The organism is Streptomyces chiangmaiensis, assembly GCF_036281785.1.
GTDB classification, from domain to species: Bacteria; Actinomycetota; Actinomycetes; order Streptomycetales; family Streptomycetaceae; genus Streptomyces; species Streptomyces chiangmaiensis.
This window is the reverse complement of sequence record NZ_JAYWVC010000037.1, coordinates 1-49,387: the sequence shown is the minus strand read 5'-3', so window position 1 is coordinate 49,387 and position 49,387 is coordinate 1. Positions and strand designations below refer to the sequence as shown.

Annotated in this window: 47 protein-coding genes and 1 pseudogene; 25 read left to right on the top strand and 23 right to left on the bottom strand. The window is 71.2% G+C overall.

Annotation, left to right across the window (positions count from 1 at the left end; genetic code table 11):
- Positions 1-241: 241 nt before the first annotated feature.
- A complete protein-coding gene (locus VXC91_RS14525) occupies positions 242-607 on the top strand; it encodes a hypothetical protein (protein WP_329507599.1) in 366 nt (121 codons plus the stop codon).
- A 140-nt stretch (positions 608-747) separates the two neighbouring features.
- Here VXC91_RS14525 and acnA read toward each other — a convergent pair whose 3' ends face one another.
- Positions 748-3,465, bottom strand: a complete 2,718-nt coding sequence (gene acnA / locus VXC91_RS14520; RefSeq protein WP_329507598.1) for an aconitate hydratase AcnA — start codon at positions 3,463-3,465, stop codon at positions 748-750.
- A 424-nt stretch (positions 3,466-3,889) separates the two neighbouring features.
- On the opposite strand from acnA, the gene VXC91_RS14515 reads away from it, so the two are divergent.
- Together VXC91_RS14515 and VXC91_RS14510 are read left to right on the top strand one after the other, a co-directional pair.
- Entirely contained in the window at positions 3,890-4,087 is a 198-nt protein-coding gene (locus VXC91_RS14515) for a DUF4236 domain-containing protein (protein WP_329507597.1), read from the top strand.
- A 64-nt stretch (positions 4,088-4,151) separates the two neighbouring features.
- Positions 4,152-5,681 (top strand): helix-turn-helix domain-containing protein, encoded by a 1,530-nt coding sequence (locus VXC91_RS14510; RefSeq protein ID WP_329507596.1) that lies wholly within the window; start codon positions 4,152-4,154, stop codon positions 5,679-5,681.
- Between the two features lie 66 nt (positions 5,682-5,747).
- Here VXC91_RS14510 and VXC91_RS14505 read toward each other — a convergent pair whose 3' ends face one another.
- Positions 5,748-6,170 (bottom strand): DUF6299 family protein, encoded by a 423-nt coding sequence (locus tag VXC91_RS14505; RefSeq protein WP_329507595.1) that lies wholly within the window; start codon positions 6,168-6,170, stop codon positions 5,748-5,750.
- A 228-nt stretch (positions 6,171-6,398) separates the two neighbouring features.
- Between VXC91_RS14505 and VXC91_RS14500 the strand changes: the two genes are divergently transcribed.
- Positions 6,399-6,593, top strand: coding sequence for a DUF5999 family protein (locus VXC91_RS14500; protein WP_329507594.1), 195 nt, complete (start codon positions 6,399-6,401; stop codon positions 6,591-6,593).
- A gap of 45 nt (positions 6,594-6,638) precedes the next feature.
- On the opposite strand, the gene VXC91_RS14495 is transcribed toward VXC91_RS14500, so the two are convergent.
- Positions 6,639-7,061 (bottom strand): RidA family protein, encoded by a 423-nt coding sequence (locus tag VXC91_RS14495; RefSeq protein ID WP_329507593.1) that lies wholly within the window; start codon positions 7,059-7,061, stop codon positions 6,639-6,641.
- The gene (locus VXC91_RS14490) at positions 7,058-8,185 is read right to left on the bottom strand and encodes an acyl-CoA dehydrogenase family protein (protein ID WP_329507591.1); all 1,128 of its coding nucleotides are present in this window, start codon (positions 8,183-8,185) and stop codon (positions 7,058-7,060) included. Before VXC91_RS14490 ends, VXC91_RS14495 begins: the two co-directional genes overlap by 4 nt.
- A 131-nt stretch (positions 8,186-8,316) precedes the next feature.
- Here VXC91_RS14490 and VXC91_RS14485 point away from each other — a divergent pair, with 131 nt between their 5' ends.
- Both VXC91_RS14485 and VXC91_RS14480 read left to right on the top strand, forming a co-directional pair.
- Positions 8,317-10,044, top strand: coding sequence for an AMP-binding protein (locus tag VXC91_RS14485; RefSeq protein WP_408057385.1), 1,728 nt, complete (start codon positions 8,317-8,319; stop codon positions 10,042-10,044).
- A gap of 15 nt (positions 10,045-10,059) precedes the next feature.
- Positions 10,060-10,872, top strand: a complete 813-nt coding sequence (locus VXC91_RS14480) for a PaaX family transcriptional regulator (protein ID WP_329507589.1) — start codon at positions 10,060-10,062, stop codon at positions 10,870-10,872.
- Positions 10,873-10,957: 85 nt separating this feature from the next.
- Here VXC91_RS14480 and VXC91_RS14475 read toward each other — a convergent pair whose 3' ends face one another.
- On the bottom strand, positions 10,958-13,276 hold the full coding sequence (locus tag VXC91_RS14475; protein ID WP_329507601.1) for a bifunctional salicylyl-CoA 5-hydroxylase/oxidoreductase: 2,319 nt from the start codon (positions 13,274-13,276) through the stop codon (positions 10,958-10,960).
- A gap of 128 nt (positions 13,277-13,404) precedes the next feature.
- Positions 13,405-14,232: an enoyl-CoA hydratase family protein gene (locus VXC91_RS14470; protein WP_329507588.1), complete on the bottom strand. Its 828-nt coding sequence runs from the start codon at positions 14,230-14,232 to the stop codon at positions 13,405-13,407.
- A gap of 358 nt (positions 14,233-14,590) precedes the next feature.
- Here VXC91_RS14470 and VXC91_RS14465 point away from each other — a divergent pair, with 358 nt between their 5' ends.
- Complete coding sequence (locus tag VXC91_RS14465) at positions 14,591-15,040, top strand: ATP-binding protein (protein WP_329507586.1); 450 nt, start codon at positions 14,591-14,593, stop codon at positions 15,038-15,040.
- Positions 15,041-15,177: 137 nt separating this feature from the next.
- Here VXC91_RS14465 and argF read toward each other — a convergent pair whose 3' ends face one another.
- A complete protein-coding gene (gene argF, locus VXC91_RS14460; protein WP_329507585.1) occupies positions 15,178-16,185 on the bottom strand; it encodes an ornithine carbamoyltransferase in 1,008 nt (335 codons plus the stop codon).
- 105 nt (positions 16,186-16,290) lie between these two features.
- Positions 16,291-17,517, bottom strand: coding sequence for an arginine deiminase (locus VXC91_RS14455; protein ID WP_329507584.1), 1,227 nt, complete (start codon positions 17,515-17,517; stop codon positions 16,291-16,293).
- Positions 17,518-17,677: 160 nt separating this feature from the next.
- On the opposite strand from VXC91_RS14455, the gene VXC91_RS14450 reads away from it, so the two are divergent.
- Both VXC91_RS14450 and VXC91_RS14445 read left to right on the top strand, forming a co-directional pair.
- Positions 17,678-18,781 (top strand): SPFH domain-containing protein, encoded by a 1,104-nt coding sequence (locus VXC91_RS14450; RefSeq protein WP_329507583.1) that lies wholly within the window; start codon positions 17,678-17,680, stop codon positions 18,779-18,781.
- Positions 18,778-19,677: a hypothetical protein gene (locus tag VXC91_RS14445; protein WP_329507581.1), complete on the top strand. Its 900-nt coding sequence runs from the start codon at positions 18,778-18,780 to the stop codon at positions 19,675-19,677. Before VXC91_RS14450 ends, VXC91_RS14445 begins: the two co-directional genes overlap by 4 nt.
- 12 nt (positions 19,678-19,689) lie before the next feature.
- On the opposite strand, the gene VXC91_RS14440 is transcribed toward VXC91_RS14445, so the two are convergent.
- From VXC91_RS14440 to VXC91_RS14410, 7 genes are all read right to left on the bottom strand, one after another.
- Positions 19,690-22,227 (bottom strand): polynucleotide kinase-phosphatase, encoded by a 2,538-nt coding sequence (locus VXC91_RS14440; RefSeq protein WP_329507580.1) that lies wholly within the window; start codon positions 22,225-22,227, stop codon positions 19,690-19,692.
- A complete protein-coding gene (locus VXC91_RS14435) occupies positions 22,224-23,741 on the bottom strand; it encodes a 3' terminal RNA ribose 2'-O-methyltransferase Hen1 (protein WP_329507579.1) in 1,518 nt (505 codons plus the stop codon). The genes VXC91_RS14440 and VXC91_RS14435 overlap by 4 nt, the downstream gene beginning before the upstream one ends.
- 130 nt (positions 23,742-23,871) lie before the next feature.
- The gene (locus VXC91_RS14430; protein ID WP_329507578.1) at positions 23,872-24,795 is read right to left on the bottom strand and encodes an LLM class F420-dependent oxidoreductase; all 924 of its coding nucleotides are present in this window, start codon (positions 24,793-24,795) and stop codon (positions 23,872-23,874) included.
- A 281-nt stretch (positions 24,796-25,076) separates the two neighbouring features.
- Entirely contained in the window at positions 25,077-25,553 is a 477-nt protein-coding gene (locus tag VXC91_RS14425; RefSeq protein WP_329507576.1) for a DUF6099 family protein, read from the bottom strand.
- 169 nt (positions 25,554-25,722) lie between these two features.
- On the bottom strand, positions 25,723-26,070 hold the full coding sequence (locus VXC91_RS14420; protein ID WP_329507574.1) for a nucleotide pyrophosphohydrolase: 348 nt from the start codon (positions 26,068-26,070) through the stop codon (positions 25,723-25,725).
- Positions 26,067-27,236 (bottom strand): AAA family ATPase, encoded by a 1,170-nt coding sequence (locus tag VXC91_RS14415; RefSeq protein ID WP_329507572.1) that lies wholly within the window; start codon positions 27,234-27,236, stop codon positions 26,067-26,069. The genes VXC91_RS14420 and VXC91_RS14415 overlap by 4 nt, the downstream gene beginning before the upstream one ends.
- Before the next feature lie 122 nt (positions 27,237-27,358).
- Positions 27,359-27,778: a cell division protein SepF gene (locus tag VXC91_RS14410; RefSeq protein ID WP_329507571.1), complete on the bottom strand. Its 420-nt coding sequence runs from the start codon at positions 27,776-27,778 to the stop codon at positions 27,359-27,361.
- A gap of 338 nt (positions 27,779-28,116) precedes the next feature.
- Between VXC91_RS14410 and VXC91_RS14405 the strand changes: the two genes are divergently transcribed.
- Complete coding sequence (locus VXC91_RS14405; protein WP_329507570.1) at positions 28,117-29,784, top strand: hypothetical protein; 1,668 nt, start codon at positions 28,117-28,119, stop codon at positions 29,782-29,784.
- Positions 29,785-30,257: 473 nt separating this feature from the next.
- Entirely contained in the window at positions 30,258-31,232 is a 975-nt protein-coding gene (locus tag VXC91_RS14400) for a LysR family transcriptional regulator (RefSeq protein WP_329507569.1), read from the top strand.
- 145 nt (positions 31,233-31,377) lie between these two features.
- On the opposite strand, the gene VXC91_RS14395 is transcribed toward VXC91_RS14400, so the two are convergent.
- The 3 genes from VXC91_RS14395 to VXC91_RS14385 all read right to left on the bottom strand — a co-directional run bounded on the left by VXC91_RS14395 (position 31,378) and on the right by VXC91_RS14385 (position 33,613).
- Positions 31,378-32,031 carry a class I SAM-dependent methyltransferase gene (locus VXC91_RS14395; RefSeq protein WP_329507568.1) on the bottom strand — a complete coding sequence of 218 codons (654 nt, stop codon included), beginning with the start codon at positions 32,029-32,031 and terminating at the stop codon, positions 31,378-31,380.
- A gap of 184 nt (positions 32,032-32,215) precedes the next feature.
- Positions 32,216-32,971: a YcnI family copper-binding membrane protein gene (locus VXC91_RS14390; RefSeq protein ID WP_329507567.1), complete on the bottom strand. Its 756-nt coding sequence runs from the start codon at positions 32,969-32,971 to the stop codon at positions 32,216-32,218.
- A 39-nt stretch (positions 32,972-33,010) separates the two neighbouring features.
- Positions 33,011-33,613, bottom strand: coding sequence for a hypothetical protein (locus tag VXC91_RS14385; RefSeq protein ID WP_329507566.1), 603 nt, complete (start codon positions 33,611-33,613; stop codon positions 33,011-33,013).
- A 99-nt stretch (positions 33,614-33,712) separates the two neighbouring features.
- Here VXC91_RS14385 and VXC91_RS14380 point away from each other — a divergent pair, with 99 nt between their 5' ends.
- The gene (locus VXC91_RS14380; RefSeq protein ID WP_329507565.1) at positions 33,713-34,111 is read left to right on the top strand and encodes a TOBE domain-containing protein; all 399 of its coding nucleotides are present in this window, start codon (positions 33,713-33,715) and stop codon (positions 34,109-34,111) included.
- A gap of 22 nt (positions 34,112-34,133) precedes the next feature.
- Here VXC91_RS14380 and VXC91_RS14375 read toward each other — a convergent pair whose 3' ends face one another.
- Entirely contained in the window at positions 34,134-34,610 is a 477-nt protein-coding gene (locus VXC91_RS14375) for a molybdopterin-binding protein (RefSeq protein WP_329507564.1), read from the bottom strand.
- A gap of 189 nt (positions 34,611-34,799) precedes the next feature.
- On the opposite strand from VXC91_RS14375, the gene modA reads away from it, so the two are divergent.
- The 5 genes from modA (at position 34,800) to VXC91_RS14350 (ending at position 38,912) form a co-directional block, all read left to right on the top strand.
- Positions 34,800-35,624 carry a molybdate ABC transporter substrate-binding protein gene (gene modA, locus VXC91_RS14370; protein ID WP_329507563.1) on the top strand — a complete coding sequence of 275 codons (825 nt, stop codon included), beginning with the start codon at positions 34,800-34,802 and terminating at the stop codon, positions 35,622-35,624.
- Positions 35,621-36,472, top strand: coding sequence for a molybdate ABC transporter permease subunit (modB, locus tag VXC91_RS14365; RefSeq protein WP_329507562.1), 852 nt, complete (start codon positions 35,621-35,623; stop codon positions 36,470-36,472). The genes modA and modB overlap by 4 nt, the downstream gene beginning before the upstream one ends.
- Positions 36,469-37,560 carry an ABC transporter ATP-binding protein gene (locus VXC91_RS14360; protein ID WP_329507561.1) on the top strand — a complete coding sequence of 364 codons (1,092 nt, stop codon included), beginning with the start codon at positions 36,469-36,471 and terminating at the stop codon, positions 37,558-37,560. The genes modB and VXC91_RS14360 overlap by 4 nt, the downstream gene beginning before the upstream one ends.
- 95 nt (positions 37,561-37,655) lie before the next feature.
- Positions 37,656-38,075 (top strand): TOBE domain-containing protein, encoded by a 420-nt coding sequence (locus tag VXC91_RS14355; RefSeq protein WP_329507560.1) that lies wholly within the window; start codon positions 37,656-37,658, stop codon positions 38,073-38,075.
- Positions 38,076-38,246: 171 nt separating this feature from the next.
- Entirely contained in the window at positions 38,247-38,912 is a 666-nt protein-coding gene (locus VXC91_RS14350; protein WP_329507559.1) for a DedA family protein, read from the top strand.
- A 4-nt stretch (positions 38,913-38,916) separates the two neighbouring features.
- On the opposite strand, the gene VXC91_RS14345 is transcribed toward VXC91_RS14350, so the two are convergent.
- Positions 38,917-39,906: a lysylphosphatidylglycerol synthase transmembrane domain-containing protein gene (locus tag VXC91_RS14345; RefSeq protein WP_329507558.1), complete on the bottom strand. Its 990-nt coding sequence runs from the start codon at positions 39,904-39,906 to the stop codon at positions 38,917-38,919.
- Positions 39,903-41,414, bottom strand: a complete 1,512-nt coding sequence (locus tag VXC91_RS14340; RefSeq protein ID WP_329507557.1) for a hypothetical protein — start codon at positions 41,412-41,414, stop codon at positions 39,903-39,905. The genes VXC91_RS14345 and VXC91_RS14340 overlap by 4 nt, the downstream gene beginning before the upstream one ends.
- A 121-nt stretch (positions 41,415-41,535) precedes the next feature.
- Here VXC91_RS14340 and VXC91_RS14335 point away from each other — a divergent pair, with 121 nt between their 5' ends.
- The 6 genes and pseudogenes from VXC91_RS14335 (at position 41,536) to VXC91_RS14315 (ending at position 44,271) form a co-directional block, all read left to right on the top strand.
- A complete protein-coding gene (locus tag VXC91_RS14335) occupies positions 41,536-41,664 on the top strand; it encodes a hypothetical protein (RefSeq protein WP_329507556.1) in 129 nt (42 codons plus the stop codon).
- 10 nt (positions 41,665-41,674) lie between these two features.
- Positions 41,675-42,076 (top strand): BlaI/MecI/CopY family transcriptional regulator, encoded by a 402-nt coding sequence (locus VXC91_RS14330; protein WP_329507555.1) that lies wholly within the window; start codon positions 41,675-41,677, stop codon positions 42,074-42,076.
- Complete coding sequence (locus tag VXC91_RS14325; protein WP_329507554.1) at positions 42,073-42,975, top strand: M48 family metalloprotease; 903 nt, start codon at positions 42,073-42,075, stop codon at positions 42,973-42,975. Before VXC91_RS14330 ends, VXC91_RS14325 begins: the two co-directional genes overlap by 4 nt.
- Positions 42,870-43,559 (top strand): phosphotransferase, encoded by a 690-nt coding sequence (locus VXC91_RS14320; protein WP_329507553.1) that lies wholly within the window; start codon positions 42,870-42,872, stop codon positions 43,557-43,559. The genes VXC91_RS14325 and VXC91_RS14320 overlap by 106 nt, the downstream gene beginning before the upstream one ends.
- Before the next feature lie 49 nt (positions 43,560-43,608).
- Positions 43,609-43,674: pseudogene (locus VXC91_RS47440) on the top strand (nucleotidyl transferase AbiEii/AbiGii toxin family protein); the annotation flags it as partial.
- A 75-nt stretch (positions 43,675-43,749) separates the two neighbouring features.
- On the top strand, positions 43,750-44,271 hold the full coding sequence (locus tag VXC91_RS14315) for an ATP-binding protein (RefSeq protein ID WP_329507552.1): 522 nt from the start codon (positions 43,750-43,752) through the stop codon (positions 44,269-44,271).
- Positions 44,272-44,304: 33 nt separating this feature from the next.
- Here the strand turns inward: VXC91_RS14315 and VXC91_RS14310 are convergent, their stop codons facing one another.
- Both VXC91_RS14310 and VXC91_RS14305 read right to left on the bottom strand, forming a co-directional pair.
- Positions 44,305-45,633 carry a class I SAM-dependent RNA methyltransferase gene (locus VXC91_RS14310; RefSeq protein WP_329507551.1) on the bottom strand — a complete coding sequence of 443 codons (1,329 nt, stop codon included), beginning with the start codon at positions 45,631-45,633 and terminating at the stop codon, positions 44,305-44,307.
- A gap of 115 nt (positions 45,634-45,748) precedes the next feature.
- Entirely contained in the window at positions 45,749-47,800 is a 2,052-nt protein-coding gene (locus VXC91_RS14305; RefSeq protein WP_329507550.1) for an APC family permease, read from the bottom strand.
- A gap of 245 nt (positions 47,801-48,045) precedes the next feature.
- Between VXC91_RS14305 and VXC91_RS14300 the strand changes: the two genes are divergently transcribed.
- Positions 48,046-48,717, top strand: a complete 672-nt coding sequence (locus tag VXC91_RS14300) for a potassium channel family protein (protein ID WP_329507600.1) — start codon at positions 48,046-48,048, stop codon at positions 48,715-48,717.
- Positions 48,717-49,387, top strand: a 671-nt coding sequence (locus tag VXC91_RS14295; protein WP_329507549.1) for a potassium channel family protein, incomplete at its 3' end; no start/stop codon positions are given. The genes VXC91_RS14300 and VXC91_RS14295, both read left to right, overlap by 1 nt.

Here is a 49,387-nt window from a genome sequence, read left to right as displayed (position 1 = left end):
TGACCGCCGAGCGGGCCGACCGTAAGGCCATGCACACTTATGCACGCTCAACCAGCGGCCGTTCGCAACCCCCTTCACCGTGCGGACCGGCGACGATGCCGGGGCAACCCGCGTCCCGCCGAGGACACGGGACGTCACTCGTGGGGGCGGTGTTGGCCGCTCTGGGCGGCGCGTGGGGCAACCCGAGTGCTCCCCTGGTCATCTACCTGTACGAGCGCGGTGAACTGGGAGAGGGCAGGCTGTGCACGGTTCCGCTACGGACGGTGACCGCAGAAGGGCCACCGCCGACTCCTGGTGGGCGCCCGCGGTGGCGAACCTCCTCATCGGACTGGCCGCGATCCTCCCGGGCGTGTGCCTGCGCTGGCTGCTGACCAGATACGCGGTGATCTCCTGCACCGGCGGGTTCGGCTGCACCAGGGGTTCAACGGACCAGGCGGTCGGGATGACGCTGGGTGCCGTGCTGGGCGGCGCCTTCGTCCTCGGCATGATCCTGGTGGTGGACGTCCTCATGCCGTGGCAGGAGGGCAGACCGCTCAACCTCTGGCTCGGCATGACGACCCTGGTCCCCGCGCCGTTCGCGATCGCCCAGGCAGCGGGGTGGATCTAGGGGCGGACCCGTCGAGCGGGCACGAGGCCCGTGCCCGGGCGGGCGACAGTCGTCGCGGCCTCCTCGCTCTCCCGTCCCGAAACGACGCCGGGCCGCAACCCCGTTGCCGGGATTGCGGCCCAACGACCGTACTGGAGCGCTTACTTGCGGATCAGGCTGCGCAGCACGTACTGCATGATGCCGCCGTTGCGGTAGTAGTCCGCCTCACCGGGCGTGTCGATGCGGACGACCGCGTCGAACTCGACACCGGTGTCGGTGGTGACCTTGACCGTGCGCGGCGTGGTGCCGTCGTTCAGCTCGGTGACGCCGGAGATGGAGAAGCTCTCCTCGCCGCTCAGGCCGAGGGACTCCGCGTTCCGGCCCTCGGGGAACTGGAGCGGCAGGACGCCCATGCCGATGAGGTTCGAACGGTGGATGCGCTCGTAGGACTCGGCGATGACGGCCTTCACGCCGAGCAGCGCGGTGCCCTTGGCCGCCCAGTCGCGGGACGAGCCGGAGCCGTACTCCTTGCCGGCCAGGACGACCAGCGGGACACCCTGCTCGATGTAGTTGCGGGAGGCGTCGTAGATGAAGGAGACCGGGCCGCCCTCCTGCGTGAAGTCGCGGGTGTAGCCGCCCTCGGTGCCCGGCGCGATCTGGTTGCGCAGGCGGATGTTGGCGAACGTGCCGCGGATCATGACCTCGTGGTTGCCGCGACGCGAGCCGTAGCTGTTGAAGTCACGACGCTCCACACCGTGCTCGGTGAGGTACTTGCCGGCCGGGGTGTCGGCCTTGATGGCACCGGCCGGGGAGATGTGGTCAGTGGTGACCGAGTCGCCGAGCTTCGCGAGGACGCGCGCACCGGCGATGTCGGTGACCGGGGCCGGCTCCATCTCCATGCCCTCGAAGTACGGGGGCTTGCGCACGTAGGTCGACTCCGGGTCCCACTCGAAGGTGTTCCCGGTCGGGATCGGCAGGGACTGCCACTGGGCGTCGCCCGCGAAGACGTCCTGGTAGGACTTGTTGAACATGTCCTCGCCGATGGCGTTGGCGACGACGTCGTTCACCTCGGCCTCGGTCGGCCAGATGTCCTTCAGGTGGACCGGGTTGCCGTCCTGGTCGGTACCCAGGGCGTCCTTGGTGATGTCCACCTTCATGGAGCCCGCGATGGCGTACGCGACGACCAGCGGCGGGGAGGCCAGGTAGTTCATCTTGACGTCGGGGTTGATCCGGCCCTCGAAGTTGCGGTTCCCGGACAGGACCGAGGTGACCGCGAGGTCGTGGTCGTTGACGGCCTTGGAGACCTCCTCCGGCAGCGGGCCGGAGTTGCCGATGCAGGTGGTGCAGCCGTAACCGACCAGGTTGAAGCCGACCTTGTCCAGGTACGGGGTCAGACCTGCCTTGTCGAAGTAGTCGGTGACGACCTTCGAGCCCGGGGCGAGGGTGGTCTTGACCCACGGCTTGCGGGTCAGGCCCTTCTCGACCGCCTTCTTCGCCACGAGCGCCGCGGCGACCATGACGTACGGGTTGGAGGTGTTGGTGCAGGAGGTGATGGCGGCGACCGTCACGGCACCGTGGTCGAGCGTGTAGGTCGTGCCGTCGGGGGCGGTGACCTGGACCGGGTTGGACGGCGCGCCGTTCGGGTGGATGGCCGGGGCGTCGGAGGCCGGGAAGGACTCCACGCCCGCCTCGTCGGCGGTGGAGACGTAGTTCAGGACGTCGGTCTTGAACTGCTCGGCGGCGCCTGCGAGGACGATGCGGTCCTGCGGGCGCTTCGGGCCGGCGATGGACGGGACGACCGTGGACAGGTCCAGCTCGAGCTTCTCGGAGAAGTCCGGCTCGGCCTTCGCGTCCAGCCAGAGACCCTGCTCCTTGGCGTAGGCCTCGACGAGCGCGACCTGCTGATCGGAGCGGCCGGTCAGGCGCAGGTAGTTCAGGGTCTCGTCGTCGATCGGGAAGATCGCGGCGGTGGAGCCGAACTCCGGCGACATGTTGCCGATGGTGGCGCGGTTGGCCAGCGAGGTGGCGGCGACGCCCTCGCCGTAGAACTCGACGAACTTGCCGACGACACCGTGCTTGCGCAGCATCTCGGTGATCGTGAGCACGAGGTCGGTGGCGGTGGTGCCGGGCCGCAGCTCACCGGTGAGCTTGAAGCCGACGACGCGCGGGATGAGCATGGAGACCGGCTGACCGAGCATCGCGGCCTCGGCCTCGATGCCGCCGACGCCCCAGCCGAGAACACCGAGGCCGTTGACCATGGTGGTGTGGGAGTCGGTGCCGACCAGGGTGTCGGGGTACGCCTGGCCGCCCCGGACCATGACGGTGCGGGCCAGGTGCTCGATGTTCACCTGGTGCACGATGCCGGTGCCCGGCGGGACGACCTTGAACTCGTCGAAGGCGGTCTGGCCCCAGCGCAGGAACTGGTAGCGCTCCCTGTTGCGGCCGTACTCCAGCTCGACGTTCACCTTGAAGGCGTCGTTCGTGCCGAACTTGTCGGCGATGACGGAGTGGTCGATGACCAGCTCGGCCGGGGCCAGCGGGTTGATCTTCACCGGGTCGCCGCCGAGCTCCTTGACGGCCTCGCGCATGGTGGCGAGGTCGACGACACACGGAACGCCGGTGAAGTCCTGCATGATCACGCGGGCCGGCGTGAACTGGATCTCCTGCGACGGCTGGGCCTGGGAGTCCCAGTTGCCGAGGGCACGGATGTGGTCGGCGGTGATGTTCGCGCCGTCCTCGGTGCGGAGCAGGTTCTCCAGCAGGATCTTGAGGCTGTACGGCAGGCGGGCCGAGCCCTCCACCTTGTCCAGCCGGAAGATCTCGTACGACTCGTCGCCCACCTGCAGCGTGCTGCGGGCGTCGAAGCTGTTCGCCGACACGACAGTCTCCTTCATTGATGTGCGCGTACCACCGCAATCCTGCCGCCACGACGGCTTGGCCGATCCACTAAGGTAAGGCTAACTTAGGTAGCCCTTACCAGCCGGGTGCTGCGGTGCGCCTCGGCAGATATCTCGATGTCGAGATAACTCTAGTACATGGGGGCGGGATGGTCATGCCCAGCCCGGCCCGGCCCCGCCACCGCACCCTGCCGCGCCCCCACAGGGCCGCACGCCGCACCCCCGGACGGGCCGCGGCTCACGTCGGACGACACGCCGGCGGTCCCAGTCCGGCGCGACCCCCTCCCGAGCCTCGAGCCGCCGGCCGGACCCCCTCATCCCCCACACGTGACCGCGCGGCCTCGGTGCCATCACTTCCCGGCCCCGGGGTATCCGAGGTGAACGGGCAACCGAAAGGAGACCTCGTATGCCCCTCACGTTCCGCAAGAGTTTTCGGATCCCGCTCGGGGTACGCCTGAACATCAACAGGCGCTCGCGGTCCATCGCCACCGGCGGCAAGCATGGACCGCGCCACACGCGCAGCAGTTCGGGACGACGTACGACATCCATGGATTTGCCGGGACCTTTCGAATGGCGTCGCACCCGTTCCACCAGGGGTCACTGACGGTCACTCACCCGAACAGACCCCCCAAGGGGTGCCATCTCATATCTGAGATAGCCTCAACCTCATGTCAGACGACTACCTCGTACGCATCGGCAAGCTCATCCGTGACGCCCGGCAGCACCGTGGCTGGACCCAGACACAGCTCGCCGAGGCGCTGGGCACCAGCCAGAGTGCCGTCAACCGCATCGAGCGCGGCAATCAGAACCTCAGCCTTGAGATGATCGCCCGAATCGGTGAGGCCCTGGACAGCGAGATCGTGTCCCTCGGCTATGCGGGTCCCATGCATCTGCGGGTGGTCGGCGGCCGCCGGCTCTCCGGTGCCATCGACGTGAAGACGAGCAAGAACGCCTGCGTGGCCCTGCTGTGCGCCTCACTGCTCAACAAGGGGCGCACGGTACTGCGCCGGGTCGCCCGGATCGAGGAGGTGTACCGCCTCCTCGAGGTCCTCGGCTCGATCGGGGTGCGGACCCGCTGGATCAACGACGGCGTGGACCTGGAGATCGTGCCGCCCGCCGACCTCGAGATGGACGCCATCGACGCCGCGGCCGCCCGCCGTACGCGCTCCATCATCATGTTCCTCGGTCCGCTGCTGCACCGCATGGACCGCTTCAAGCTGCCGTACGCGGGCGGCTGCGACCTCGGCACGCGCACCGTCGAGCCGCACATGATCGCGCTGCGCCGGTTCGGTCTCGACGTCACCGCCACCGAGGGGCACTACCACGCGGTGGTGGACCGGTCCGTCGCGCCCGGCCGCGCGATCGTGCTGACCGAGCGCGGGGACACCGTGACCGAGAACGCGCTGCTGGCCGCCGCCCGCCACGACGGGGTCACGGTCATTCGCAACGCGTCCTCGAACTACATGGTCCAGGACCTCTGCTTCTTCCTCGAGGCCCTCGGCGTCGAGGTCGAGGGCATCGGCAGCACCACGCTCACCGTGCACGGCGTGCCGAACATCGATGTCGACGTCGACTACTGCCCCTCCGAGGACCCGGTCGAGGCGATGAGCCTGCTGGCGGCCGCGGTCGTCACGGAGTCGGAGCTGACGGTGCGCCGGGTGCCGATCGAGTTCCTCGAGATCGAGCTCGCGGTGCTGGAGGAGATGGGCCTCGACCACGACCGCACGCCCGAGTACGTCGCCGACAACGGCCGTACCCGGCTGGTGGACCTGACCGTGCGGCCGTCCAAGCTGGAGGCGCCGATCGACAAGATCCACCCGATGCCGTTCCCCGGCCTGAACATCGACAACGTCCCGTTCTTCGCGGCCATCGCGGCCGCCGCGCAGGGCAAGACACTGATCCACGACTGGGTGTACGACAACCGGGCCATCTATCTGACGGACCTCAACCGCCTCGGCGGCCGCCTTCAGCTCCTCGACCCCCACCGGGTGCTGGTCGAGGGCCCGACCCGCTGGCGCGCCGCCGAGATGATGTGCCCGCCCGCGCTGCGGCCGGCCGTGGTCGTGCTGCTGGCGATGATGGCGGCCGAGGGCACGTCCGTCCTGCGCAACGTGTACGTCATCAATCGTGGCTACGAGGATCTGGCCGAGCGGCTCAACTCCGTCGGTGCGCAGATCGAGACGTTCCGGAACATCTGACCGTGCCCCGTCGGCGCCAGTGCTGTGGCCGGAAAGGTTTGCCGGTGAGCCTTGCCGGTCGCAGCGCTACTCCTCGAGGAGCGTGACCTTCTGCTGCCTTACCGCGAGGAAGCGGGGCAGCGGAAGGCCCGTCGCGCTCAGCTCCATCAGCGTGGCGGCGATGTGCGCCGGGCCCGGGACGTAGGCACCCTTGCGGGTCCCGGAGTTGGTCCAGCGGTGCTCGGCTCCGTCGCACACCGCAAGGGTGCCGCCGACACCGTGGGCGACGCGGGAGTCGCCCTGGGAGACGGAGGAGGAGACGAAGACGGGGCCGCCGCCACCGAGACAGCGGTAGGTGCCGGAGAGGGTGAGGGTGCCGTCGGCCGTGAGACGGCCGGTGCGGTCGACGGTCACCTCGTCGTACGGGCCGGACAGGGCACCCGCGACGGGGGCGGCGGACAGGAGCAGGACGGCGCCGACGACCACCCCGGCGACCTGGCGCACGGACATGGAAGACCTCCTGGAATGGGGGATTCCACAGGTACCCGGAGGCCGTGCCGCGGTGCGTGATCTTCACCCCTTCGTGGCGAGTCCGCACCCACCGTCTTCGGCGTGTCCGAGAGTTGTCCGCATGGTGTCACGCTTGTCGGCGGATGCTTCCGGTGGCTTCACAGGCGGAGCATGGTCTAGGACGAGGGGGCGACAACCGGCCGCCCGAACCTCACCCGGAGGTGCGCCATGTGTTCCCACCAGCCGACGTGCCCGGCGTCCGACACCACCGCACCGCACGTCGTCGTCGCCCGTCCGGAGCAGGGCTGGAACCTGCTCTGCAACGGTGTGATCGTCTTCGACGACACCGGCGAACTGCTCCCGGACGGCAGCGCGGTCGCTCCGCGCCGCAAGCCGATGGGCCCGCTGGCCATGGCGGCCTGACGCGGGCCCGCTCCTCGCGGCGACGAACTCACGTAGCCGCCGCGGCTACGAAAGCACGGCGAAGCCGTCCAGTTCCACCAGGGCCTCCTCGTCCCACAGGCCGGTGGTCCCCACGACGGCCATCGCGGGATAGTCGCGGCCCGCCAGTCTCCGCCAGATGCGCCCCAGCTCGGGGGCCCGGGCCCGGTAGTCGGCGACGTCGGTGGCATAGACGGTGACACGCGCCAGGTCGGCGGGGGTGCCACCGGCGGCCCGCAGCGCGGTCAGCAGATTGGCGAGCGCCCGCTCGAACTGCTCGGGAAGCGAGTCGCCCACCACCTTCCCGTCCGTGTCGAGGGCGGTCTGGCCCGCCAGGAACACCACCTGGGAGCCGGTGGCGACGACGGCGTGGGAGAAGCCGGAGGGTGGGGAGAGCGCGGGCGGATTGAGCCGCGACAGCTCGGGCGGGGCGGGACGCTCGGTGGTCACGGGGCCTCCAGGGTGGCGTACAACTCCTTGGCGATGATTCCGCGCTGGACCTCGCTCGCGCCTTCGTAGATCCGCGGCGCGCGCACCTCCCGGTAGAGGTGCTCGAGGAGGTGGCCGCGGCGCAGGGCGCGGGCCCCGTGCAACTGGACGGCGGTGTCGACCACGTACTGCGCTGTCTCGGTGGCGAGGAGTTTGGCCATGGCGGCACGGCGCCGGACGTCCGGAGCCCCTTCGTCGTACGCCGTCGCCGCCGCGTAGACCATGAGGCGGGCCGCCTCGGTGCGCAGGGCCATCTCCGCGACCTGGTGCGAGACGGCCTGAAGATCCTTCAGCTTGCCGCCGAAGGCGTCCCGCCCGGCCGTGTGGGCGAGCGTGGCGTCGAGGGCCGCCTGCGCCATGCCGACCGCGAAGGCGCCGACGCTGGGCCGGAACAGGTTGAGGGTGCTCATGGCGACCCTGAACCCGCTGCCGGGCTCACCGATGACGTCGTCCACGGTCACGGGCACGCCGTCGAAGCCGAGGGTGCCGATGGGATGCGGGGAGAGCATGTCGAGCGGGCTGCCGGTCAGTCCGGGGCGGTCGGCGGGTACGAGGAAGGCGGTCACGCCACGGGCACCGGAGCCGGGGGTGGTGCGGGCGAAGACGGTGTAGAAGTCGGCCTCGGGGGCGTTGGAGATCCAGCACTTCTCACCGGTGAGCCGCCAGCCGGCCCCGGTGTCGGGCTCGGCGGTGAGGGCCAGCGCAGCCGCGTCCGAGCCGGCGTCGGGCTCGGTCAGGGCGAAGGCGGCGACCGTGGTGCCCGCCCGGACTCCGGGGAGCCAGCGGGCGCGCTGCGCCTCGGTGCCGTATGCATGCACCGGATGCGCGCCGAGTCCCTGCAGGGCGAGCGCCGTCTCCGCCTCTGTGCAGGCGTACGCCAGGGATTCCCGCATCAGGCACAGGTCGAGCGCGCCGGAGGCGAACATGCGGTCCAGCAGCCCGAGTCGGCCGAGTTCGGTGACGAGCGCGCGATTGACGTGGCCGGGCTCGCCCTTCTCCGCCAGGGGGCGAAGCCGCCGCTCGGCCCAGCCGCGCAGTTCCGCGCGCCAGGCGGTCTGTGTGGGATCGAGCGAGAATGCGGTCATTGCCGGTCCTCTCCCTGACTGCATACCGGGCCGGGCGGCTTCCCACCCGACCGTATCGCGGACCGTTGACTGTCGTCACCAACACGATACGCTCGATGCGCGAGCCCACCACGACGAGGGGGCGAACCGCCATGGACCAGAGCGACGCCACGAGCGCCGCGGCCACCGAGACCGTCACGGACACGGAGGGTGCCGCGGCCCGCACGAGCCCCACCCGCACCGCCCACCGCGACACCTTCGCCCGCGACCACCTGCCGCCGCGCGACGAGTGGCCCGAGCTCCGCTTCGACCTGCCGGAGCTGCACTACCCCGAACGGCTCAACGCCGCCGCGCAACTGCTCGACGGCCCCGCCCCCGAGCGCCCCGCCTTCCACACGGCGGACGGCGATGTGTGGACGTACGGACAGCTCCGCACCCGCGTCGACCGGATCGCGCATGTGCTGACCTCCCGTCTCGGTGTCGTCCCCGGCAACCGTGTCCTGCTGCGCGGACCGACGTCCCCGTGGCTGGCCGCCTGCTGGCTGGCGGTGCTCAAGGCGGGCGCGGTCGCCGTCACCGTGCTCGCCCAGCAGCGTCCGCACGAACTGCACACGATGTGCGAGATCGCCCAGGTCGGTCACGCCCTGTGCGACGCGCGGTCACTCGAGGACCTGGTGAAGGCCGACGTCTCCGGGCTGCGCATCACCACCTACGGTGACGGCTCCCCCGACGATCTGCTGCGGCTTCCCGCGCCGGAGGAACCGTTCACGCCCGTGGACACGGCGGCCGACGACGTGGCCCTGATCGCCTTCACCTCGGGCACCACGGGCCGCCCGAAGGGCTGCATGCACTTCCACCGCGACGTGCTCGCCATCGCGGACACCTTCTCCCGGCACATACTCCGGCCGGGCCCCGACGACGTCTTCGCGGGCAGTCCCCCGCTCGGCTTCACCTTCGGGCTCGGCGGGCTGGTCGTCTTCCCGCTGCGGGCCGGGGCCAGCGCCCTGCTGCTCGAACAGGCGGGTCCCAGGCAGTTGCTGCCCGCGATCGCCGAGCACCGCGTCTCCGTGCTGTTCACCGCGCCGACCGCCTACCGCGCGATGCTCGACGAGCTGGACGGGCACGACACCACGTCGCTGCGGCGGTGCGTGTCGGCGGGCGAGAACCTGCCCGCGGCCACCTGGCGGGCCTGGTACGAGCGCACCGGCCTGCGCGTCATCAACGGCATCGGCGCCACCGAACTGCTGCACATCTTCATCTCCGCCGCGGACGACCGGATCCGCCCGGGAACCACCGGAGTGCCGGTACCGGGGTGGGACGCACGCGTGCAGGACGTGAACGGCGTCCCCGTGCCCGACGGCGAGCCGGGGCTGCTCGCGGTGCGCGGCCCGGTCGGTTGCCGCTACCTCGCCGATCCGCGGCAACGCGAGTACGTACGGGGCGGGTGGAACGTCACCGGCGACACGTACATCCGCGAGCCCGACGGCTACTTCCGCTATGTCGCGCGCGCCGATGACATGATCATTTCCGCGGGGTACAACATCGCCGGGCCCGAGGTCGAGGACGCCCTGCTGCGCCATCCCGACGTGGTCGAGACGGCGGTGGTCGGACGGCCCGACGAGGACCGCGGACAGGTCGTGGTGGCGTACACGGTCCTCAGGGCGGGCGCGCCGCGCGACCCGGAAGCGCTGCGCACCTTCCTGAAGTCCGAGCTGGCGCCGTACAAGTGCCCGCGCGAGTTCGTCTTCCTGGACGCGCTGCCGCGTACGGCTACGGGCAAGCTCCAGCGCTTCCGGTTGCGCACGCACCTCCCCGCGGACGCGGGCGCGGACGTCGGTACCGGCGTCGGCTCCGTGCCGGCGGAAGGTGATCATGACTGACACGGACGCTTTAGAGTGATCGACGTGTCCGATCAGCACGCTCCCCGGTCCCTCATCGTCACGTTCTACGGCGCCTACGGCCGCTTCGCCCCCGGCCCGGTGCCGGTGGCGGAGCTGATCAGACTGCTCGCCGCGGTCGACGTGGACGCGCCCTCCGTACGGTCGTCGGTGTCGCGGCTGAAGCGCCGCGGTCTGCTCGTGCCGGCCCGTACGGCGACGGGCGCGGCCGGGTACGCCCTGTCGCCGGACGCACGGCAGCTGCTCGACGACGGCGACCGGCGCGTGTACGCGACGACGCCGCCCAAGGACGAGGGCTGGGTGCTCGCGGTGTTCTCGGTGCCGGAGTCGGAACGGCAGAAGCGGCATCTGCTGCGCTCGCGGCTCGCCGGTCTCGGCTTCGGCACCGCGGCTCCCGGGGTGTGGATCGCCCCTGCACGCCTGTACGAGGAGACCCGGCACACGCTGGAGCGGCTCCACCTCGACCCGTATGTGGACTTCTTCCGCGGTGAGCACCTCGGCTTCGCCCCGACCGCGGAGGCGGTGGCGCGCTGGTGGGACCTGACCTCGATCGCCAGGCAGCACGAGGCGTTCCTCGACCGCCACGCGCGCGTGCTGCACGACTGGGAGGCCCGCGAGGACACCCCGCCCCAGGAGGCGTACCGCGACTACCTGCTCGCCCTGGACTCCTGGCGCCATCTGCCGTACGTCGACCCGGGACTGCCCGCCGAGCTGCTGCCCGTCGACTGGCCGGGCGTCCGCTCGGCCGCGGTCTTCAGGGCGCTGCACGAGCGGCTTCGGGACGCGGGAGCGGCCTTCGCGGGCGTGTGACCCCGCTCTTCGACAGGACGGACCGCCTCACGCGCGAGGACGCCCGGGTGCGCCGCACGGGCGACGCCCCACGGCACGGCGGTGGTCAACCGCCCAGCGTGAGCCGCGGCTTGGGGGCGTCCGTGCGTCCTGTCTGGGGGCGCCGGCTGCCCGCCCGGTAGGGCGCCGGCCATGTCACGCCCGGCCCGGTGTACTCCTGCTCGGCCGCCGCGTGCAGCGTCCAGTGCGGGTCGTAGAGATGCGGCCGGGCCAGGGCGCACAGGTCCGCGCGTCCGGCCAGGATCAGCGAGTTGACGTCGTCCCACGACGAGATGGCGCCCACCGCGATCACGGGGATACCGATCTCCTGGCGGATCCGGTCGGCGAACGGCGTCTGGTACGAACGCCCGAACGCCGGCCGTTCCTCGTCCACCACCTGACCGGTCGACACGTCGATCGCGTCGGCGCCGTGCGCGGCGAAGGCCCGGGCAATCTCCACGGCCTCCTCGGCCGTGGTGCCGCCCTCGGCCCAGTCCGTCGCGGAGATCCGTACGGTCATGGGCCGCTCCTCGGGCCACACCGACCGGACGGCGTCGAAGACCTCCAGCGGGAAGCGGAGCCGCTTGGCGAGCGTGCCTCCGTAGACGTCGGTCCGGTGGTTGGTGAGCGGCGACAGGAAGCCGGACAGCAGATAGCCGTGGGCGCAGTGGAGTTCGAGCAGGTCGAAGGAGCTGCGGGCGGCCCGCCAGGCGGCGGCCACGAACTGCTCGCGGATGTCGGTCAGCTGGGCGCGGGACAGCTCGCGGGGCGTCTGGCTCCCGGCTTTGTACCGGATCGGGGAGGCCGCCACGAGGGGCCAGTTGCCCTCCTCCAGGGGCTCGTCCATGCCCTCCCACATGAGTTTGGTGGAGCCCTTGCGGCCGCTGTGGCCGAGCTGCACGCCGATCGCGGTTCCCGGTGCCTGGCGGTGCACGAAATCGGTGATCCGCCGCCACGCCTCGCCCTGGCGTCCGGTGTAGAGCCCGGCGCAGCCCGGGGTGATCCGGCCCTCGGCGCTCACGCACACCATCTCGGTCATGACGAGGCCGGCTCCGCCGAGGGCCCGTGCGCCCAGGTGGACCAGATGGAAATCGCCGGGGACGCCGTCCACGGCCGAGTACATGTCCATCGGCGAGACCACGACCCGGTTGCGCAGGGTCAGGCCGCGCAGCCTGAAGGGGGTGAACATCGGGGGTGTGCCCGGCGGGCAGCCGAAGTCCCGCTCCACCGTCTCGGTGAAGTGCGCATCGCGCAACCGCAGATTGTCATGGGTGACCCGGCGGCTGCGGGTGAGCAGGTTGAAGGCGAACTGCCGGCCGGGCTGGCCGAGGTAGAGCCCGAGGTTCTCGAACCACTCCAGGCTGGCCCGCGCCGCGCGCTGGGTGGAGGCGACGACAGGGCGCCGCTCCTGCTCGTAGGCGGCCAGGGCCTCCCGCAGCGAGGTGTGCTCCTCCAGGCATGCGACCAGGGCGAGCGCGTCCTCGACGGCCAGCTTCGTGCCGGAGCCGATCGAGAAGTGGGCGGTGTGCGCGGCGTCGCCGATGAGGACGAGATTGCCGTGCGACCAGCGCTCGTTGACGACCGTACGGAAGGTGGTCCAGGTGGAGCGGTTGGAACGCAGGGGCAGGCCGTGGAGCGCGTCCGCGAAGATCTTGGCGCAGCGCTCGATGGTCTCGGGCGTGTCCAGTTCCGGGAACCCGGCCGCCCGCCACACCTCCTCGCGCATCTCCACGATCACCGTTGAGGCGCCCTGACTCTGCGGCCCGGAAGGCCTCGTCGAGGGGTGGTGGTCGGGCGACGGGCGGGAGAAGGGATAGCCGTGCAACTGCATCACGCCGTGCTCGGTCTCGGCGATCTCGAAGCGGAACGCGTCGAAGGCGAAGTCGGCGGCGAGCCAGATGTAGCGGCAGCGGTGCTCCTCGACGGACGGCCGGAACACCTCGGCATACGCCTCGCGCGTGCCGCTGTGCACCCCGTCGGCGGCGATCACCAGGTCGTACGACTCCGAGAGCCGGTCCGGATGCGGGGCCTCGGTGCGGAAACGCAGGTCGACGCCGAGGGAGCGGCACCGCTCGTGCAGGATCTGCAGAAGCCTTCGCCTGCCGAGGGCGGCGAACCCATGGCCTCCGGAGGTGTGGCAGACGCCCCGGTGCACGATGTCGATGTCGTCCCAGCGCACGAACTCGTCCTTCAGCGCCGCGTAGACGACGGAGTCGGCGTGCTCGATGCCGCCGAGGGTCTCGTCGGACAGGACGACGCCGAAGCCGAAGGTGTCGTCGGGGGCGTTGCGCTCCCAGACGGTGACCTCCCGAGCCGGGTCAAGACGCTTGAGCAGGGCGGCGGCGTACAGCCCGCCGGGGCCCCCGCCGATGACCGCGACGCGCAGTGCCTGCCGGGCCGCCGCGGGCACCCGTCCGCCGGACTTCACGCGCGCCGCCGCCCCGGACCTGCTCCCGGAGCCGGGATCCGCCGTCGAGCCGACCCGCGCCGGTGCCCCGTGTACCGCGGCCATGGCTACCTCCCTCGCCATTTCGGCGGCCGCTTCTCCGTGAAGGCCGCATGGAACTCGGCGTAGTCCTCGCCGTTCATCAGCAGCGCCTGGGTCGAGGCGTCCAGTTCGACGGACGCGGCGAGCGGCATGTCCAGCTCGGCCGTGAGCAGGGCCTTGGTCTGGGCGTACGCGAGCGCCGGGCCGTCGGCGAGCCGGCGGGCCAGCGCCTGGGCCGCCTCGTCGGCGCGGCCCTCGTCGGTCAGCTCACTGATCAGTCCGATCCGCTCGGCCTCGGGGGCCCGCACCGCCTCGCCCAGCATCAGCAGCCGGGTCGCGTGTCCGAGTCCGACCACCCTCGGGAGGAGATAAGCGGCCCCCATGTCACCGCCGGACAGCCCGACGCGGGTGAAGAGGAACGCGAAGCGGGCGGAGGGGTCCGCCACCCGGAAGTCCGCGGCCAGCGCGAGGACCGCGCCCGCACCGGCGGCCACCCCGTGCACGGCGGCGATCACCGGGAACGGGCACTCCCGGACGGCCCGTACGACCTGCCCTGTCATGCGGTTGAAGTCGAGAAGCTGGGCGGTGTCCATGGACAGGGTGGCGCCGATGATCTCGTCGACATCGCCGCCCGAGCAGAAGCCGCGGCCCTCGCCCGCCAGCACCAGGGCCCGCACGGTTCTCTCTCGCGACAGCTCGGCGAGCAGATCGCGCAGGTCGGCGTAGGCGCCGAAGGTGAGCGCATTGAGTTTCTCGGGCCGGGCCAGGGTGACGGTCGCCACCCCGTCGGCGTGCACGCATCTGAGGTGACGCCAGTCGGAGGTGCGGGCGGCGGAACCGGTGAAGGGACTCATGGCGTGCGGCCTCCTCGGACGGGGGCGGCTGTCTGCACTGCTGGCCTGTATCGAAGTTATCACCTATTCGTGACTGTCGTCATGAGAGCGCGATACAACCACGCGCGCCCGACCCCGGTTCGCATGGGCCGCGGTCGCGCGCGGCGCACGCCGGGCGCGATGTGACAGCCGCCCGGCCTCCGGTCACACCTCGTCGACAGACCGGTAACGACGGGCGCCGCCGTGCTGTGCGAGGCGTCGTCCGGGGTACGCAGCACGGAGCCGAGGCCGACGCAGTCCCCGGGGCGAAACCCGCCGACCGTCCCCCGCGGGGCGCGCCGTACCATGCCTCTTGATTGAAAGCAGGACGACCTGCGCCATGAACGGACCCACCGTGTACGAACCTCCCGCTCCCGCCTCCTGGCGTGTCGCGCTGCCGCACACCGCCGCGGCCGTGCCCGTCGCCCGTGCCTTGGTCCGTACGGCCCTGGCGGAGCTTCCGTCCGCGGCGGACAGCGCCACCGCGGAACTGCTCACCGCTGAGCTGGTGGCGAACGCCGTGGAGCACGCCACGGGTGAGGGGCCGATTGAGCTGGTCGTCGAGCTGCTGCCGACCGGCTGCAGGGTCGAGGTGCACGATCCGGACCCGGCCCCGCCCGGCGATCTGACCCGCCCGGTCGTCGAGGCCCCCGATCCCTGGCAGGAGCACGGGCGTGGCCTGCTGCTGATCCGCAGCCTCAGCTCGTCCTGCGGTCACCGCCCCACCGAGTCCGGCAAGGCGGTGTGGTTCAGACTGCCTGTGGTTCCACGGCAGTGGCGTCCGGCGTGACGGCATCCGTCGCCGGCCCGGGGTGCCGGCGCCCATGGAACGCGTACACCAGGCACCCGGCCGCGAGGAACGCCACGGGGATGTTCCGGCGGGGGTTCTTCGCCTCCTCGCCGACCTGGTGATCGCGTCGAACCAGGTCAGGCGAGGGTGGCCACCAGGACGGCCTTGATCGTGTGCATCCGGTTCTCCGCCTCGTCGAAGACCACGGAGTGCTCGGACTCGAAGACCTCGTCGGTGACCTCGAGCTCGGTCAGACCGTGCCGCTCGTGGATCTCGCGGCCCACGTCGGTGCCGAGGTCGTGGAAGGCCGGCAGGCAGTGCAGGAACTTCACGTCGTCGTTGCCCGTGGCGCGCAGCACGTCCATGGTCACGGCGTACGGGCCGAGCAGCGCTATGCGCTCGTCCCAGACCTCCTTGGGCTCCCCCATCGACACCCACACATCGGTGGCGACGAAGTCGGCCCCCCGTACGCCCTCCTTCACGTCGTCGGTGAGCGTGATGCGGGCTCCGGAAGCGGCGGCGAGCCGCTGGGCCACCTCCACGATCGTGTCGTCGGGCCACAGCAGCCCGGGCGCGACGATACGGACGTCCATGCCGAGCAGGGCGCCGGTGACGAGGTAGGAGTTGCCCATGTTGTAGCGGGCGTCTCCCAGATACGCGAAGGCGATCCCGTCCAGCGGCTTGTCGCAGTGCTCGGTCATGGTGAGCACGTCGGCGAGCATCTGGGTCGGGTGCCACTCGTCGGTGAGGCCGTTGTAGACCGGGACCCCGGCGTAGGCGGCAAGTTCCTCCACCACGCCCTGGCGGTGCCCGCGGTACTGAATGGCGTCGAACATCCGCCCGAGCACTCGGGCGGTGTCCTTCACGGACTCCTTGTGCCCGATCTGTGAGCCGGACGGGTCCAGATACGTCGTGTGCGCACCCTGGTCGGCGGCCGCGACCTCGAAGGCGCACCGCGTGCGTGTCGAGGTCTTCTCGAAGACCAGGGCGATGTTCTTGCCCGTCAGTCGGCGCGTCTCGGCCCCGGCCTTCTTGGCCGCCTTGAGCTCGACCGCCAGCTCGACCAGACTGCGGAACTCCTGCGCGGTGAAGTCCAGCTCCTTGAGGAAGTGGCGGCCGGCGAGGGCGGTCGGGACTGTCGCCATGGGGGCGCTCCAGAGGTGGGAAGGGCAGGAAATTCAGGGGGATGGATGGAAGTCTATACGATGATTCACATTTCTATACGAGACGCGGTCCTGGTCACCGCCTGATCAGAGCACCGCGTCCCTCTCGACCGGACAGCTCATACACCGGGGCCCACCCCTCCCCCGCCCCAGCTCGCTCCCCGGAATCTCGATCACTTCGATTCCCTGCTTCCGCAAATGCGTGTTGGTCGTCACATTTCTCTCATATGCCACCACCACGCCGGGCTCGACCGCCAGCACATTGCATCCGTCGTCCCATTGCTCCCGCTCGGCCGAGTGCACGTCCTGCGTGGGGGTGAGCACCCGGATCTCACTCAGGCCCAGCGCCGCGGCGATCGCCCGGTGCATATGCTCCGGCGGATGATCCGTGACCTTCAGCTCCTTGTCCCCGGCGCCGGGTTCGATGGTGTACGAGCGGAGCATGCCGAGGCCCGCGTACTGGGTGAAGGTGTCGCCGTCGACCATCGTCATCACCGTGTCCAGGTGCATGAGGGCGCGCCGCTTGGGCATGTCGAGGGCGACGATGGTCCGGGCGGACCCGGCGGCGAAGAGTTTGTGCGCGAGCATTTCGACGGCCTGGGGCGTGGTCCGCTCGCTCATGCCGATGAGCACGGCACCGCTGCCGATCACCAGCACGTCACCGCCCTCGATGGTGGACGGATAGTCGGCCTGCCCCTCGGACCAGAGATGGAAGGTCTCGTTGCGGAACAGCGGATGGTGCCGGTAGATCGCCTCGAAGTGCACGGTCTCGCGCTGCCGCGCGGGCCATCGCATGGCGTTGATCGACACGCCGTCGTATATCCACGCGGAGGTGTCGCGGGTGAAAAGGTGGTTGGGAAGGGGGCGCAGAAGGAAGTCGTCGAGCTCCATCACATGGAACCGCACGGAAGTCGGCTCCGGGTGGACGTCGAGGAACTCCCGCTTGGTCATGCCGCCGACGAGGGCCTCGGCGAGTTCGACTGAGGGCAGCATCTCGAAGGCGGCCCGGAGATGGTCGGTGGCGAGGGGTCCGTACTCCTTCTCGTCGAAGACCCGGTCCAGTACGAGGGACCTGGCCGCCGGGATCTGAAGGACCTCGGTGAGCAGATCACCGAAGAGATGGACGGCGACCCCGCGGTCACGCAGCACGTCGGCGAACCCGTCGTGCTCGGCACGCGCCCGGCGCACCCACAGCACGTCGTCGAAGAGCAGCGCGTCCTTGTTGCTGGGGGTGAGCCTTTTGAGCTCGAGATCGGGCCGGTGCAGGATGACGCGGCGCAGCCGCCCGGCCTCGGAGTCGACATGGAATCCCATGACTCCATCCTGACCACTCGCATGCGGGTTCATCCTCCCTTCGTGGCGGGCCGAACCGTTTCCTTTCGTCTCCTTGACGATAATGGCGCGCCCCAATATCGTCGTCGTGACGAAAAAGGGGACGGGCTCTCGAGCTCTCGATACAAGGGGGGACGGACTGATGGCTGACATCACACGGCGCTTCGGCTGGCGTCATCTGCGCGGGGCACCGACCACGCACATCCGGCACCACCGGGCGGGGCGGCTGGCCCACGACGGGCCCGGACTCAGCTTCTGGTACCGCTCGCTGACCGCCGCACTCTCCGAAGTCCCGGTGGACGACCGCGAACTGGCGATGACGTTCCACGCCCGTACGTCCGACTTCCAGGACGTGGCGGTGCAGGCGACGGTGACGTACCGGATCAGCGACCCGGGCGTCGCGGCGGCCCGGCTGGACTTCTCCATCGACCCGGACACGGGCGTGTGGCGGGGCACCCCGCTGGAGCACCTCTCGACGCTGCTGACGGAGACGGCCCAGCAGCACGCGCTGGACATCCTCGCCCGTACACCGCTCTCGGGGGCCCTGGTCGACGGGGTCGCCGCGGTCCGCGAGCGGGTGGCGGCCGGCCTCGGGGCCGAGCCGCGGCTGCCCGCGACCGGCATCGAAGTGGTCGCGGTGCGGGTCATGGCACTGCGCCCGGAGCCCGACGTCGAGCGAGCCCTGCGCACCCCGGCGCGCGAGCAGATCCAGCAGGAGGCGGACCGGGCGACGTACGAGCGCCGGGCCGTGGCCGTGGAGCGGGAGCGCGCCATCGCCGAGAACGAACTGGCCAGCAAGATCGAACTCGCCCGCCGCGAGGAGCAGTTGGTCGAGCAGCGCGGCACCAACGCACGGCGCGAGGCGGAGGAGCACGCGGCGGCGGACGCGGTGCGTGCTCAGGCGGAGGCCGCGCGGACGGTGCGACTGGCCGAGGCCGAGGCGGCCCGAGCGGTACGGCTCGCCGACGCCGAGGCCACCCGTTCCGTACGGCTGGCCGAGGCCGAGGCCCGGCGGACCGTGACGCTCGGCGAGGCCGAGGCACGCGCCGCGCGGGAGGTCGGCGAGGCACGGGCCCAGGCGCAGGCGGCGTGGCTGCGGGTGCACGCGGATGTGGACGTCGCGACGCTGCACGCCCTCACCGGGACACGGCTGGCGGAGAACCTGCCGCACATCGACAGCGTGACCGTCTCGCCGGACGTGCTGACGGGACTGCTCGCCAGGCTCGGGCACGGGGAGCGGGCGTGAGCCTCGCCCCACGTGCCGTGATCGTCCGCCGCACCACGGAGTACGACGAACTGGTGGCCCATCACGGCACGCACGGCCAGGCCGCCTTCTTCCTCTCCTCCCGGGGCCGGAATCTCGAGGAGATCGCCGAACGGCACCGTCGCACCCGGAGCGCGCTGGCGGAGGTCACCGCCGCGATTCCGCTGACCTGGCGTCAGACCCCGGTGGAGCGGGCCGACCTGGACCGGTTCCTGTTCGCTCCGGAGGACGTGGTGGTCGTGGTCGGGCAGGACGGCCTGGTCGCGAACGTCGCCAAGTACCTGTCGGGACAGCCGGTGGTGGGCATCGACACCGATCCCGGGCGCAATCCGGGGGTGCTGGTACGCCATCGGTCCCGGCACGCCGCCGCCCTGATCCCGGCGGCGCTGGCAGGCGGCACGGGCGTGGAGGAGCTGACCATGGTGGAGGCCGTCACGGACGACGCCCAGCGGCTGGTGGCCCTCAACGAGATCTACCTTGGCGCGGCCGGTCACCAGACCGTCCGTTACCGCCTGGGCCTCGACGGCGACGGGGGTGCCGTCGAGGCCCAGGCCTCGTCGGGGGTGCTGGTGGGTACGGGGACCGGGGCGACGGGCTGGCTGCGGTCGGTGTGGCAGGAGCGCGGCGGGCGGCTGCCGCTCCCCACGCCCACGGAGGACCGACTGCTGTGGTTCGTACGCGAGGCCTGGCCCTCCCCCGCCACCGGGACATCCCTGGTGGCGGGGGAACTGCCCTCGACACGACGGCTCCGGATCACCGTCGAATCGGAGCGCCTGATCGCCTTCGGGGACGGGATGGAGGCCGACGCCCTGGAGCTGACCTGGGGACAGTCGGTCCGGGTGGGCGTGTGCGAGGAGCGGTTGCGGTTGGTGGGGTGACGCGGTCCCCGGTCACAGCCTGGGGTCCACCGGCTCCGACTCCAGGGCCAGCACCCCGAACACCGCCTCGTGCACCCGCCACAGCGGTTCGCCCTCCGCGAGCCGGTCCAGCGCCTCCAGGCCCAGCGCGTACTCACGGATGGCCAGCGACCGCTTGTGGTTCAGGAACCGCTGCCGCAGACGCGCGAGGTTCTCGGGGCGTGTGTACTCCGGACCGTAGATGATCCTGAGGTACTCGCGGCCGCGGCACTTGACGCCGGGCTGGACCAGCCGGCCGGCGGCGTCGCGCACCACCGCGTCCACCGGCTTGACGACCATGCCCTCGCCGCCACGTGCGGTCATCTCCAGCCACCAGTCGACACCGGCCTGCACCGACGCGGGGTCACCCAGGTCCACGAACAGGCGCCGCGTCGTCTGCAGCAGCCCGCTACCGTCGTGTTCGACGAGCCGGTCGATCACAGCGAGCTGCTCGTCGTGCGCCACGGCGGCCAGGCTCCGGCCCTGCACCGCGAGGAGCTGGAAAGGTGCCAGACGGACACCGTCCAGCCCGTCCGTCGTCCAGCAGTAACGCCGGTACGCCTCCGTGAACGCCGCCGCGTCCGCGGCCCGCTCCCGCTGCCGCGCCAGCAGGCCGGTCACGTCGACGCCACGCGCCGCCGCGCCCTCCAGCGCGGCCAGCGCCCCCGGGAACGCCGCCGCTGCCGCCGCGCCCACCGCCGCGTACTGGCTGCGCAGCAGCCCGGACGCCTTCAGCGACCACGGCATCAGCTCCGCGTCCAGCAGCAGCCAGTCCGTCTCCAGTTCCCGCCACAGGTCCGCACCGTCGATCGCCGACCGCAGCCGCCCGAGAATCTCCTCGGTCACCGACTCGTCGTCGAAGAACGGACGACCGGTGCGGGTGTACAGAGAGCCCGTGGGACCGGTGGTCCCGAAACGCCGTTGCGCCGCCTCCGCGTCCCGGCACACCAGGACCACCGCCCGCGAACCCATGTGCTTCTCCTCGCACACGACCCGCGCGACCCCGTTCTCCCGGTACTGCGCGAAAGCCTCGGCCGGGTGCTCGAGGTAGCCCTCGACGTGCGAGGTCGCGGTCGGCGCCATGGTCGGCGGCAGGTACGGCAGCAGACGCGGGTCCACCGCGAAACGGCTCATGACCTCCAGTGCCGCCGCCGCGTTCTCCTCACGGACCGAGACCCGGCCCGCGTGCCGGGTCTCGACCACCCTGCGGCCGTGCACGTCCGCGAGGTCCAGCGGACGGCCCTCGTGACCGCCGGGCGCCTCGGACGCCGGCGGCCGGGCCGGCTCGTACCAGACCCGCTCGGCCGGAACGTCGACCAGCTCCCGCTCCGGCCAGCGCAGTGCCGTCAGCCTGCCCCCGAAGACCGCACCGGTGTCCAGGCAGATGGTGTTGTTCAGCCAGGAGGCCTGCGGAACCGGTGTGTGGCCGTACACCACCACCGCCCGGCCCCGGTAGTCCTCCGCCCACGGGTAGCGCACGGGCAGGCCGAACTCGTCGGTCTCCCCCGTCGTGTCGCCGTACAGCGCATGCGAGCGGACCCGGCCCGAGGTACGGCCGTGGTACTTCTCGGGCAGGCCCGCGTGGCAGACGACCAGCCGACCGCCGTCGAGGACGTAGTGGCTGACCAGGCCACCGATGAACTCCCGTACCTGCTGCGTGAACTCCTCGCTCTCGCCCTCCATCTGCTCGATGGTCTCGGCGAGTCCGTGCGTGTGCTGGACCTTGCGGCCGCGCAGATACCGGCCGTACTTGTTCTCATGGTTGCCCGGCACGCACAGCGCGTTCCCCGTCGCGACCATCGACATCACCCGGCGCAGCACACCCGGGCTGTCCGGGCCACGGTCCACGAGGTCACCGAGGAAGACGGCGGTGCGGCCCTGCGGGTGCACGCCGTCGATGTACCCCAGCTTGTCCAGCAGCGCCTCCAGTTCAAACGAGCAGCCGTGGACGTCGCCGACGATGTCGAAGGGGCCGGTGAGGTGCGTCAGGTCGTTGAAGCGCTTCTCGGTGACGACCGTCGCGTTCTCGACCTCCTCCACGCCGCGCAGGACGTGCACCTTGCGGAAGCCCTCCCGCTCCAGGTGCCTGAGCGAACGGCGCAGTTCGCGTGTGTGGCGCTGGATCACCCGGCGCGGCATGTCGGCCCGGTCGCTGCGGGCCGCGTTGCGCTCGGCGCACACCTCCTCCGGCACATCGAGCACGATCGCGATGGGCAGCACGTCGTAGCGCTTGGCCAGGTCGATCAGCTGACGGCGGGCGTCCTGCTGCACGCTGGTCGCGTCGACGACGGTGCGGCGGCCCGCCGCCAGGCGCTTGCCGGCGATGTAGTGCAGCACGTCGAAGGCGTCCCGGGTGGCGCTCTGGTCGTTGTCGTCGTCGGAGACCAGGCCGCGGCAGAAGTCCGAGGAGATGACCTCCGTCGGCTTGAAGTGCCTGCGGGCGAAGGTGGACTTGCCCGAGCCCGAAGCACCGACGAGAACCACGAGGGAGAGGTCGGTGACGGGCAGGGTGCGCCCCTTGTTCTCGGTCATGCAGCCTTCTCCTCCTTCGTGGTGTCCTTCGTGGTGAGCGTGAACACGGCCATCTGCGTCGGCGGCCCCACGTCGGGGTCCTCGGGGCCCACCGGAGTGAACTCCACGGTGTAGCCGTGGAGTTCGGCCACCTTGCCGGCCCAGGCGCGGAACTCCTCGCGCGTCCACTCGAAGCGGTGGTCGCCGTGGCGGGCGTGCCCGGCCGGGAGGGTCTGCCAGCGGACGTTGTACTCGACGTTCGGTGTGGTCACGAGGACCGTCCTCGGGCGGGCCGAGCCGAACACGGCGTACTCCAGGGCGGGCAGCCGCGGCAGGTCGACGTGCTCGACGACCTCGCTGAGCACAGCGGCGTCGTACCCCTTGAGGCGGTTGTCGCTGTACGCGAGCGAACCCTGGAACAGCCGCACGCGGGAGGCCTGGCGCTCCCCCATGCGGTCCAGCCTCAGCCGCCGGGACGCGATGGTCAGCGCCCGCATGGACACGTCGACGCCGACGATCTCCGTGAACCGCGGGTCCTTGAGCAAGGCCTGCACCAGCTGGCCCTGTCCACAGCCGAGGTCCAGGACACGGGCGGCGGCGGACTCCTTGAGCGCCGCGATGATCGCGTCCCGGCGCTGTACGGCGAGCGATGTCGGCCTGTCCTCGGACCGGGCCCCCTCAGCCTCGGCCCCCTCGGACCCGGCCGCCTCGGTCCCGGTCTCCTCCTGGACCGCGTTGTCGATGGCCTCGACCTCGCTGTCGTCCGCTTCGGCCAGCCGCACCAGTTCCAGCCGTTCCATCGCCTGCCGGGTCAGCGACCAGCGGCGCGAGAGATAGCGGCTGGTGATCAGCTTCTGCTCCGGATGGGTGGGCAGCCAGCCCTCGCCGGCCCGCAGCAGCTTGTCGACCTCGTCGGCGGAGACCCAGTAGTGCTTGGCGTCGTCGAGGACGGGGAGCAGGACGTACAGGTGACGCAGGGCCTCGGCCAGGGTGAGCCGGGCCGACTCCAGAACGAGGCCGACGTAGCGCGAGTCGCCCCATTCCGGGAACTCCCCGTCCAGCGCGACCGGTTCGGCGGCAAGCGTCCAGCCGAGCGGCTCGAACAGTCGACGTACCAGGTCGGGGCCGCCCCGTGCGGGCAGCGCGGGTATCTCGACCCGCAACGGCAGCGGCTGCTCCACACGCTCGGGCCTGGCGTGGCACACGCCCCGCATCGCGCTGGAGAACACCCGGCTCAGCGCCACGGCGAGCAGCGAGGAGGCCGCGTACGGACGGTCGTTCACGTACTGCGCGAGCGCCGCGTCGGGAGCACCTCCGCGGCCCCTGCCCCTGCCCTTGCGGACCAGCGCCGATGTGTCGACCTCCAGCAGCAGGGCGACCGTGCAGCGCTCATCGTCCGCCCGGGGGTAGACGACATGGGCCGTTCCGTAGGAGGTCGAGAACGCCTGCGCGTTGTCGGGATGCTTGTGCAACAGGAAGCCCAGGTCGGTGGCCGGGTTCTTCTCGTCGCCCGTAGTGGAGATCGTCAGGAACACGCGTACGAGTATCGCCGCACGCACTCCACCGCAGCCACGGAGTTTCCGCGGGCCGGCACGGCGCGTCCGCGGCCGCTCGCACAAGCGCTCCGGGGCGGATTCCGCGCGGCCCGGAGCACGGACCCGTCCGTCAGGTCAGCTGCGACTGCACCCGGGAGGAGATCAACTCCAGGTGGTCCAGGTCGTCGAGGTCGAGGATCTGGAGGTAGATACGGCTGGAGCCGATCTCCGCGTACCGGCCGATCTTGTCGATGACCTCGTCCGGGGTGCCGGCCAGGCCGTTGATCTTCAGCTCGCCGGCCTCACGCCCGATCGCCGCGGCACGGCGGGCCACCTCCTGGTCGTCCTTGCCGACACAGACCACCAAGGCGTTCGAGTACGTCAGGCTGTCCGCGGCACGGCCGGCCTCCTCGGCGGCGGCACGGACCCGGCCGAACTGGCGCTCGCTGTCCTCGATGGAGGCGAACGGGATGTTGAACTCGGCGGCGTACCGCGCGGCCAGCCTCGGGGTACGGGTCGCGCCGTGGCCGCCGATGAGCACCGGGACCTTCGCCTGGGCGGGCTTGGGCAGGGCGGGCGAGTCGGTGAGGTCGTAGTACGTCCCGTGGAAGTTGAAGGTCTTGCCGACCTCGGTCGCCCACAGCCCCGTGACGATGGCCAGCTGCTCCTCGAGACGGGCGAACTTCTCCTTCGGGAACGGAATGCCGTACGCCCGGTGCTCCTCCTCGAACCAGCCGGCCCCCAGGCCCAGCTCCACACGGCCGCCGGACATCTGGTCGACCTGGGCGACCTGGAGGGCCAGGACGCCGGGGAGACGGAAGGTGGCGGCGGTCATCAGCGTGCCGAGACGGATACGCTTGGTGTCGCGGGCGAGGCCGGCGAGGGTGATCCAGGCGTCGGTGGGGCCGGGGAGACCTTCCACGTTCCCCATCTTCAGATAGTGGTCGGAACGGAAGAAGGCGTCGAAGCCCAGGTCTTCGGTGGCCTTGGCGACGGTGAGGAGGGTGTCGTAGGTCGCGCCCTGCTGGGGCTCGGTGAAGATGCGAAGATCCATACCTCCATCCTGCACGCTCCCACACTCGCCGATCCCGCTGGTCCCACCTGCCCCGCCCGTCCTCAGTCGAGTGCAAATCCGTCAATCGGGCGACCAGGTGAACGCCAGGCAGATGGACGGGCCTCGCGACCATCGTCGCCGGTACGGAGCCGCACCGGTCGGCACACCTGGCCGGCGGCATGCCTCCCGGTCGCGCCGCGTCCATCCCCTGGGGGAAGCGCCAGGACCGGAGACCGTCACGCCCGAGGAGCCGCACGGGGCACGACCCGTCGACGGGCGGCTCAGCCCGGCGCCTTGTGTCGTTCCCGTATCTCGCCGTCCCTCGCCGCCAGTCGTCGCAGCATCTCCCTGACCCTGTCCCTCGACTCGTCCGCCGCGTCGATGGCCTCCATGCACTGCCAGTACGTGCCCTCGTCGTCCGCCGCGCTCGCGACGGCGACGAGGGCCATGCCCAGTTCCACGAGGAGGGTGCCGAGGTCGAGGAGGGCCCTGCGCGCGTCACCCAGGTCGGTGAGCTGGGCGGCACGCAGATCCGCCACGTCGATGGAGGGTGTGTCCAGGACGCCGCAGCCCCTGCCTGCCAGCTCCGTCAACCCCAGCGCCTCCCCGCGCAGTTCGGGCGGTCCCGAGACCGCCAGCCGACTGCCGATCGCCTGCGCCAGGGCGTACGCCTGCCACGCCTCCGTCATGATCTTCGGCCCGACCTCGCTCCCAGCAAGGGCACGTCTGCTCGTCACGATGAGCCGCACCGCTTCCATGCGCTGCCCCCGCTCTGTCCTGACGCACTCCCGCACGTCTGCCCGAACTCCGTTGTTCACTACCCAGCGTGAAGGCACAACGGACGAAAAGCCAGAGGTAGCCCGAAATCTGTGGACACCCGACGAGAAGTGGACAACTCAATGACTCCGGAGAGTGACAGAGGTGCGCTCACTCCGATCCGGGTGCCGGGAACCTGTCCTCGTTGCGGTCGATCTTCGCGTCCAGCGCCGCCAACGCGTCGATTCCCAGCACCTCGCACAGCTGAAGCAGATACGCGAGCACGTCCGCGACCTCGTCCCTCACCCGGTGGGCCGTACCCGGATCATCCATCACGCGCGCCGACTCCTCCGGCGTCAACCACTGAAAGATCTCAACCAGTTCGGACGCCTCCACACTGAGCGCGGCGACCAGATTCTTCGGTGTGTGGTACGGCTGCCAGTTGCGCGCCGCGGCGAAATCCGCGAGCCGTCGCTGCAACCGCGCGACGTCGTTGCACCGCCCGGATTCTTCGGTCACGGGCTCAGGTCTACCACCGTCACCCCGTCCACCTCCGCCGCCCCGGACGCATCACTCACCGCACCCACCAGCCTGACATGCCCCCGCTCGCTCATCCGGGCCGCCAATTGGAGCAGTTCCCGCACCTGTCGCCGGTCCATGCAGCGGTCGAATCGGTCCGCCAGCACCGTGAGTGTCTGCAGCGCCGCCGGTACCTCGCCCACCGGGTCGACCGCGAGGACGCCCGGCCCGGTGAGCAGAACGAGGGCCAGCGCCAGATAGCGCAGCTCACCGTCACCCAGCAGATTCAGTGGCGTACACACTCCGTTGCCCCGGTCGACCAACGCACGCACCCTGCCGTCCCCGAGCGGCTCCGCCAGCAGGTCCAGGACCCGTCCCGTGCACCCGGCCCCGACCGCCGCCGTCAGCAGCGCGTGTCGCCGGCCGCACTCCGCCCGGGTACGCAGCAGCACCTCCGCAAGGTTGTCGCAGCCCGGCATCAGTCGGCCCTCGCCCGGCGGAACGGGGGCGCGCATCCAGCGGGGACTCGGGTCGCAGGCGAAGACCGAACGCAGGGCGACCACCATCTGCTCGGCCGCGGCGAGCACCCGGCGCTGTCCGTCCGTCTTGCCGGCCACACGCAGCGGCAGCAGTGCGGTACCGAGGCGGTCGTCGGGCAACGGGCCCCGGGTCACCGGGGAAGAGCCCGCGGTGTGCCAGGCCGCCTGCACCGTACGCCGGGCCGGGTCGCGCAGCGCCGTCTCGAGCAGGACAAGGTCACCGGACGTCAATCGCTCACCGACCACACGCAGTTCCGGCTCGGCCTGGACGGCCACGTCGAGCCGCACCGGCCCCTCCGGGCCGGCGGCCGTGCAGCCGACGCGGAACCCGCGGCGCCGCTGGGCGTCGGGCCGCGCCCCCTCCGGGACACAGGCCACCGGGTCGGGGAACGCCTCCTCCAGCCCCGCTCCGCCTCCCAGCCGCGACAGCGCCGCGTACGCCTGGAGCGCCCGCGACTTGCCCGAGCCGCTCGGCCCGGTGAAGAGCGTCAACGGCCCCAGCGTGAACCGGGCCCGCCGGTGTCCCGCGAACGCGGACAGGCGCAGTTCGGTGATGCTCGGCCGGTCCGGACGAGGGTCCGTCACAGCGGCCGGGCCGGGCAGGGGCACAGCGGGTGACACCGTCATGTCCGGGACCGTAGGCGAGCGGCGGACGGGCGAACCGTTTTGCCCTCGCACCCTTCCCACGATCGGGCGACGGGCCGACACACGCGGCGACGTACGCGCGCGGCCCGTCCCGCGGCCGCCCCTCAGACGCCGGAAACCCCCGCGCCCTCCATCAGTTCACGCACCTCCGTGCCCAGTGGGGTCAGCAGGAACACATTGCGGTCGACCCGGTGCATCCCGCTGGAGAGGCCGAAGACGACCCCTGTGCTGAAGTCCAGCACCCGCTTGGCGACCTCGGTCTCAGCGCCCGTCAGGTCGAGCAGAACGGGCACTCCCGCCATCAGCGTCTCGGCGACCTCGCGGGCGTCCGCGAACACGTTGACCCTCAGGACCACGAAGCGGCGTCGCGCCTCGGTCTCGGCCTCGGGTATCGCGCGGTGGTCGACGGCGGACGGCCAGGCGTCCCGGCCGCGCAACGGAACGACCTGAGCGAGCCCTTCCCACTGTTCGTCGGTGACGTCGCGGCTGTTCACCGGCCCTCCCCGTACTGGCTCGCATTCCATGTCTGCACCGGCCAATTCTTACGCATGATCACCCGTCCGGCCCAACAGCGACACGGACCGCTACGCCCCCCGGCGATCGCATCGCCACCGCGCACGCGGCCCGAGCGGGACGGAGGCGGTCCTCGGCCGACCACGCGACAACGGGCATGCGGCGTCCCCCCATCAGGGAGAAGGCGGATGCCATCGGACGGTACGGCCTCACGGGGGCTCTTCTTACTGCCCTCACACCGGAATCTTCACGGCCACGGGCGCGGCGTTCAACCTGTCCCCTTACGTTCCGTGTCGTGCAGTTGACAGAAGTGAGGCCGTCGACACGCGGCCGATGGACGCGCCCGGCCATGACGCCGGTCGAGCCGAATCCGACTCCCGCCCAGTGGCATCGCATCCTGACGCTGCTCGCGGACATCAGCCTGTTCATCGGTACCCGCGGGATATGGGTCTCCGCCGCCAGTCACCATCTGGTGATCGCGGCGATCGTCTCCGTCTGCTACGCCTCGATCCTCGCAACAGGCGTCCTGACACTGGTGGTGCGGCACAGCCGTTCGCTGGCGCGCCTCGATCTGGTCGTCCTGCTGACGGCGGTCACGCTCGCCTACTGCGCCGTGTCCGTGTCCCACGCCTTCAGCGACGAGTCGATCCTCACCACCCAGGCGGCCCGCGAACTGCTGGCGGGGGCTCCGGTGTACGGGCAGCAGTGGCCATGGCTGTTCGGGCACGGCATCGCCTACACCGCCACGGTGAGCGGCGGCTACGACTTCACCTACGGTTACCCGCCGCTGACCGCGCTGCTGACCGCGCCCCTGCTGTGGATCGGCCACGGCGCGCTGCCGGAGGCCCTGGTGACCACGAGCGCCCTCATGGTGGGCACGGTCGTCATGTGGAAGATGCTGCCGACGCCGTGGCGCTCGGCGGCCACCATGGTGTGCCTGGGCTTCGGCATGATCCCGATGTACGCCCGGCTGGGGTATCCGGCGGTCGTCGCGCTGGCCTTCCTCGTTCCGGTGGTCGTGCGCTGGACGCGCATGGGGGCGGGCGGCCCGGCCGACTGGGCGCGGGCGGCGTGTCTGGGTGCTGCCTGTGCGAGCCAGCAGCTGCCCTGGTTCCTCGCGCCGTTCCTGCTCGCCGGGGTCTACGCGGTGCGGCGCGGCGAGCTGGGGGCGCGCGCGGCCGCCGTCGCCGTGGGTCGGATCGTGGCGATGGCCGCGGGGACCTGGCTGCTGATCAACGCGTATTTCATCGTGAGCGAGCCGCGATCCTGGATCGCGGGCATCACGCTGCCGATCACCCAGGGTGCCGTCATCCACGGCCAGGGCCTGGTCGGCATCTCGCTGTACTTCACCGACGGCAGCGACCGCCTGATCTGGTACTCGCACGCCGGCATGCTGCTGGCGGCGGGCCTGCTGGCGGTGTTCGTTCTGTTCGTCCGCCGACTGGGTCCGGCGGCGACGGTGCTGCCGTGGTGCGCCTTCTTCCTGGCGACCCGCTCGCAGGACGGCTACTACCTGCTGATGACGCCGCTGTGGCTGGCGGCGGCCGTCACCGTGCCGCAGACCGCCTTCACCACCGCCTGGCAGCCACGGCTGCTGCCCGGGCGGCGAGTGGCCCGCACCGTGATGGCGGTGGGCGTACTCGTCCCCTCCCTGGTGGCCGTGACCCTGGCGGCCACCGGCAGACCACCGCTGCACATGCAGGCTGCCGCCGCCTCCCGGACGCCCCTGGCGGTGAAGACGCTCAGGGTCCGCGTGACCAACACCGGCGACGCGGCGCTCCGGCCGCACTTCGCGGTGACCACCGGACAGGGCATGAGCCTGTACTGGAAGGTGCTCGACGGCCCGCCCTCCGTCGCCGGTCATACGACGGCCACGTACCGGATCCAGGCGCCGGGCGGCGGCTTCGCCGTGCCCAGGAAGGGGACCCGCATCCGGCTGCGCGCCTTCACCGCCACGCCGATGACCCTGTCGAGCCAGGACATCCACCTGGAGCGCGAGCCCGTACCGGCGAAGTGACCGGACATCACCCCACCCGGGCGACGGACTCCCGCCCCACCGGCGGGTGTTGACGCACCGGGGTATTTCCACGAGTCGATCGAAGTGAGGCAGGCAGGAACGCGATCACACCGGGCGAACCCGCAGCCGTCCATTGCCGCATCTCACACACCAAGGACGAGGGGGCCCGGTAGCTCCCGCCGGGCGGGGCGCGGGTACTCCGCCGCCGACGCCCCAGGCGGCAACAGCGCCCCAGTCGTCGGCCCGGCCGGACCGCGGGCGTCGAAGCGAGCGTGCGTATCTCTTACGATGGAACAGACAAAACAAAAGCTCCAATTAGTTGTCGTTTAACCAATGCGAAGGATGTCCGAATTGTCCTCGGCGTGGCCGCCGACCCAAGAGAACGGCCCGGGAGCCGGCCAGGTCGTCCGGAGAGAGTCGCAGGACTGTGGCGGCCCCATGGCTGACAAAAGGCTACGCTTGATAATTCAGGCATGCTGCGTAAGGAAGTCTTCATGCTTGACGTGAGACGACTCCGGATCGTGCAGTACCTGGCCACCTACGGCACGGTCGCGGCCGCCGCGCAGGCGCTGCATCTGACGGCTCCCGCCGTTTCCCAGCAACTCGCGACGCTGGAACGGGAAGTGGGGCTGCCCGTCGTGGAGAAACAGGGGCGTACCCTGCGTCTGACCCCGGTCGGTGAGCTGCTGGTGTCCCACGCCGAGATCGTGCTGAGTGATCTGGCTGCCGCCGAGGCCGATCTGGAGGCCATCCGGGGTGGCGGTCGCGGCATCGTCCGCATCGCCGCCTTCGCCTCCGCGGCCCGCAGGTTGATCGCTCCGGTCTGGAATCGCATCCTCGGCGCGGGGGAAGAAGCCGAGGTGTCGTTGACCTTGGAGCTCGTCGAGCAGGAGCCGGACGCGGCTTTGGAGGCGTTGCGGCGCCGGGACGTCGACCTGGCCGTCGTCCATGGATACACGGTTCTGCCGCGAAACGTACCCACCGGATGCGAGCAGACCAAGCTCCTCGAGGAACCCGTCCTGCTCGCACTCCACCCCGATCACGCCGCCCGCATGGGAATCGGGCCGGGTGAGATCGTGGACCTGAGGCGTCTTTCGGAAAGTGCCTGGCTCACCCCGGGCCCGGAGACGTCCTGCTACGAGATGATCCAGCGTGCCTGCGGTGCCGCCGGATTCGTTCCGACCATCCGGTCCCGCAGCAGCGACTTCTCCGTGCTGGCGGCGCTGGTCGCGGCAGGGGCAGGAGCGGCCCTTTTGCCCCGCATGACCCTCCCCGACGCGACACCCGGGCCCATCAGCCTTCATCCCCTCCTCGACCGCGTGACCCGCACCGTCTACATCGTCAGCCGGAGCGGCACCTCCCGACGCCCCGACCTCCGCCACCTCGCGGACCTCCTGCAACAGGCGGCAGCGCAAACCGTGGCAATCCCGCAGGACTACCACGGCTGAGGGCGTCGGTCCGGGCACGGAAGACGCCCGCCGCTCGTGGTGCCGTCGGCGTTGACCCCGGCGAGCACGGACGTGCCTTCCCGACCGACACGGCAACGTCGGTCTTGCTCCGTCGTGGAAGATGTCGACGGTTGTCAGCGTTCGTTCAGGCCTGGACTTTGCGGGCGAGCAGGTGAATCGACTGGAACTGCCGTCGGTCGGTGGGCTCCGGCTCCCCAACCAAACGGGCTACCTCGGCCAACCCGGACCTGCGCAGCATCGAGGCCAGGTGATCCGGCGACCACCGATAGGCCGGCGCGACTGCGTGATCGAAGACCTGCGTCGGGTGAGCCGAGTCGTCACCGGCCCAAAAGCCCACCAGAAGGTGGCCGCCAGGTGCCAGCACGCGGTGGAACTCCCCCAAGATCGCGGGGAGTTCCTTCGGTGGCGTGTGGATGATGGACCAACGTGAGAGTACGCCACCCAGCACGCCGTCGGCGATGTTCACCGCGGCCATCGAGCCCATGTCGAAGCGCAGGCCCGGATAGGCATGTCGAGCCAACTTGATCATCGCGGGAGAGGCATCGACGCCAAACACTTCCAGCCCCAACTCGTCCAGATGAGCGGTGATATGACCGGGTCCACACCCCAGATCCGCCACCTGCCCGTTGCCACTCGCACGCACGACCTCGGCGAAGGCACTCAAGATCGCACGCTCCAGGGGTCTGTCACGCAACTCGTCGCGGAACAGCTGCGCGTACATGGGGGCAGCAGCGTCGTAGGCCTCGCGGGTGGCACTGAGGGCAGCGTGTTCGACCATGACCGTGACAGTAGCTTCTGGCGCCGAGGACGCACATCAAACAGCAGGTTCCTTCTGGCACCGGAAATGAGGCTTCCGGCCATTTTCGTGACACGGACGATGACCTCGACCAGGCGCCCGCCCAGTGAAGTCATCACCGCATGCGCAGGGGTTGGCGGTCGACGCAGGCGGGACGGGGGTCCGGTCACTTCGACGAGGAGGTGCGGGTACGACCGCGGGCGATCGCGAAGCCCGCGGCGGCCAGGCCCAGGACGCCGACGACCAGGCCGGCGATGCCGAGCCCTCGGGCGGTGGAGTCACCGGCGGCGGTGGCCTTCGCCGTGGAGCCGCTCGGCCTCTCGTCCGTCGCGCCGGCGGAGGAGGCGGCCGCTGTCGAACCGCCGCCCTCGGCGGTGCCCTTGGCGGTCAGCTCGAGGACCGGCGCCGGGTTCTCCGGCTCGTCCGCGCCCTTCTGGGCCTCCTCGATCCAGCGGACGACATGTCCGTCGGAGTAGGTCTGCAACGTCTTGAAGGTCAACTGGTCGGTGTCCTGCGGGAGCTGGCCGAAGGCGATGTCGAAGTCCTGGTACTGGCCGTGCCGGATACGCCCGCCCGACCAGGTGATCTCGGACACGGCGTCGGTGATGGTGCCGTCGTCCGTCTTGACCGGCGTCCTGAGCTTGGTGGTGGTCACCTGCGCGGTCCAGCCGTCCTGCGGCGCGACCAGCACGCCCAGGACCGGTTGGTCGGTGGGCAGGAAGACCTGCACCTTGGTGGTCGCCGCCGTGTCCTCCTCGTTGGGGACCCGGAAGGTGAGCACGCCGTCGGTGGCGCCCTTGGCATAGCTCTCGGGGTGGACGGTGACATGTGCGAAGGCCGCGCCCGCCGCGGTGAGGACACCGGCGGCGGTCACAGCGGCGACGGTGCCGGCGCGGCGCAGGGTGATACGCATAGAGGACATGGGTGGGGAAGCTCCGTACTTGCGTTCGGTGTTGGGGGGTCAGATCGCGTACGGGGTCCCCGGGGGCGGGCCGCGCCGGGACAGGGCGTGGCGGAGCAGCGCCTGCCGGAGGGGGCGGCGGTGGGCGTACGGAAGGGGCGTCCCGCCGTACGCGGGCAGCGGCACGGTACGCCACCAGGCGGCGAGGCCCGGGACGAACGCGGCCGCCTTGCGCAGCAGCGACCACAGGGCCGCCTCGCCGCGCCGCAGGCACCAGGAGGCGGCCAGGGCGGCGGCCAGATGCGCGCCGACGGCGTGCGACGTCATGGCGTGCGGCTGGGCGGCCATGTGCATACCGTGAGGCATGCCCGGCATGTGCATCGGCGTGACCGGTGGTGCTGCCGCGTCGAAGGCGAGATGGAGCCCGCCCTGCACCACGAGCATCGCGATGCCGATGCCGAGGAGCGAGCGCTCCCGCCCCGCGAGGGCCACGCTCACGGCGAACACGGGAAGGAACCCGGCCGCCTCCAGCCCCACCGGTGGCACGGAGCCGGTGGCCAGCGTGTGCCCACCGGCGGCGAGCAGCACGCACACGACGGCGAACACCGCCGCGCGCACGCTCCGCACCGTCCAGGACACACCCATGGCGTGCGATCCTGTCACGCGGACATGAGAAGCACGCGGGTTTCCGCAGACGCGGCGGGTGAGTGTCCCTCAGGGGCGCGTACGCCCGGGGCCGCTCGAACGCATATCGTGACGGCCATGCAGTCCTACACCATCGGTCAGGCCGCGCGTCTGCTGGGAGTGAGTCCGGACACCGCGCGGCGCTGGGCGGACGCGGGCCGCGTGGCGACCCGGCGCGACGAGAACGGGCGCCGGGTCGTCGACGGCAAGGACCTGGCCGCGTTCTCGGTGGAACTGGCGCACGGCGGCACCGGTGAGGAGGACGCCCCCTCGTACACCTCGGCCCGCAACGCCTTCCCCGGCATCGTCACCGCCGTGAAGCTCGGTGACGTGGCCGCTCAGGTGGAGATCCAGGCGGGACCGCACCGCCTGGTCTCGCTGCTGACGCGCGAGGCCGTGGAGGAACTGGGCCTGGAGGTCGGCATGGAGGCCACCGCCCGGGTGAAGTCGACGAACGTCCATATCGACCGGACCTGACCACGCGGCGGCCCCAGGGTGCTCACGCCCACGGGCCGTAACGGCCGTCCACCCGTATCGTGTTGACGCCGCTGACGTACCGCGCCCCGCAACGATCCTGCGGCAGCACGAGCTGGGGTCCGCACCGCTCGAGCGAGGTGTCGTCGATGCCGGCCGCGAGCAGCACGGGCGCACGGCCGAAGTCCGGGTCGATCTCGGCCCAGGACAGCAGGGCACGGTGGCCGTCCGCACCCGTGACGGCGATCAGGAAGCGCAGCCGGTCCTTGCGCCGGTCGGGGTCGAACAGCGGGCCCACGGCCGAGAGCACGTCGTGGAGCAGCGGGCCCTCGAACCGGTGATGCTGCACGCCGCTGGTGGCGCAGTCGAAACGGACCCGGTGCTGGGGCCAGGCCGGCAGATCGGGCACGGTCAGCCGGGCGGGACGCGCGAGATCCCCGGTCAGCGCGACTTCCGCCGGTGCAACGGCGCCGGCGACCGATTCCGTCCGGGGCCGGCCCACAGGACACCACCTCCCGGAAGACAGTACCCGGGCGGCCACGCAGCACAAACGCACATGCCGTTCGCATCGGCAGATCTCCCAGCCCATGCGATGCAACAGGGGACTTCCGGATGGCATCTGCGTCAGTATGATCGGCGTATCGGGAGGGACCGGCGGGGCCCCTCCCGGCCGACCAGAGGGAGTGGACCCGTGAAGACCCGTTCCGCGCGCCGGACCCGCCGGATGGTGCAGGTGGCCGGCGCGGGGGCCGCCGCGCTGCTGGCCCTGAGCGCCTGCTCCTCCTCGTCCGACTCGAGTTCCTCCCCCAAGCCCGACTCTTCGTCCCCCTCGCAGGCGCTGTCCGGCACGGTCACCGTGTTCGCCGCGGCCTCCCTCAAGGAGAGCTTCACGACCCTGGGCCAGGAGTTCGAGAAGCGGCACCCCGGCACGAAGGTGTCCTTCAACTTCGGGGGCAGTGACACACTCGCCGCGAGCATCACCGGCGGCGCGCCCGCCGATGTCTTCGCCGCGGCCAGCCCCAAGACCATGGCCATCGTCACAGACAAGAACGGCGCTGCCGGCACGCCCACCACGTTCGTGCGCAACCAGTTGGAGATCGCCACCCTGCCCGGCAACCCGGACACGGTCGCCTCACTGAAGGACCTCACCAAGTCCGGCCTCAAGGTCGTACTGTGCGACAGGACGGTGCCGTGCGGTGCCGCCGCGCAGAAGGCGCTGGAGGCGAGCAACCTGAAACTCACGCCGGTGTCGTACGAACAGGACGTCAAGAGCGCCCTGACGAAGGTGGAGCTGAAGGAGGCCGACGCCGCGGTCGTCTACAAGACCGATGTGAAGGCGGCGGGTGGCAAGGTGGAGGGCGTGGAGTTCCCCGAGTCCGCCGAGGCCGTCAACGACTACCCGATCGTGCTGCTCAAGAACGCGCCCAACACCGAAGCGGCCAAGGCGTTCATCGCGCTGGTCGGGTCCGCCGAGGGTCGCAAGGTCCTGACCGACGCGGGATTCCTCCAGCCGTGACCCGGGTCGACCCGTCCGACGCCGCGGCCGACACCCTGGTGGGTGGGCCGCGGTCCCGGCGCGTCCGGCGCCCGGGGCTGCCGCTGCCGCTGATACTGCCCGCGCTGGCCGGCCTGGCGTTTCTGCTGCTGCCGCTGGTGGCCCTGCTCGTACGGGCCCCGTGGCGCGCCCTGCCGGACCAGCTGACCAGCACCGCAGTGTGGCAGGCGCTGCAACTGTCGCTGGTGAGCGCGACCGCCGCCACCGCGGTGAGCCTCGTGCTGGGCGTGCCGCTGGCCTGGTTGCTGGCCCGTACGGACTTTCCGGGACGGGGCCTGGTACGGGCCCTGGTGACGCTGCCGCTCGTGCTGCCGCCGGTGGTGGGCGGTGTGGCACTGCTGCTGGCGCTCGGGCGCAACGGGGTCGTGGGGCGGTGGCTGGACGCCTGGTTCGGGATCACGCTGCCGTTCACCACGGCCGGGGTCGTGGTGGCCGAGGCATTCGTCGCGATGCCGTTCCTCGTCATCAGTGTCGAGGGCACGCTGCGGGCCGCCGATCCACGCTACGAGGAGGCCGCCACGACGCTCGGCGCCTCCCGGTTCACCGCATTCCGCCGGGTCACGCTGCCGCTGATCGCGCCGGGCGTCGCGGCCGGTTCCGTGCTGGCATGGGCACGTGCGCTGGGCGAGTTCGGGGCGACGATCACCTTCGCGGGCAACTTCCCCGGCCGTACCCAGACGATGCCGCTGGCCGTCTACCTGGCCCTGCAGAACGATCCTGCGGCGGCGATCGCCCTGAGCCTGGTGCTGCTGGCCGTGTCGATCGCGGTCCTGGCCGGGCTGCGGGACCGTTGGGTGACGGCACCATGACCCACACCGGCCAGGCCACAACCGGCAGCACCCCCACCGGCGTACGCGGCGGGGGACTCGACGCACGGATCGTCGTCGAGCGCGGCTCCTTCCGGCTCGATGTGACGCTGACCGTCGCGCCCGGGGAGGTCGTGGCACTGCTCGGGCCCAACGGCGCGGGGAAGACCACCGCCCTGCGCGCGCTGGCCGGGGTCGTCCCGATCTCCGGCGGTCATCTGCGCCTGGACGGCGCCGTGCTGGACCGTACCCCGCCGGAGTCGCGGCCCGTGGGCGTGGTGTTCCAGGACTATCTGCTCTTTCCGCATCTGACGGCCCTGGACAACGTGGCCTTCGGCCCGCGGTGCCAGGGCGCGTCCAAGGCGCAGGCGCGCACGGTCGCCGCGGGGTGGCTGGAGCGCATGGGACTCGCCGACCACGCCGGTGCCAAGCCCCGCCGGCTGTCCGGCGGCCAGGCCCAGCGGGTGGCGCTCGCCCGCGCGCTGGCGACCCGGCCCCGGCTGCTGCTCCTGGACGAGCCGCTCGCCGCGCTCGACGCCCGCACCCGGCTCGAGGTCCGGGCCGGACTGCGGCGCCATCTGGCCGAATTCGAGGCGGTGGCGGTGCTGGTCACCCACGATCCGCTGGACGCGATGGTCCTCGCCGACCGGCTGGTGGTGGTGGAGAACGGCCGGGTCGTCCAGGAGGGCACACCCTCGGAGATCGCCCGCCGCCCGCGCACCGACTACATCGCGCAGCTCGTGGGGCTCAACCTGTACCGGGGGACCGCCGTGGGACACACCGTGCGGCTGGAGTCCGGGCCTGCCATCACCACCACGGAGGAACTGTCCGGACCCGTCTTCGTGGCGTTCCCACCCGGTGCGGTCACCCTGTACCGGGACCGGCCCGGCGCTTCCAGCGCGCGCAATCTGTGGCGGTGCGAGGTGGCGGGACTGGAGACCCATGGCGACCAGATCCGCACCGACCTCACCGGCGAGCTGCCCCTGGTCGCGGATCTGACGGCCGTCGCCGCGGCCGAGCTCGGCCTCCATCCGGGTGCCCCGGTCTGGGCGGCCGTCAAGGCGGCACAGACGCACGCCTACCCGGCCTGACACGCCGCGCGGGATGAGGGCCGCGAATCCGCCCGCTTCGGGCTCAGCATAGGAACAGACACAGACATATCCCCACGTTCCTCGAGGCCCGTCCCATGAACCTGAGCATCCGCAACCAGATTCCCGGCACCGTGACGGTCGTCCTCCCGGGCGAGGTCATGGCGATCGTCAAGGTCAGACTGACGGGAGGTCAGGACGTCACCGCCGCGATCACCGCGGCGGCGGTCGACGAACTGGAACTCGCGCCGGGTGCCGCCGTGTACGCCCTGATCAAGTCCACGGAGGTCGCGCTCGCCTCCACCGCGATCCAGGGCGTCTCGATCCGCAACCAGTTGCCCGGGACCGTCGATCGCGTCACCCCGGACGGGGTCGTCGCCTCGGTCAGGGTCACGATCGTGGGCGCCACGATGACCGCGGTCATCACGAGGAGCGCCCTGGACGACCTCGGCCTGGCGCCGGGCTCCTCGGTCGTCGCCCTGATCAAGTCGACGGAGATCTCGCTCGCGGCGGCATGACCTCCACCGCCGCGGCCGCACGCCGCGCCCCGGTCCCGGCCACCCGGAACGGTGATCACGAGCACACTCGTCACCCGCTGGTCGTCTACAGTTCAGTAGACGGTCTGTACGATGGTGCGCCGCCGGGCGACACCGTGTCACGCCCGGCCTCGTACGGAAGGGCTCGCGCCGATGACCACATCCTCGACCCTGGGGTCACAGCTCGCGGTGAACGTGCTGGACGCCCAGTCCCTGCTCGCAGCCTTCGGTGCGCTGGGCGTGGGTGTGGTGATGTTCGCCGAGACGGGCCTGCTGATCGGTTTCTTCCTGCCCGGTGACACCCTGCTGTTCACGGCGGGCCTGCTGTGCACCGGCTCGGGCCAGCAGGGAGTGAAGCTGTCCCTGCCCTGGCTGCTGGTGTCCGCGGCCGTCGGTGCGCTCGCGGGATCCCAGTGCGGCTATCTGATCGGGCGCAAGGCGGGCGGCGCGCTGCTCGCCCGCAGCCGCTCGGCCCGGCTGAAGGAAGGCGCCGAACGCGCCCAGGACCTCCTCGACCGGTACGGGCACGCGAAGGCGATCGTCCTGGCGCGCTTCGTCCCCGTGGTGCGCACGGTGCTCAACCCGATGGCCGGCGCACTGCACGTGCCCGTGCGGACCTTCACGCTCTGGCAGGTGATCGGCGGCCTCGTATGGAGCCTCGGCCTCACTCTCGCCGGGTACGCCCTCGGCTCCTCGGTACCGAACGTGGACAAGTACCTGCTGCCGATCATCGCGGTGATCGTCGTGGTCTCACTGCTCCCGCTCGCCCTGGAGCTGCTGCGCTCCCGCCGGGCCGCGAAGGACGGTGTTGGCGGATGACGGGTCACCATCCCTTGCGCCGCAGGAGCAGGCCGAGCACCACGAGACCGGGGATCAGCGGCAGCCACACCGTCAGCAGCCGGTAACCGAGGACCACCGAGGCCGCCGCGCTGCCGGGGGCACCGGCGAGCGCAAGCGCGAAGGCGAGCGCCGCGTCCAGAGAACCGAGGCCGCCGGGAGTGGGCAGCAGGACGGCCGCGCTGCTCGCCACGAGGTAGGCGAGCGCCACTCGGCCGGGCGGCAGCGGCAGACCGAGCGACCTGCTCACCGCGATCACCACCAGGGAGTGCAGCGCGGCGAACCCCAGCGACGCACCCCACAGGGCGGCGGCGCGACCCGGGAGCCTGTGCACGGCCCGCACATCCGCGAGGACCGCCCGCAGGGCCCGGCGCAACGGCCCGCACAGCAGCACCACGAGACCTCCGGCCACGAGGAGTGCGGCCCCCGCCGCCACCGCGGAAGCGCGCGGAAGGCGCAGCAGCCCGGGAACGGCGAGCGCAAGGAGGGCGATCAACGCGCCACGGGTCACGGCTCCGGCAGTGGCCTTCACCGCGAGCGCCGTCGCCGATCGGGTCACCGACAGTCCGCAGCGGGTCAGGAAACGGAGGTTGACCGCACCCGCGCCGACGCCCGCGGGCAGCAGGTGGTTGGCGGCCGAGGCGGCGAACTGAGCGGCCACCAGGCGCCCGAAGGGCAACCGCTCGGCGACGGCGCCCTGCTGGGCGAGCGCCGAACAGACCCAGGTCGACACGGTGGCGATCGCTCCCAGCAGCAGCCAGCCCGGGTCGGCGCCCGCGAGCCGGGCGAGGCCGGTCTCGACCACCGGCCAGTGGTGCCGGGCGAGCAACGCCGTACAGAAGAGCACGACGACGGTGAAGGCCACGTGCCAGGGGGCGCGGCCCCTCAGGGTCGTCGCCCGCCCGGCCGGTGTCGCCGGCTCCGCCGGCGCCGCCCGGGTGTCCGGAGCCACCTCGGTGGCGGTCGGAGGGGTCATCCGCGTCCGTTCCCGGTCGCCGTCGGGGCGACGTAGATGCGTACATCGTGGAAGGAGTGCGGTCTCCAGCCGCGCGCATACGACGGCGGACGGCCCGTGGGGGTGTCCAGGTGGGCCACGGGCATGGTCCGCGCGGTGCGCGCGATGCCCTCGGCCGTGGCGTTCTTGTTGCTCCCGCCCGTCGCGGCGGAGGAACAGCCGGTGTAGAAGGCGATCGGTACGGCCTGGTCACCGGTCAGTAGGCAGGGCGGCCGGACGCCGAGCCGGTGCAGCTCGGCCGCGGTGCGGGACCAGTCGCGGCGGGCCGCGTCGGTGCGCACCACGGTGCGGTGCAGCACGGCGTACTGCACGGCCAGGTGCCCGGCGAGCCCGATCGCGACGAGTGTCGCGATGATCGGCCGCCGGCGGCCGTCCGGCGCAGTGACCACATGCAGGAGCGCGTCGGCGACGGGGATCGCGAGCAGGGCGTAGGCGGGAAGCAGGAACCGGGGCGCGGCGTACCCGATCAGAAAGAGGTACGGGAAGGCCGCCGTCGCCGCGCAGGCCAGCGGCACCAGGGTGCGGCTCGGTGGCGCGGGACGCCGGACCTGGAACGCGACGGCCGCCGCGACCAGGACGAGCAGGGGCAGCACGAACCACCATGCGGTCACGGCCGGGTTCGGCATCGGGCCGGTGCACGGGCGGCACAGGGTGCGGCCGCCGAGGCTGCGCAACTGGTCACCGACGGCGATGTGCCAGCCGAGGCCGCCCTGTATCCGGGAGCCGTCGGACAGGCGTTGCAGGAGTCCTCCGTAGCTGGCGAACGCCTCGGCGACCCACTGGACGGCGCCGGCCGCCAGCCCGCCCACCAACGCCGACAGCAGCGGCAGGCGTCGCCACCGGGGCAGGAAGATCAGCAGGAACACGAGCGGGGCCGCCGTCCACACGGCGTCGGTGGGCCGCATCCACGTCATCAGCGCCGCGCTCAGGGCGACACCCCACAGGGCCGGCCGGTCGGCGTCGTCCGCGTGGGCGCGCAGGAAGCAGCCGGTGACGGCCAGCGCGCCGATCGCCACCCAGTAGTTGGGCATGACCTGCGGGCCGTAGAAAAGCGTCACCCACAGGCTCGCGAACAGGGCTCCGCCGAGGGCGAGAACGCGGGCCGGGAAGAGTCCCCGCCAGGTGCGCAGGGCGAGGAACAGGGCGGCACCGGACAGCACGGCCAGGTAGACCCTCAGCAGGGCCGTGGAGGAGGACCACGAGGTGACGGGGGCGACCAGGAACGATATACCCCGGGCACGCGGAGCGCTGAAGTACGCCGCGGGAGCGTGGGCGCTGATCTGGCTGGCGTACACCGTCTCGTCCCAGCCGAGGCCCATGCGGGGCCCCACGAGAAGGAGCTGGGCCAGGGTGAAGGCACCCGCCACGAGCGCTGTCAGGCCCTGGCCGTGGTCCCGCCACGATGTGCCGGCCACCGACGGCCCCGCGAGCCTGCGGACCCCTGCGAGCGTGGTGTTCGAGTTGGCCATACCCATCCCTCACCCCCTACAGTCTGTAGGGGCATCACACCCTACAAGCCGTAGGATCGACGACGGAAACCGGGAAAGAAATCAGGTAAAACACGGACAAGCTAACGCGGGGGACCTGGGGGTGCAGCACGAGACCCGCGGCAACCCGCCGCACCGTAGGCGCCGTTACGCCGATCGGGTGGACCGCGGCCGGCGCCGGAGGGCGGGCGCCCCCACCGGCGCCGAGGTCGCGTTCCCCTACGCGCTGTAAGGTTGCGGGCATGGCTGGCACAGGCCCGCAGGGCAGGGTGGAACGACGCAGCGCCGGTGAGCTGGAGAGCGAGGTGCTCGCCACACTGTGGGCCACCGAGCAGGCACTCACACCGGCCGAGATCCAGGCCGAGATCGGCGGCGGCCTCGCCTACAACACCGTGCACACCATCCTCAAGCGCCTCTACGACAAGGGGCTCGTCCTGCGCGACGTGGACGGGCGGCGCGGTGCGTACCGGCCCGCCAAGAACGCGGCCGAACTGACCGCGGAGGCCATGCACGAGGCTCTCGACCGCGGCCCCGACCCGATCGCCACGCTCCAGCAGTTCGTCTCGGGCCTCAGCCCCGAGGAGGAGCGGGCCCTGCGCGACTTCCTCGGGCGGCCCCCGCTCCCCGACGGAGGGAGCGCATGAGGATCGACGTCTACACCCCGATCCTGCTCTCGCTGCTGCTGGCCGCGGTGAGCCCGCTGGTCGCCAGGAGGGTGGCGCCCGCGCTCGCGGCCCGCGTGCTGGCCGCGTCCGCGGTGTTCACCGCGGCCGCCACCACCTGGTCGCTCCTGCTGCTCGCGGTGACCCTGGTCGGCCAGGCGCCGCCGGTCGTCGCGGACGCCAGGGACGACGGCCACCCGCTGTTCGACCCGGTCCCCGAGGCGATCGCCCTGGCCGCGACCCTGGCCCTGCTGCTGGTCGTCGTGCGCGTCCGTCGGGCGGTCCGCGCGGAGCGCAGCGCGCGCCGAGCACTGCGGACCCTGTGCGCCGGGCATCCGCCGGACACGGAACTGGTCGTCGCCGCCTCCCCCGTGCCGCAGGCGTTCGCCATCCCCCGCAGCGGCGGCACCCCGGGCCGGATCCTGGTCACCTCGGCGATGCTCGGCGCCCTGGACCCCGCGGAGCGCCGGGTGCTGCTGGCCCACGAACGCGCCCATCTCGCCCACCGGCACGCGTTCCTGGCGACCGCCGTGACGCTCGCCGCCGCGGCCGACCCGCTCCTCGCACCCGTCCGCACCACCGTCACGTTCCTGGTGGAGCGCTGGGCGGACGAGCGGGCGGCCGACGTGGTCGGCGACCGCTCCACCACGGCCCGCGCCCTGGCGCGCGCCGCACTCACCACCCGGCGCCGCCCCCCGTCGTGCGCGCTGAACTTCACCGACCACGCGGTCAGCCGCCGCATCGCGGCCCTTCAGGCCGGTCCTCCCCCGCACCTGTGGCCGCTCGCCGCGACGACGCTCGCACTCGGCGCGCTGCCGGCCCTGGGAGCCGCGGACGCGACGGGGGATCTGCTGCGGCTGCTGGAGCGTGTGCTGACGTGACCCGGCGGCGCGTCCGGGGCGGCGGCACCGTCCCCGCGATCGTCCAGTGCCGGGGCGTCGCTGCGTACGTGGCCGACGGGTCATCCCCGACTGCAGGACCGCGCCGAGGCGGCCGGCGAGCTCGAACGCGCCGCCGAAGCCGCCGAGAAGCACCTGGAGCCGGCCGGAGACCTCATCGGCGTACGGAGCGCGAACTCGTTCGCCGGCACGCCGCGGGACTGGCGCTGCTCGGCCCCCTGCCCGTGGGATACGTCCACGGCGACTTCCAGGAGCGCAACTGGCTCCACGACCCAGGGACCGGGGCACTCGCGGTGGTCGATCTGGAGCGGGCCCGGCCGCACGCCGCAGTGCTCGACGTCGTCCGCCTGGCCTGCGGACCCTGGGCTCGACTCCCCGAGTTGCGGACCGCCTTCTTCGAGGGCTTCGGACGCGAGCTGACCGCCACGGAGCGGACCGCCCTGCGCTGTCTGTCCGCGCTCGACGCCGCGAGCGCCATCGCCTGGGGAGTGCCCCACGACGACAAGGAGGTCGTCGAACGCGGCCATGCGACGCTGGCCCGGTTGGTACGGGGGGACTTCGTGTGACGCGGCGCTGCGCACCTGGTACTGCGGCTCGTCCGGCCACGCGCCCACCGTGCGGGCGCACCGCCTCGTGAACCGTCCCAGCCAGGACCTGGACGTCGCCACCGAGAACCCGGCCTGAGAAACGCCGAAGCCGTACCGGATCTCTGCCGTGCCCATTCCCGCGGTCCGCACAGCGCTAGCCTGGGGTCCCATGATCGTATGGCTCAACGGCACCCACGGCGCAGGCAAGACGACGACCAGTGCACTCGTGCAGCAGCTGATCCCGGATTCACGGGTGTTCGACGCCGAGAAGGTCGGCGAGACGCTCATGGACATCACGCCGGGGCTGCCCAGGACGAACAACTTCCAGCACTGGCCGCCGTGGCGGCCGCTCGTCGTCGAGACCGCCCGCCGCGTACTCGAATACACCGGCGGCACTCTGGTGATGCCCATGACTGTCCTGGTCGAGCAGTACTGGCGCGAGATCAGCTCGGGCCTCGCCCAACATGCCATTCCGGTACGGCACTTCGTCCTCCACGCCGACCAGGACACCCTCCGCGGGCGCATCGAGGGGGACACTCTTCTTGGCCCCTCCCCGTTCCGCCTCAAATACCTCGAGCCGTACGCCGAGGCGGCCCGCACGTGGCTGCACGGCGAGGCCGAGGTCGTCGACACCACGCACCTCACGCCCGCCCAGGCCGCCCGGCAGATCGCAAAGGCCGTCAAGAGTTGAGGTCCGCCCTCCGCGCACGCACAGAACTGGAGGTCAGGCGCCCTTCGCGACCGGCTCCAGAATCGCCACGCACTCCACATGATGCGTCATAGGAAACAGATCGAACGCCCTCAGCATCCGCACCTGGTACCCGCCCTCCCGGAAGTACGCCACGTCCCGTGCCAGCGCGGCCGGATCACAGGCCACGTAGGCGATGCGGCGGGCACCCAGGCTCGAGAGGTGGGCCACCGTCCCGCGGCCGGCCCCCGTGCGCGGCGGGTCCAGGACGATGAGGTCGACCTCGGTGATCCCGGTACGCGGGAGGACCGATTCGACCTTGCCCTGTTCGATGCGGACGCGCGGGAAGTCGGCGAGGTTGTGGCGGGCGTCCTCGACGGCCCGCTTGCCGGACTCGATGCCGAGCACCGCGCCCTTCTCGCCGATCCGGTCGGCGAGCGCGCCCGCGAAGAGGCCCACGCCGCAGTACAGGTCGAGCGCCATCTCGCCCTTGCGCGGCAGCAGCCCCTGCATCACCGCCGTCACCAGCGTGTCCGCCGCCTTCGGGTGGACCTGCCAGAAGCCGCCGCCGCCCACGCGGTACGTACGGCCGTCGGCGCGTTCGCGGACGAAGGGGCGGCCGTGGACGCGGTGCACACCGCCGGACTTCTCGTCGACCCGCAGGACCGACACCGGCCGGTCCAGTTCCACCAGAGGCAACCGCGCGCCCGGCTTCGGCGTCAGGATCACCTGGCGGTCCTGGGAGCCCGTCGCGGCGATCGCCTCGACGGAGTCCATGCCCGTCCAGTCCCGCTTCTCGACGCCCAGCTCGCTGACGCCCTGAGCGGCGATCATGCAGTGGTCGATCGGCTCCACCTCGTGCGAGCGGTGCCGGCGCAGGCCCGCCCTGCCCGAGGCGTCCACCGCGTACTGCACCCGCGTACGCCAGGCCGGCACCTCACCCGCCGGCAGCTTGTCGCCCTCCGCGGGCACCACCGTGCCGTCCCAGCCCGCCTCCTCGGGCGTGAGGCCCGCGAGGCGCCTCAGCTGCTCGGCGATCACCTCGCCCTTCAGACGGCGCTGCGCGCCCGGCTTGGCGTGCTGCCAGTCGCAGCCGCCGCATCGGCCGGGAGCCGCGTAGGGACAGGGCGCGTCGATGCGGTCCTTCGACGCCTCGAGCACCCGCACCGCGTCCGCACGCAGGAAGCGGGCGCCCTCCTCGCCCTCGGTCACCCGGGCCACGACCCGCTCACCGGGCAGCGCGTGCCGGACGAAGAGGACCTGGCCCTCGCTCGTGCGGGCGATGCAGTGACCGCCGTGGGCGACGGGGCCGATCTCGACCTTGTACTCCTCCCCCACCAGCGACTTCTTCGGTTCTGCCTGCATGGCGGGTCGACTCCAGATACGAGAGGGGGAACGGCTACGAGACCGGCACGGCCGGACGACAGCCCACCAGTCTACGTGGGTGTCGTCCGGCCCTTCACCACAGCACCGGGCGGCCTCAGCCCCGCGAAGCCGACGACTCGCTGGCCCGCTCCTGCGCCGGGCCCCGGCGCACCGCGCCCGGCGCGTTCCAGTCCTGGCGCTTGCCGGCCCGGAGCTTGGCGGCCTCCGAGGACTGCAGCTGGTAGGGCACCGAGGTCACCATGACACCGGGCGAGAACAACAGCCGGCCCTTCAGCCGCAGCGCGCTCTGGTTGTGCAGCAGCTGCTCGTACCAGCGGCCCACCACGTACTCGGGGATGATCACGGACACGGCGTCGCGCGGGGACTCGCGGCGCAGGTTCTTCACGTACTCGATCACGGGGCGCGTGACCTCGCGGTACGGGGAGTCGAGGATCTTCAGCGGTACGTCGATGCCACGCCGCTCCCACTCGTCCTTCAGTGCCTTCGTCTCCGCCGGGTCGACGTTGACGCTGAGCGCCTCCAGGCTGTCGGAGCGCAGCAGCTTGGCGTAGGCGAGGGCGCGCAGCGTGGGACGGTGGATCTTGGAGATGAGCACGACCGAGTGGACGCGCGACGGGCGGACGCTGTCGTCGCTCGGGCCCTCGGGGGCGGCCAGTTCCTCGGCCACCCGGTCGTAGTGCTTTCGGATGACGGTCATCGTCGCGTAGAAGATACACATGCCCAGCAGGGCGACCCAGGCGCCGTGCGTGAACTTCGTGACCAGGACGACGACCAGGACCAGGCCGGTGAAGAAGGCTCCGAAGGCGTTGATGGCACGCGAGCGGACCATGTGGCGGCGCTTGGCCTGGTCCTTCTCGGTGGCCAGGTGCCGGTTCCAGTGCTTGACCATGCCGGTCTGGCTGAGCGTGAACGATACGAACACACCGACGATGTACAGCTGGATCAGACGGGTCGAGTCGGCGCCGTAGATGAAGATCAGCAGGGCTGCCGCGCCCGCCAGCAGCACGATGCCGTTGGAGAAGGCGAGGCGGTCGCCGCGGGTGTGCAGCTGACGCGGCAGATAGCGGTCCTGGGCAAGGATCGAACCGAGCAGCGGGAATCCGTTGTAGGCGGTGTTGGCGGCGAGGAACAGCACCAGCGCGGTGGCCGCCGCCAGCACGATGAACAGGAAGCTGCCCCTGCCGAAGACGGCCTCGGCGACCTGTGAGATCACCGGGTTCTGCACGTAGCCGGAGCCCACCGCGACACCGTTGTGGAGCAGGTCGGCGGCCGGTTTCTCGGCCATGCGGACGTTGGTCGCCACGGCCAGGGCGATGATGCCGCAGAACATGGTGACCGCGAGCAGGCCCATCATCGCGAGCGTGGTCGCGGCGTTCCTCGACTTGGGCTTGCGGAAGGCCGGGACGCCGTTGGAGATGGCCTCGACACCGGTGAGCGCGGCACAGCCCGAGGAGAAGGCGCGCAGCAGCAGGAAGACCAGGGCGAAGCCGGCTATGCCCTGGTGCTCGGCCTTGATCTCGTACCCGGCTGTGGGTGCACGCATCGTGTCGCCGAGGACCAGCCCCCGGAACGCACCCCAGACGATCATGATGAAGACGCCCGCGACGAAGACGTACGTCGGGATCGCGAACAGCGTGCCGGACTCCTTGACTCCCCGCAGGTTCATCAGCGTGAGCAACACCACCACGGCGACCGCGCACAACACCTTGTGCTCGACCACGAACGGGATCGCAGAGCCGAGGTTCTCGATACCGGAGGCGATCGAGACGGCGACCGTGAGAACGTAGTCGACGAGGAGGGCGCTGGCGACGGTGAGTCCGGCCTTGGGACCGAGGTTGGTGGTCGCCACCTCGTAGTCGCCGCCGCCGCTCGGGTAGGCGTGGACGTTCTGCCGGTAGGAGGCGACCACCGTGAACATCAGCACGACGACCGCGACCGCGATCCAGGGGCTGAAGTGGTAGGCCGACACCCCCGCGATGGACAGGACCAGCAGCACCTCGCCCGGCGCGTAGGCCACGGAGGAGAGCGGGTCGGAGGCGAAGACGGGGAGCGCGATGCGCTTGGGCAGGAGCGTTTCCCCGAGCCGGTCACTGCGCAGGGCGCGCCCGATGAGGATCCGTTTGGGCACGTCGGTCAGTTTGGACACAAGAGAGGATCGTAAAGCTCGAACCGGACGCACTCCACCCGCCGACATGGATCTGCCTCACACGTCACAACGAAGGAGGGCCGGGCTGGAGATCGTCATCCGCGGCCGCTGATCGCACGAAGGGCCCGGCACGCGTGCACAGGGGTGCCCCATGCGGACCGTGCGTGTGTAGCTTGGTCGGCGGTCTGAGACCCTGTCCTTGGCGTTTCGGCCGAGCCATGACCATTGACATCGGAAGGACGGTCGTGCACATCGTCATCATGGGCTGCGGACGAGTGGGCTCCGCTCTCGCCCAGACCCTGGAGCAACAGGGGCACACGGTCGCCGTGATCGACCAGGACCCTACCGCCTTCCGACGACTGGGCTCCGGGTTCGGCGGCCGTCGTGTCACCGGGGTCGGCTTCGACCAGGACACCCTGCGCGAGGCGGGCATCGAAGAGGCCGGCGCCTTCGCCGCCGTCTCCAGCGGTGACAACTCGAACATCATCGCGGCCCGCGTGGCCCGCGAGATGTTCGGGATCGAGAACGTCGCGGCCCGTATCTACGACCCTCGCCGTGCCGAGGTCTATCAGCGGCTCGGTATCCCGACCGTCGCCACGGTCCGCTGGACGGCCGACCAGATGCTGCGCCGGCTGCTTCCGTCGGGCGCCGAACCGCTGTGGCGCGACCCCACCGGCGGCGTCCAGCTCGCCGAGGTGCACGCCTCGACGAAGTGGGTCGGCCACAAGGTCAGCCGGCTGCAGGAGGAGACTGGCGTCCGGGTGGCGTTCCTGACCAGGCTGGGTGAGGCGATTCTGCCCACCTCGCAGACGGTGCTCCAGGAGGGCGACCTGGTACACGTGATGATGCGGACGGACGACGTCGACAAGGTCGAGGCGGCGTTCGCCGAGGGGCCTGAAGGAGAGGGCGGTCACTGATGAGGGTCGCCATTGCCGGAGCCGGTGCCGTGGGCCGCTCGATCGCGGGCGAGCTCCTGGAGAACGGTCACGAGGTCCTGCTGATCGACAAGGCGCCGACCGCGATCTCGGTCGAGCGCGTCCCCCAGGCGGAGTGGCTGCTGGCCGACGCCTGCGAGATCACTTCCCTGGACGAGGCGGCGCTGCAGCGCTGCAACGTGGTGATCGCCGCGACGGGCGACGACAAGGTGAACCTGGTCGTGTCCCTGCTGGCGAAGACGGAGTACGGCGTTCCGCGCGTCGTCGCCCGCGTCAACAATCCCAAGAACGAGTGGCTCTTCAACGAGGCGTGGGGGGTGGACGTCGCAGTGTCCACGCCGCGCCTGATGTCGGCACTGGTCGAGGAGGCGGTGAGCGTCGGCGACCTGGTCCGTCTGCTCCGCTTCAGCCACGGTGACGCGAACCTGGTCGAGCTAACCCTGCCCCCGGAGTCGGCCCTGGCCGGCACACAGGTGGGCGACGTGCAGTGGCCGGAGGACACGTCCCTGGTGACGATCATCCGTGGCACCCGCGTGCTGACACCGTGCCAGGAGGACTCCCTGGAAGCCGGTGACGAGCTGCTGTTCGTGGCCGCCCAGGCCCGTGAGGAGCAACTGGAGGAGCTGTTGTCGGTCCGCAAGGAGGACGCGTC

Bases quoted from the DNA above. Each gene is read 5' to 3' on its own strand.
- VXC91_RS14515 (WP_329507597.1), top strand. From the start codon at position 3,890: ATGCCCCTCACGTTCCGCAAGAGTTTTCGGATCCCGCTCGGGGTACGC.
- VXC91_RS14510 (WP_329507596.1), top strand. From the start codon at position 4,152: ATGTCAGACGACTACCTCGTACGCATCGGCAAGCTCATCCGTGACGCC.
- VXC91_RS14505 (WP_329507595.1), bottom strand. From the start codon at position 6,170: ATGTCCGTGCGCCAGGTCGCCGGGGTGGTCGTCGGCGCCGTCCTGCTC.
- VXC91_RS14500 (WP_329507594.1), top strand. From the start codon at position 6,399: ATGTGTTCCCACCAGCCGACGTGCCCGGCGTCCGACACCACCGCACCG.
- VXC91_RS14490 (WP_329507591.1), bottom strand. From the start codon at position 8,185: ATGACCGCATTCTCGCTCGATCCCACACAGACCGCCTGGCGCGCGGAA.
- VXC91_RS14485 (WP_408057385.1), top strand. From the start codon at position 8,317: ATGGACCAGAGCGACGCCACGAGCGCCGCGGCCACCGAGACCGTCACG.
- VXC91_RS14470 (WP_329507588.1), bottom strand. From the start codon at position 14,232: ATGAGTCCCTTCACCGGTTCCGCCGCCCGCACCTCCGACTGGCGTCAC.
- VXC91_RS14465 (WP_329507586.1), top strand. From the start codon at position 14,591: ATGAACGGACCCACCGTGTACGAACCTCCCGCTCCCGCCTCCTGGCGT.
- argF (WP_329507585.1), bottom strand. From the start codon at position 16,185: ATGGCGACAGTCCCGACCGCCCTCGCCGGCCGCCACTTCCTCAAGGAG.
- VXC91_RS14455 (WP_329507584.1), bottom strand. From the start codon at position 17,517: ATGGGATTCCATGTCGACTCCGAGGCCGGGCGGCTGCGCCGCGTCATC.
- VXC91_RS14450 (WP_329507583.1), top strand. From the start codon at position 17,678: ATGGCTGACATCACACGGCGCTTCGGCTGGCGTCATCTGCGCGGGGCA.
- VXC91_RS14440 (WP_329507580.1), bottom strand. From the start codon at position 22,227: ATGACCGAGAACAAGGGGCGCACCCTGCCCGTCACCGACCTCTCCCTC.
- VXC91_RS14430 (WP_329507578.1), bottom strand. From the start codon at position 24,795: ATGGATCTTCGCATCTTCACCGAGCCCCAGCAGGGCGCGACCTACGAC.
- VXC91_RS14425 (WP_329507576.1), bottom strand. From the start codon at position 25,553: ATGGAAGCGGTGCGGCTCATCGTGACGAGCAGACGTGCCCTTGCTGGG.
- VXC91_RS14415 (WP_329507572.1), bottom strand. From the start codon at position 27,236: ATGACGGTGTCACCCGCTGTGCCCCTGCCCGGCCCGGCCGCTGTGACG.
- VXC91_RS14410 (WP_329507571.1), bottom strand. From the start codon at position 27,778: ATGGAATGCGAGCCAGTACGGGGAGGGCCGGTGAACAGCCGCGACGTC.
- VXC91_RS14405 (WP_329507570.1), top strand. From the start codon at position 28,117: ATGACGCCGGTCGAGCCGAATCCGACTCCCGCCCAGTGGCATCGCATC.
- VXC91_RS14400 (WP_329507569.1), top strand. From the start codon at position 30,258: ATGCTGCGTAAGGAAGTCTTCATGCTTGACGTGAGACGACTCCGGATC.
- VXC91_RS14395 (WP_329507568.1), bottom strand. From the start codon at position 32,031: ATGGTCGAACACGCTGCCCTCAGTGCCACCCGCGAGGCCTACGACGCT.
- VXC91_RS14390 (WP_329507567.1), bottom strand. From the start codon at position 32,971: ATGTCCTCTATGCGTATCACCCTGCGCCGCGCCGGCACCGTCGCCGCT.
- VXC91_RS14380 (WP_329507565.1), top strand. From the start codon at position 33,713: ATGCAGTCCTACACCATCGGTCAGGCCGCGCGTCTGCTGGGAGTGAGT.
- VXC91_RS14360 (WP_329507561.1), top strand. From the start codon at position 36,469: ATGACCCACACCGGCCAGGCCACAACCGGCAGCACCCCCACCGGCGTA.
- VXC91_RS14355 (WP_329507560.1), top strand. From the start codon at position 37,656: ATGAACCTGAGCATCCGCAACCAGATTCCCGGCACCGTGACGGTCGTC.
- VXC91_RS14350 (WP_329507559.1), top strand. From the start codon at position 38,247: ATGACCACATCCTCGACCCTGGGGTCACAGCTCGCGGTGAACGTGCTG.
- VXC91_RS14345 (WP_329507558.1), bottom strand. From the start codon at position 39,906: ATGACCCCTCCGACCGCCACCGAGGTGGCTCCGGACACCCGGGCGGCG.
- VXC91_RS14340 (WP_329507557.1), bottom strand. From the start codon at position 41,414: ATGGCCAACTCGAACACCACGCTCGCAGGGGTCCGCAGGCTCGCGGGG.
- VXC91_RS14330 (WP_329507555.1), top strand. From the start codon at position 41,675: ATGGCTGGCACAGGCCCGCAGGGCAGGGTGGAACGACGCAGCGCCGGT.
- VXC91_RS14325 (WP_329507554.1), top strand. From the start codon at position 42,073: ATGAGGATCGACGTCTACACCCCGATCCTGCTCTCGCTGCTGCTGGCC.
- VXC91_RS14315 (WP_329507552.1), top strand. From the start codon at position 43,750: ATGATCGTATGGCTCAACGGCACCCACGGCGCAGGCAAGACGACGACC.
- VXC91_RS14310 (WP_329507551.1), bottom strand. From the start codon at position 45,633: ATGCAGGCAGAACCGAAGAAGTCGCTGGTGGGGGAGGAGTACAAGGTC.